Annotated in this window: 43 protein-coding genes, 1 pseudogene and 2 riboswitches; of the genes and pseudogenes, 26 read left to right on the top strand and 18 right to left on the bottom strand. The window is 72.3% G+C overall.

Going from position 1 to position 57,671, the window contains the following annotated elements; all coding sequences use genetic code 11:
• The coding region (locus tag Dsi01nite_RS03915) for a hypothetical protein (protein ID WP_203844615.1) at positions 1-292 on the top strand (292 nt) is incomplete at its 5' end.
• Here Dsi01nite_RS03915 and Dsi01nite_RS03920 read toward each other — a convergent pair.
• Positions 270-2,318: an RNA polymerase sigma factor gene (locus tag Dsi01nite_RS03920; protein ID WP_203844616.1), complete on the bottom strand. Its 2,049-nt coding sequence runs from the start codon at positions 2,316-2,318 to the stop codon at positions 270-272. The genes Dsi01nite_RS03915 and Dsi01nite_RS03920 overlap by 23 nt on opposite strands.
• Before the next feature lie 144 nt (positions 2,319-2,462).
• A riboswitch (glycine riboswitch) is annotated at positions 2,463-2,557 on the top strand.
• A riboswitch (glycine riboswitch) is annotated at positions 2,558-2,658 on the top strand.
• Between the two features lie 52 nt (positions 2,659-2,710).
• On the opposite strand from Dsi01nite_RS03920, the gene gcvT reads away from it, so the two are divergent.
• The 4 genes from gcvT (at position 2,711) to Dsi01nite_RS03940 (ending at position 6,460) form a co-directional block, all read left to right on the top strand.
• Positions 2,711-3,763: a glycine cleavage system aminomethyltransferase GcvT gene (gene gcvT, locus Dsi01nite_RS03925; RefSeq protein ID WP_239135664.1), complete on the top strand. Its 1,053-nt coding sequence runs from the start codon at positions 2,711-2,713 to the stop codon at positions 3,761-3,763.
• Positions 3,764-3,768: 5 nt separating this feature from the next.
• Positions 3,769-4,128 (top strand): glycine cleavage system protein GcvH, encoded by a 360-nt coding sequence (gene gcvH, locus Dsi01nite_RS03930; protein WP_203844618.1) that lies wholly within the window; start codon positions 3,769-3,771, stop codon positions 4,126-4,128.
• A 5-nt stretch (positions 4,129-4,133) separates the two neighbouring features.
• Positions 4,134-5,486 carry an L-serine ammonia-lyase gene (locus Dsi01nite_RS03935; RefSeq protein ID WP_203844619.1) on the top strand — a complete coding sequence of 451 codons (1,353 nt, stop codon included), beginning with the start codon at positions 4,134-4,136 and terminating at the stop codon, positions 5,484-5,486.
• Positions 5,487-5,566: 80 nt separating this feature from the next.
• Positions 5,567-6,460, top strand: coding sequence for a hypothetical protein (locus Dsi01nite_RS03940; RefSeq protein WP_203844620.1), 894 nt, complete (start codon positions 5,567-5,569; stop codon positions 6,458-6,460).
• Between the two features lie 10 nt (positions 6,461-6,470).
• Here Dsi01nite_RS03940 and Dsi01nite_RS03945 read toward each other — a convergent pair whose 3' ends face one another.
• A complete protein-coding gene (locus Dsi01nite_RS03945; protein ID WP_203844831.1) occupies positions 6,471-7,124 on the bottom strand; it encodes a methyltransferase domain-containing protein in 654 nt (217 codons plus the stop codon).
• Between the two features lie 213 nt (positions 7,125-7,337).
• Here Dsi01nite_RS03945 and Dsi01nite_RS03950 point away from each other — a divergent pair, with 213 nt between their 5' ends.
• Positions 7,338-9,170: a DUF6311 domain-containing protein gene (locus Dsi01nite_RS03950; RefSeq protein WP_203844621.1), complete on the top strand. Its 1,833-nt coding sequence runs from the start codon at positions 7,338-7,340 to the stop codon at positions 9,168-9,170.
• 38 nt (positions 9,171-9,208) lie between these two features.
• On the opposite strand, the gene Dsi01nite_RS03955 is transcribed toward Dsi01nite_RS03950, so the two are convergent.
• The 3 genes from Dsi01nite_RS03955 to Dsi01nite_RS03965 all read right to left on the bottom strand — a co-directional run bounded on the left by Dsi01nite_RS03955 (position 9,209) and on the right by Dsi01nite_RS03965 (position 12,189).
• Positions 9,209-10,537: a condensation domain-containing protein gene (locus Dsi01nite_RS03955; protein ID WP_203844622.1), complete on the bottom strand. Its 1,329-nt coding sequence runs from the start codon at positions 10,535-10,537 to the stop codon at positions 9,209-9,211.
• A gap of 114 nt (positions 10,538-10,651) precedes the next feature.
• The gene (locus tag Dsi01nite_RS03960; RefSeq protein ID WP_203844623.1) at positions 10,652-11,707 is read right to left on the bottom strand and encodes a hypothetical protein; all 1,056 of its coding nucleotides are present in this window, start codon (positions 11,705-11,707) and stop codon (positions 10,652-10,654) included.
• Complete coding sequence (locus tag Dsi01nite_RS03965) at positions 11,704-12,189, bottom strand: SigE family RNA polymerase sigma factor (RefSeq protein ID WP_203844624.1); 486 nt, start codon at positions 12,187-12,189, stop codon at positions 11,704-11,706. Before Dsi01nite_RS03965 ends, Dsi01nite_RS03960 begins: the two co-directional genes overlap by 4 nt.
• Positions 12,190-12,295: 106 nt before the next feature.
• On the opposite strand from Dsi01nite_RS03965, the gene Dsi01nite_RS03970 reads away from it, so the two are divergent.
• The gene (locus tag Dsi01nite_RS03970) at positions 12,296-13,648 is read left to right on the top strand and encodes a hypothetical protein (RefSeq protein ID WP_203844625.1); all 1,353 of its coding nucleotides are present in this window, start codon (positions 12,296-12,298) and stop codon (positions 13,646-13,648) included.
• A complete protein-coding gene (locus Dsi01nite_RS03975) occupies positions 13,645-14,598 on the top strand; it encodes an ARPP-1 family domain-containing protein (protein ID WP_203844626.1) in 954 nt (317 codons plus the stop codon). The genes Dsi01nite_RS03970 and Dsi01nite_RS03975 overlap by 4 nt, the downstream gene beginning before the upstream one ends.
• Before the next feature lie 410 nt (positions 14,599-15,008).
• On the opposite strand, the gene Dsi01nite_RS03980 is transcribed toward Dsi01nite_RS03975, so the two are convergent.
• The 5 genes from Dsi01nite_RS03980 to Dsi01nite_RS04000 all read right to left on the bottom strand — a co-directional run bounded on the left by Dsi01nite_RS03980 (position 15,009) and on the right by Dsi01nite_RS04000 (position 21,695).
• Entirely contained in the window at positions 15,009-16,964 is a 1,956-nt protein-coding gene (locus tag Dsi01nite_RS03980) for a DivIVA domain-containing protein (protein ID WP_203844627.1), read from the bottom strand.
• Between the two features lie 84 nt (positions 16,965-17,048).
• Positions 17,049-17,471 carry a helix-turn-helix domain-containing protein gene (locus Dsi01nite_RS03985; protein WP_239135665.1) on the bottom strand — a complete coding sequence of 141 codons (423 nt, stop codon included), beginning with the start codon at positions 17,469-17,471 and terminating at the stop codon, positions 17,049-17,051.
• Between the two features lie 108 nt (positions 17,472-17,579).
• On the bottom strand, positions 17,580-18,794 hold the full coding sequence (locus Dsi01nite_RS03990; RefSeq protein ID WP_203844628.1) for an MAB_1171c family putative transporter: 1,215 nt from the start codon (positions 18,792-18,794) through the stop codon (positions 17,580-17,582).
• Positions 18,784-19,311 (bottom strand): hypothetical protein, encoded by a 528-nt coding sequence (locus Dsi01nite_RS03995; protein ID WP_203844629.1) that lies wholly within the window; start codon positions 19,309-19,311, stop codon positions 18,784-18,786. Before Dsi01nite_RS03995 ends, Dsi01nite_RS03990 begins: the two co-directional genes overlap by 11 nt.
• Before the next feature lie 110 nt (positions 19,312-19,421).
• The gene (locus tag Dsi01nite_RS04000) at positions 19,422-21,695 is read right to left on the bottom strand and encodes a glycosyl hydrolase family 18 protein (RefSeq protein ID WP_239135666.1); all 2,274 of its coding nucleotides are present in this window, start codon (positions 21,693-21,695) and stop codon (positions 19,422-19,424) included.
• Between the two features lie 97 nt (positions 21,696-21,792).
• Between Dsi01nite_RS04000 and Dsi01nite_RS04005 the strand changes: the two genes are divergently transcribed.
• The 4 genes from Dsi01nite_RS04005 (at position 21,793) to Dsi01nite_RS04020 (ending at position 28,662) form a co-directional block, all read left to right on the top strand.
• On the top strand, positions 21,793-22,431 hold the full coding sequence (locus Dsi01nite_RS04005; RefSeq protein ID WP_203844630.1) for a DUF4328 domain-containing protein: 639 nt from the start codon (positions 21,793-21,795) through the stop codon (positions 22,429-22,431).
• A gap of 227 nt (positions 22,432-22,658) precedes the next feature.
• Positions 22,659-25,907: a carbohydrate-binding protein gene (locus Dsi01nite_RS04010; protein ID WP_203844631.1), complete on the top strand. Its 3,249-nt coding sequence runs from the start codon at positions 22,659-22,661 to the stop codon at positions 25,905-25,907.
• On the top strand, positions 25,904-27,487 hold the full coding sequence (locus Dsi01nite_RS04015) for a ThuA domain-containing protein (protein ID WP_239135667.1): 1,584 nt from the start codon (positions 25,904-25,906) through the stop codon (positions 27,485-27,487). Before Dsi01nite_RS04010 ends, Dsi01nite_RS04015 begins: the two co-directional genes overlap by 4 nt.
• A gap of 83 nt (positions 27,488-27,570) precedes the next feature.
• Positions 27,571-28,662 (top strand): cellulose binding domain-containing protein, encoded by a 1,092-nt coding sequence (locus tag Dsi01nite_RS04020; RefSeq protein ID WP_203844632.1) that lies wholly within the window; start codon positions 27,571-27,573, stop codon positions 28,660-28,662.
• 28 nt (positions 28,663-28,690) lie between these two features.
• Here Dsi01nite_RS04020 and Dsi01nite_RS04025 read toward each other — a convergent pair whose 3' ends face one another.
• The 5 genes from Dsi01nite_RS04025 to Dsi01nite_RS04045 all read right to left on the bottom strand — a co-directional run bounded on the left by Dsi01nite_RS04025 (position 28,691) and on the right by Dsi01nite_RS04045 (position 34,385).
• Positions 28,691-29,626: a type IV toxin-antitoxin system AbiEi family antitoxin domain-containing protein gene (locus Dsi01nite_RS04025; protein WP_203844633.1), complete on the bottom strand. Its 936-nt coding sequence runs from the start codon at positions 29,624-29,626 to the stop codon at positions 28,691-28,693.
• Positions 29,627-29,754: 128 nt separating this feature from the next.
• Positions 29,755-31,251 (bottom strand): IMP dehydrogenase, encoded by a 1,497-nt coding sequence (locus tag Dsi01nite_RS04030; RefSeq protein WP_203844634.1) that lies wholly within the window; start codon positions 31,249-31,251, stop codon positions 29,755-29,757.
• Between the two features lie 123 nt (positions 31,252-31,374).
• Complete coding sequence (locus Dsi01nite_RS04035) at positions 31,375-32,082, bottom strand: aspartate/glutamate racemase family protein (protein WP_239135668.1); 708 nt, start codon at positions 32,080-32,082, stop codon at positions 31,375-31,377.
• 5 nt (positions 32,083-32,087) lie between these two features.
• Complete coding sequence (locus Dsi01nite_RS04040) at positions 32,088-33,608, bottom strand: NCS1 family nucleobase:cation symporter-1 (protein ID WP_203844635.1); 1,521 nt, start codon at positions 33,606-33,608, stop codon at positions 32,088-32,090.
• Positions 33,609-33,695: 87 nt separating this feature from the next.
• Positions 33,696-34,385, bottom strand: coding sequence for a GntR family transcriptional regulator (locus Dsi01nite_RS04045; protein WP_239135669.1), 690 nt, complete (start codon positions 34,383-34,385; stop codon positions 33,696-33,698).
• A gap of 239 nt (positions 34,386-34,624) precedes the next feature.
• On the opposite strand from Dsi01nite_RS04045, the pseudogene Dsi01nite_RS04050 reads away from it, so the two are divergent.
• The 10 genes and pseudogenes from Dsi01nite_RS04050 to Dsi01nite_RS04095 form a co-directional block, all read left to right on the top strand.
• Positions 34,625-35,044: pseudogene (locus tag Dsi01nite_RS04050) on the top strand (pyridoxal-phosphate dependent enzyme); the annotation flags it as partial.
• Positions 35,045-35,159: 115 nt separating this feature from the next.
• The gene (locus tag Dsi01nite_RS04055; protein ID WP_203844637.1) at positions 35,160-35,900 is read left to right on the top strand and encodes an ROK family protein; all 741 of its coding nucleotides are present in this window, start codon (positions 35,160-35,162) and stop codon (positions 35,898-35,900) included.
• Between the two features lie 36 nt (positions 35,901-35,936).
• Positions 35,937-37,961, top strand: a complete 2,025-nt coding sequence (locus tag Dsi01nite_RS04060; RefSeq protein ID WP_203844638.1) for an alpha/beta fold hydrolase — start codon at positions 35,937-35,939, stop codon at positions 37,959-37,961.
• Complete coding sequence (locus Dsi01nite_RS04065; protein ID WP_203844639.1) at positions 37,961-39,121, top strand: nucleotide disphospho-sugar-binding domain-containing protein; 1,161 nt, start codon at positions 37,961-37,963, stop codon at positions 39,119-39,121. Before Dsi01nite_RS04060 ends, Dsi01nite_RS04065 begins: the two co-directional genes overlap by 1 nt.
• Positions 39,097-39,375 carry a DUF2277 domain-containing protein gene (locus Dsi01nite_RS04070; protein ID WP_203844640.1) on the top strand — a complete coding sequence of 93 codons (279 nt, stop codon included), beginning with the start codon at positions 39,097-39,099 and terminating at the stop codon, positions 39,373-39,375. The genes Dsi01nite_RS04065 and Dsi01nite_RS04070 overlap by 25 nt, the downstream gene beginning before the upstream one ends.
• 53 nt (positions 39,376-39,428) lie before the next feature.
• The gene (locus tag Dsi01nite_RS04075) at positions 39,429-39,821 is read left to right on the top strand and encodes a hypothetical protein (protein ID WP_203844641.1); all 393 of its coding nucleotides are present in this window, start codon (positions 39,429-39,431) and stop codon (positions 39,819-39,821) included.
• Positions 39,822-39,923: 102 nt separating this feature from the next.
• Complete coding sequence (locus Dsi01nite_RS04080; protein ID WP_203844642.1) at positions 39,924-43,853, top strand: choice-of-anchor D domain-containing protein; 3,930 nt, start codon at positions 39,924-39,926, stop codon at positions 43,851-43,853.
• A gap of 285 nt (positions 43,854-44,138) precedes the next feature.
• On the top strand, positions 44,139-45,401 hold the full coding sequence (locus tag Dsi01nite_RS04085) for an ABC transporter substrate-binding protein (protein ID WP_203844643.1): 1,263 nt from the start codon (positions 44,139-44,141) through the stop codon (positions 45,399-45,401).
• The gene (locus Dsi01nite_RS04090) at positions 45,398-46,366 is read left to right on the top strand and encodes a carbohydrate ABC transporter permease (protein WP_203844644.1); all 969 of its coding nucleotides are present in this window, start codon (positions 45,398-45,400) and stop codon (positions 46,364-46,366) included. Before Dsi01nite_RS04085 ends, Dsi01nite_RS04090 begins: the two co-directional genes overlap by 4 nt.
• Positions 46,367-46,540: 174 nt before the next feature.
• Positions 46,541-47,446, top strand: coding sequence for a carbohydrate ABC transporter permease (locus tag Dsi01nite_RS04095; protein WP_203844645.1), 906 nt, complete (start codon positions 46,541-46,543; stop codon positions 47,444-47,446).
• A 145-nt stretch (positions 47,447-47,591) separates the two neighbouring features.
• Here Dsi01nite_RS04095 and Dsi01nite_RS04100 read toward each other — a convergent pair whose 3' ends face one another.
• Positions 47,592-48,599 carry a hypothetical protein gene (locus Dsi01nite_RS04100; RefSeq protein WP_203844646.1) on the bottom strand — a complete coding sequence of 336 codons (1,008 nt, stop codon included), beginning with the start codon at positions 48,597-48,599 and terminating at the stop codon, positions 47,592-47,594.
• Positions 48,596-49,891 (bottom strand): alpha/beta hydrolase family protein, encoded by a 1,296-nt coding sequence (locus Dsi01nite_RS04105; protein ID WP_203844647.1) that lies wholly within the window; start codon positions 49,889-49,891, stop codon positions 48,596-48,598. The genes Dsi01nite_RS04100 and Dsi01nite_RS04105 overlap by 4 nt, the downstream gene beginning before the upstream one ends.
• Positions 49,892-50,055: 164 nt before the next feature.
• On the opposite strand from Dsi01nite_RS04105, the gene Dsi01nite_RS04110 reads away from it, so the two are divergent.
• The 4 genes from Dsi01nite_RS04110 to Dsi01nite_RS04125 are packed head-to-tail and all read left to right on the top strand — an operon-like array spanning position 50,056 to position 55,989.
• Entirely contained in the window at positions 50,056-50,787 is a 732-nt protein-coding gene (locus Dsi01nite_RS04110) for an ABC transporter ATP-binding protein (protein ID WP_203844648.1), read from the top strand.
• Position 50,788: 1 nt separating this feature from the next.
• Positions 50,789-53,299 carry an FtsX-like permease family protein gene (locus tag Dsi01nite_RS04115; RefSeq protein WP_203844649.1) on the top strand — a complete coding sequence of 837 codons (2,511 nt, stop codon included), beginning with the start codon at positions 50,789-50,791 and terminating at the stop codon, positions 53,297-53,299.
• Between the two features lie 9 nt (positions 53,300-53,308).
• Complete coding sequence (locus tag Dsi01nite_RS58235; protein WP_275423327.1) at positions 53,309-55,309, top strand: histidine kinase; 2,001 nt, start codon at positions 53,309-53,311, stop codon at positions 55,307-55,309.
• Complete coding sequence (locus tag Dsi01nite_RS04125) at positions 55,306-55,989, top strand: response regulator (RefSeq protein ID WP_275423328.1); 684 nt, start codon at positions 55,306-55,308, stop codon at positions 55,987-55,989. The genes Dsi01nite_RS58235 and Dsi01nite_RS04125 overlap by 4 nt, the downstream gene beginning before the upstream one ends.
• A 485-nt stretch (positions 55,990-56,474) precedes the next feature.
• On the opposite strand, the gene Dsi01nite_RS04130 is transcribed toward Dsi01nite_RS04125, so the two are convergent.
• Complete coding sequence (locus tag Dsi01nite_RS04130; protein WP_203844650.1) at positions 56,475-57,584, bottom strand: RICIN domain-containing protein; 1,110 nt, start codon at positions 57,582-57,584, stop codon at positions 56,475-56,477.
• Between the last annotated feature and the right edge of the window lie 87 nt (positions 57,585-57,671).

Here is a 57,671-nt window from a genome sequence, read left to right on the forward strand (position 1 = left end):
CGGCGCGGCCGGTCAGACCGTCTTCTACGCCCCGGCGCTGAAGGCGTGGCTGAACGTGTTCATGCCGTTCGGCTCGAACGACGTCATGTTCCAGGTCGGCGGCGCGCCGTCCGGCCCGTGGTCGGCGCCGGTGAAGGCGATGACCACGGCCGGCGGGACGGCGAACAACTACGCGCTGTTCGGGCACCCGGAGTACGCGCGGCGCGACGGCCTGGTGCAGTACCTGTCGTACTTCCACCCGGACAGCGGCGAGCAGCGCCTGGTCCGGCTCACCTTCGCGGCTGGAACGTGACCCGCAGGATGCGCTGCTCCCCGCTGGCGGGGTTGAAGTAGGTCAGGTACTGCACGAGACCGTCCTGGCGGGCGTACTCCGGATGCGCGAACAGGGCGTAGTTCGCGGCCTGTGCGCCGGAGTCGCCGCCCGCCGGGACGGTCACCACCTTCACCGGCTTCGACCACGGCCCGGACGGCGCCCCGCCGACCTGGAACATGACGTCGTTGGAGCCGTAGGGCAGGTAGGTGTTGACCCACGCCTTGAGCGCCGGGGCGTAGAAGACGGTCTGACCGGCCGCGCCGGCGGCGATGGTGACGACGCCCGCGCCCGGGTCCGCGCTCCACCCGTCCTTCGTGCGGAACGTCCACTTGCGACGGTCGGTCAGCTCCGCGAGGTTCACCTTCGCGAGTTTGCAGCCCTGGTACGTGCAGGCGCCGTACGCGTACAGCACGTCCCCGACGACGAGGGCGGCCGAGCTGTACCCGGCGCCGTCGGGGAAGAACATGCTGCGGTCGACGCCCTCGAGGCTGGTGACGGCCGGACCGTTGCCGGCGGTGAGGCGGGTGACGGCGCCGGTCTTCATGTCGATCGCCGCGATTCCGGTGCCCAGGCCCTTGCCCAGCGGGCCGGTGCAGGGGTCGGCGGCGCGGCAGAGCTTGCCGTAGAACACCAGGACGCGGCCGCGGGCGGGGTCGGCGACGACTGGTCCGGGCCAGAACGCGAACCGGGCCGGATGCGTCTTCTCGTAGTCCAGCTCGGCCTGGTTGCGGGTGATCAGCTCGACGGGTGCCGTGGCGGCGTCGACGGTGACGGGGTTGTTCGAGGTGAGGTCGATGCCGTCGGACGCGTCCAGGTCCCTGGTGGCGGCGCCGCTGTTGGAGATGAACCCGAACGGGTCCTTCAGCGTGGTGTCGTCGAAGATCCAGACGGAGCGGTCGCCGTACAGGGTGCTCTGGCCGTTGTCCCGCCCGGCCACGCGCTGCTGCTGCCGCACCGCGCCCGTCACCTTCGCCTCGACGACCGCCGGCGTCGCGGGCAGCACGGTGAAGAACGGCTGCGCCGACGCCGACGGTGACGGTGACGGCAGGGCGGACGCTCCCGGCGCCTTTCCCGTCGCCGGTGGCGCCGCGACCGGCAGTGACTGCCGCGGCACCGGATCCCGGTCCGGCCGCCACACCGCCACCCCGACGGCAAGCGCGATCGCGACGGCCGTCGCCCCGCCGGCGACCGCCAGCAGGCGCGGCCGGGACGCGACGAGCACCCCTGGGGCGCGGTGCGGGGCCGGCGGGGCCAGCAGCGGCAGGCCGGCGAGGAGCCCTTCGGCCGCGGTGAGCCGCCGCGACCGCTCCGAGCACCGCGGGCAGTCCCGGACGTGCCGGGCGACCCGCTTGCGCCACAACGGATCCGGTTCGCCGTCCCAGCCGGTCGTGGTGTCCCGCAGCGCCGGGCAGCCCGGCGCTGCATCGAGGGCCCGGACCACCGAGCGGGCCACGTCCAGCTGCTCCCGCATCCGCTGCACCCGGACCCCGGCGTGCGCCGCGGACAGCTCCAGGGCCTCGGCGACCTCGGCCCGGGTCAGGTGCCCGCCGGCCTCAAGCCACCACAGCGACAGCACCACGCGGAACGCCGGGTCCAGCCACCGGGCCGCCTCGGCGATCTCCCGCTGCTCGGTGTCGAGGACCTGCCGCAGCACGGTGAGCCCGACGAAGTCCGCCGCCGGGTCCTCCCGGTCGTCGCCGGCCGGGTCGTCGGCGCGGCTCAGCCGGGACCGGCGGGCCTCGGCGCGGGCGTCGGCGAGCTGCCGCAACGCGATCGTCACCACCCACGACCGGAACCGTTCCGCCTGCCGCACCCCGGACACGCCCGTCACGACCCGCACCATCGTGTCCTGGACGATGTCGTCGACGTCGAGATCTCGGTCCGCGCCGCGGCCGACGACGGTGTAGACCAGCGGCAGGTACCGCGCGGCGAGCGCCTCGACGGCGGCCCGGTCCCCGTCCCGGGCCGCCGCAACGAGCACCTCGTCGGTCTGTGTCTGCGCCATCACCCGATCGCTCCTGCCGCTGCGGTACCTGGTTCGTACCATCCCGCAGACCCCGGCCGGGCACGTGCCATAACACTTTTGCGGCTTGACGCGGCGGCGCGGCGGGTCTTACGGTCCTGGATCACAACCACATATCGCGCTGCACGACCCGCGACGGGAGAGCCCCCGGACACCACCGGGGCGCCGAAGGAGCAACGTTCTCCCCAGAATCTCTCAGGCACAGGTACCGCCGCGGTCAGGCGACTCTGGAAAGTCAGGACGACAGCTGTCCTGCGCCCACGGTGCAAACCGCCCATCTCGGGCGGTGAAGCTCTCAGGTTCCGATGACAGAGCGGGGAGGTCACCCAGCAGGGGTGCCGTCCGCGACGGCACCCGGACCCAGGGAGCCTCTCGTGACACCGCTGTTCGACGTGCACCGCGATCTGGGTGCCACCTTCACCGACTTCGCCGGCCGGCGCATGCCGCTGCGCTACCAGGGTGAGCTCGCCGAGCATCACGCCGTGCGCCGCGCCGCCGGGTTGTTCGACCTGTCCCACATGGGCGAGCTCGAGGTCACCGGCGCCGACGCGGGCCGGTTCCTCGACCACGCGCTGGTCGGCCGGCTGTCGACGCTGCCGGTCGGGCGCGCCCGCTACACCATGCTCTGCCACGACACCGGTGGTGTCCTGGACGACCTGGTCGTCTACCGCCTCGCCGAGCGCCGCTACCTGGTCGTGGCCAACGCGGCCAACACCACGGTCGTCCACGTGATGCTGCGCGAGCACGCCGACGGCTTCGGCGTCGACGTCCGCGACGCGTCGGCCGACTGGGCGCTGATCGCGGTGCAGGGCCCCGCCGCCGCGGCGATGCTCGACCCGGGGCCGTTGCCCTACTACGGGATCCGGGCCTTCGCGGTCGCCGGCCGGGACGTGCTGCTCGCCCGGACCGGGTACACCGGCGAGGACGGCTTCGAGGTGTACTGCCGCCCCGCCGACGCCGTGGCCGTGTGGCGGTCCCTGCTCGACCGCGGTCCGACCCCCGCGGGGCTCGCCTGCCGGGACACGCTGCGCCTGGAGGCCGGGATGGCGTTGTACGGCCACGAACTGTCCGTCCGGGTGACCCCGCTGCAGGCCGGCCTCGAACGGGTCGTCGCCTTCGACAAGCGGGACTTCGTCGGCGCCGCCGCCCTGCGCCGACAGCGCGCCACGGGCGGTTTCGCCACCCTCGTCGGCCTCGTCACCGGCACCCGGCGGGCGCCCCGGGCGGGCTACCCGGTGCTGGCGGAGGGCACCACCGTCGGGGCCGTCACCAGCGGCGCGCTCTCCCCGACCCTCGGCCACCCCGTCGCGATGGCCTACGTCGCGGCCGGCTGGTCCGCGCCCGGGACCCGGCTCACCGTCGACGTCCGCGGCACCGGCGTCGACGCCCACGTCGTCACGCTGCCCTTCTACTCCTCGCAGAGGTGAGCATCATGTCCGCGATCCCGCCGCACCTGTCCTACACCCGCGACCACGAATGGCTGCTCGACGGCGTCGTGGGGATCACCGCGTTCGCCGCGTCGTCCCTCGGCGACATCGTGTACGTCCAGCTGCCCGACGTCGGCGCCGCCGTCACCGCCGGCGTGCCCTGCGGTGAGATCGAGTCCACGAAGTCCGTCAGCGACCTCGTCGCCCCCGCCGACGGTGTCGTGGTCGAGGTCAACCCGCTCGTCGCCGCCGAGCCGGGGCTGCTCAACGAGGACCCGTACGAGCGCGGCTGGCTGTTCCGGATCAGCGTCTCCGGAACCCCGGACCTGCTCGACGCGTCCGCCTACGCCGCGCTGGTCGGGTGAGCCCGGTGGCGTTGAGCGCGTTCGACCTCTACTCCGTCGGCATCGGCCCGTCCTCGTCGCACACCGTCGGCCCGATGCGCGCCGCCCGCCGCTTCGCGTCCACATTGGACGGTCTCGCGGTCGGGCGGGTGCGGGCGGAGCTGTTCGGCTCGCTCGGCGCCACCGGTCACGGCCACGGCTCCGCGAAGGCCGTCGTCCTGGGCCTGCTCGGCGAGGACCCGGCGACGGTGGACACCGACACCGCCGACGAACGCGTCGCCGCCGTCCGCGACGCCGGCCGGCTGCGCCTGCCCGGTGGTGCCGACATCGCGTTCGACCCCGACGCCGACGTCGTCCTGCACCGCCGCAGGTCGCTGCCCGAGCACCCGAACGGCATGCGCTTCCACGCGTGGGACCCGTCCGGCGCGGTGATCTCGGAACGCACCTACTTCTCCGTCGGCGGCGGGTTCGTCGCCGGTGACACCGGCGTCGTCGCCGACACCACGGTCCTGCCGCACCCGTTCGCCACCGGCGGCGAGCTGCTCGCCCTGTGCCGGGACCTGTCCCTGCCGGTGAGCGACGTCATGCTCGCCAACGAACGCGCCTGGCGCCCCGACGCCGACACCCGCGCCGGGCTGCTGCACCTGTGGTCCGTGATGCAGGCCTGCGTCGAGCGCGGCTGCACCCGGTCCTTCGACGGTGTCCTGCCCGGTGGCCTGCGGGTCCCGCGCCGCGCGCCGGCCCTGTACCGCGACCTGAAGGCTTCCGCTGAAGGTGTCGACCCGCTGAAGGTCCTCGACTGGGTGAACCTCTACGCGCTCGCCGTCAACGAGGAGAACGCCTCCGGCGGCCGGGTCGTCACCGCCCCCACCAACGGCGCCGCCGGCATCATCCCCGCCGTCCTGCACTACTACACCCGCTTCGTGCCCGGCGCCACCGACGACGGCGTCGCCCGCTTCCTGCTCACCGCCGCCGCCGTCGGCATGCTCATCAAGGGCAACGCCTCCATCTCGGGCGCCGAGGTCGGCTGCCAGGGCGAGGTGGGGTCGGCGTGCGCGATGGCCGCCGCCGGGCTGTGCGAGGTCCTCGGCGGCACCCCGGCGCAGGTCGAGAACGCCGCCGAGATCGGCCTCGAACACAACCTCGGCCTCACCTGCGACCCGGTCGGCGGCCTCGTCCAGATCCCGTGCATCGAACGCAACGCCATCGCCTCGGTCAAGGCCATCACCGCGGCCCGGCTCGCGCTCAACGGCGACGGCAACCACAAGGTCACCCTCGACAAGGCCATCCGCACCATGCGCGACACCGGCCGCGACATGTCCGTCAAGTACAAGGAGACCGCCCGGGGCGGCCTCGCGGTGACGGTGATCGAGTGCTGAATTGACCTTGGAGACTTTGTCCGGTCATAGGCGGTCAAAGTCTCCAGGGTCCACTCGGGTGGGGGTGGGAGACTGGGACGGTGGAGCGGGTCCTGGGTCCGGGCGAGGTGGAGCGGGGGCTCGCCGAGCTGCGGCCGAGGGACACCGGCTTCTGGACGGTCGACGTCGCCGAACCCGGGGCGGCCTGGGCGGTCGTGCAGGAGCTGCCGCTCGAGCGGCTGGTGCTGGCCGGGGTGGCGGCGGGGCCCGGACTGCTGGACCTCGTCCGGGCGGCGCTCGGGTATGACCCCGGCGCGCAGGAGTTCCTGACGTACCTGCGGGGAGGATTCCCTCCGGCGGGTGACGTCCCGCCGGTGCCGGAGCGGCTGATCGACGCCGGGCGGGGGCTGGCGCTCGGCGCGCCGGGGGAGCCGGTCGCGCACGGGCTGTTTCCGAGCACCGTCACGAAACTTTCCCGGCTGGCCCTCGCCCGGCAGCGGCTGTACCCGCCCGACACGGTGCTCGAGGCGGCGCGGCGGGCCTACCGCGGGCCCTACGACGCGCACGAGGCGCTCGCCTGCGCCCTGGTCCACCCGGACGTGGACACCGACGCCCTCGTCTGGCAGCACACGCGGCGGGGGAGGGGCTGGCGGTCGCGGCGCAAGACGAACCGGGTCCTGGCGTGGGCGCGGCGGCACGGGTACCTGGCCGAGCCCCTGGTCTGCGGGTGCCGGCACGAGCGGCTCGAGGCCCCGGGCGCGCGGTGGGAGGCGGCGCGGCTGGCCGCCAACTGGACCCGGATCCTGCCGCTGCTGGACGAGGTGGCCGTCGACCCGGCGCGGTGGCTGGCCGTGTACCGCTGCTCGCGGTGCGAACGCCTCTGGGCGCGGGACACCGTGTCGTCGGGCCACGCGGACCTGACCTACGGCTACCCGATCGCTACGGACGACCCGGCCGGGTGGCTGGCGGCCGCCCGGCCGAACAATCTCAGATAGAGCGAAACTTTCAGGCGGGCCGGCGGGCGATGGCGATGACCGACTGCCCGAAGGGCGGCGTGATGAACTTCTCGGCGAACCGCGTCATCGGCGCGACCGTCGAGTCGTAGAACTTCACCATCAGGCCCGGGCCCGGCTTCTGCCGCAGCAGGCAGGTCGACACGTAGTAGCCGATCAGGCCCAGCGAGTTGGCGTAGTGCAGCCGCTCGATCTCCAGGTCGGCCGCGAGCAGGACCTCCCGCATGGTCTTGCGGGTGTACCGGCGCACGTGGCCGGTCGCGATGTCGGCGGGGCCCATCGCGAACGGGAACGCGGGGACCACGATGATCACGTAGCCGCCGGGGCGGACCAGCGCCCGCATCGTCCGCAGCGCGCCGAGGTGGTCCTCGATGTGCTCCAGGACGTTGTAGGACACGGCGGCGCTGTGCTCGGCGGTGATCTCGCTCGGCAGCATCAGCTCCCGGATCGAGACCTCACGGTTCGCGGAGAACCGCTCCTTGAGGGCGAGCAGCCGGTCCGGGTCGGCCTCGGTGACCGTCATCCGCGGGGCGTGCTCCAGCCACTCCGCCGCGTAGTCGCCGAGACCCGCGCTGACCTCGATCGGGTCGTCGCCGAGGAACGGCGTCGCGAACGCGACGAACCACTTGCGGTGGTTCTTCGCCATCGCGAGGCCCTCGAGGACCTCGGACTGGATGAGCTGGTCACCGAGGATCTCCGCACTGCGATCCCGATCGCCTCCAGGCGGCACGGCGTCTCCTCGGTAGCTCGGCGATCCAACGATCTGATCATGTTATCCGGAATTGGCGTAGTTTATCGACGTCGATGCTCTGGGGCCAGAGCGTGCGCTATGGGCAGCGGTCCAGCTATGGTCTCACCCGTGAAAACCGGCGGAAAGAACGCGCTTGCCGTCGTGAGCTATGTGGTCTTCTCCGTCGTGCTGTTCCACCACCTGTGGGCGGCGCCGCAGACCCGGATGCTCGCGGACAACTACCAGGACCAGGTGTTCTTCGAGTGGGTGCTGACGCACGCCGCGCGATTCTTCACCCATGGTGACTCCCCGATCTTCACCGACCAGCTCAACGCCCCGCTGGGCGTGAACCTGATGGCCAACACATCCATCCTCGGGCTCGCCCTGCCGCTCGCCCCGATCACGCTGCTGTTCGGCGCGCCGGTGACGTTCGCGCTGATCAGCACGATCGCGCCGGCGGCGACCTCGATCGCGTGGTTCTTCATGCTGCTGGGGTGTGGGGTGGTGCGGTCCCGGACGGCAGCGTACCTGGGCGCGCTGTTCTGCGGGTTCGGTCCCGCGATGGTGTCGCAGACGACCGGGCACCCGAACATCGCCGGACAGTTCATGATCCCGCTGATCCTGTGGGCGGTGTTCCGGATGGGCACCCCCGGCAACCCGGTCCGCAAGGGTCTCGTGCTGGCCGGGCTGGTGCTGTACCAGTGCTTCATCAACGAGGAGGTCCTGTTCCTCGCGGCGTTCGCGTTGCTGGTGTTCCTGCTGGTGTTCCTGCGGCCGAGCGCGATGCTGCCGGCCGCCCGCGCCGCGCTGCCGGCCCTCGGCGTCACCGCCCTGGTCGCCGGCACCGTCATGGCCTACCCGCTGTGGCACCAGTTCGCCGGCCCGCAGGCCTACCACGGGCTGCCCGACTTCGTGCACGGCTTCAGCGCCGACTTCGCCGGGTTCTACAACTTCAGCCGCCGCTCGATCCTGGGCGACGTGACCCTCATCGACAAGCTCGGCGGGCCCACGGAGGAGAACACGTTCTTCGGCTGGCCCCTGCTGCTGCTCCTGCCGGCCGCCGCGGCCGCGCTGTGGCGGGAGCGGGTCGCGCGGGCGCTGTTCGTCACCGCCGTCGTGTTCGCGCTGCTGTCGCTCGGCCCGGTCGTGCGCTACAAGGGCGAGGAGACCACCTGGCACGGCCCCTGGCGGTTCCTGGTCGACCTGCCGCTGTTCGACTCCGTGGTGCCGACCCGGGTCGCGCTCGTCGTCACACCGCTCGTCGGGGCGCTCCTGGCGATCCTGGTCGACCGGTTCATCGTCGTGCCGCCGGTCACCCGCGCCGAGCCGGCCCTGGCCGTCGCGGCCCCCGCCCCGGCCGGGCCGCCGGCCGAGGGGTCGTTCGCCTCAGAGCCCCCCGCCGCCCGGGTGGACACCGACCCCGACGAGGAGCCGCTGCCGGTCGCGGGCCGCTGGTTGTGGGCAGCAGCGCTGGCGATGGCGTTGCTGCCGTTGGTGCCGACGCCGCAGCCGACGAACGACCGCTCGCCCGCGCCGGTCTTCTTCAGCAGCGGGGTGTGGCGGCAGCACGTGCCGGACCAGGCGACCGTGGTGGTCATCCCCGGCGGCTGGTGGGAGGGGCTCGACGCGATGCGCTGGTCGGTCAGCTCCGACATCGACTTCAAGATCGCCGGTGGCTACTTCCTCGCGCCGGACCCGAACGACCCGGAGCGCAAGGCGATGTTCGGCCCGACCTACCCGCAGACCTGGTCCCTGCTCGGCCAGGTCGGCAACGACGGCGTCGTGCCGCAGCTCGGCCCGGAGTACGTGGCCCAGGCCAAGGCCGACCTGGCGTACTGGAAGGCGGACCGGATCATCCTCGCCGACGGGCACGGCAACAGCGACGCCATCCGGCAGACCGCCGACCTGCTGTTCGGCCCCGGCGAGCACATCATGGACGTCTGGATCTGGAAGGTGTCGTGACGGCGTCGTGATCGTTGACCTTGGAAGATCTTCCAAGGTCAACTCGCGGCCCGCACGATCAGGTCCTCGATCGTGTACAGGAACGTGGACATGTCCGATCTGGGCAGGATGGCGCTGTCGGCGGTCATCGCGAGCTCGAGGGCGCCCGGCGCGTCCTGGGCGTCGAGGGCGAACGACACGCCCCGGCGCGGCTCGTGCTCCACCGGCCAGGTCAGGGTCGTGCGGGCGAGAGCCTCCCGCAGCGGCGCCGGGGCCGGCGCGGCGAAGTTCAGCGCCGGCATCAGGCCCCGCTGGTCGTTGACGAAGCAGGAGTGGTCGCAGGCGCCGTCGAGGGCCGCGACGTCCCGGTCGAGGGCCAGCTTGTCGTAGTACGCGTGCCGCTGCGCGGACAGGGCGGCGCCGAACGTCCGGCGGACCAGGTCCGGGAAGTCCCCGCCGCCGGTGCCGGTGAGGTGGAACAGCCCCTCCTGGGCGATCGTGGTCACGCCGCCGGCCATGCCGGGCAGGAACCGGTTGTTGACCACGACCTGGAAGACGGCCTCGCCGACGCCGGTGAGCCGGGCGGCGGACGCGGCCGCCGCGGCGAGGACGACCGCGGCCGGGCTGACGGACAGGGTCGCCGCGACCCGGTCCAGGGCCAGCCCCAGCGCGGGGGAGTTGAGCACCGCGTTGGGGAAGGTGGCCGCCGGCGGGCGGGCCGGGAACTGCCGCGCCGGGCCCCGGCCCAGTTTGTCCAGCCAGGAGCGGCGGGCGGCGGCGTCACGGCGGCGGCCCCGGTCCGAGACCTGGAACGCGGCCTCCTCCAGGGGCTGCAGCAGGTCCCGCGCCGGCAGCGGGCCGTGCAGCAGCGCCGCGAAGTCGGCGAGGAGGTTGCGCAGGCCCCAGCCGTCGGAGGCGGTGTGGGACAGGAAGAACACGACGTAGCGGGCGCCGGCGCCGACCCGCACGACACCGACCCGCAGCGGCCACTCCCGCTCGGCGTCGAACGGGACCGCGAGGAGCTCGTCGCGCAGCGCGTACGCGGTCGCCTCGACCGTGTCCGGGTCGGCCGCGCGGGTCAGCACCGGGATGCCGCCGGCGGCGTGCACGACCTGGTCGAGGCGGCCGTCGTCGGCGGTGCGCAGCCGGGTCCGCAGCGACTCGTGCAGCAGCACCAGGTCGCGGACGGCGCCCTCGACCCGATCCATCGGCACCGCCGCCGGCAGCGGCAGCCCGCCGGAGACGTTGTAGCGGGCGGCATCCGTGCCGAGGGAGCGAACGACGTCCCAGATCGCCTGCTGTCCCCAGGTCGCCGGGCCTGCCCCCGCCCTGCCACCGCTGAACGCCAGCTCCGAGCGCTGGTCCGTCTGTGCGTGCGCCACCGTCATGCCCGCTCCCCCTGTTCGCCGACCACCCGGGGCCGAGTCTCGTGCACCGCCGCACGGATGTCGACGGCGCGGCGAACCTGTATATGCAGTGCTCCTGACCGTCGCGGGCACCGCTCACAGGCAGTACGTCCGGACCCGCACGACCGGCAGCCCGAGCGTCTCCGCGTCCTGTCGTGAGCCGAAGTAGACGACGGAGTAGCTCCTGCCCTCCGGCACGCCCAGCGCCGCCGCGGCGCCCACGTCGCACGCCAGGGGCACCACCGCCGCCCGGTAGCCCCGCGTGGCCAGCTCGCCCGCCTTCTCGTCCGCCGGTGGCTCGTGGGTCCCGGTCTCGTGCACGCCCACGACGGCGGCCCACGCCTCGCCCCCGTTCACCGCCGGCGTCACCGGCACGGCGCCCTGCGGTGGGCAGCCCGACCCGAAGACGCACAGGCGGGGGATCAGCGCCGTCGAGCGGTCGATCGTCTCCGGGGTGCGCGGGATGCCGTCGAACACGGCGACCGCCGAGCCGACCCGGACCACCAGGAACCGGAACGGCTCCCCGGCGTGCTCGCCGGCACCGTCGCGGGGCAGCGCGATCGTGATCGACAACGCCTCGCCGCCGAGGGCCGGGGTGCTCACCGGCTTGAGCACGCTCGCGCCCTCGAAGCCGCTGCACTGTTGCAACTTCGGCTTCAGGTCCCGCATGACCGCCTTGGCGGCGTCCTCGTCGCGGTACACGTACAGGGCCTGGGTCAGCTGCCGGCGCTGCGCCTGCTCGCCGTCGAACTCGGACATGACCCGGCGGGCGACGGGCTGGCCGAGGCAGCCGGCCTGGTAGTCGTGGTCGTCGATGACCTCGTCGGCGCTGCTCTCGCCGGCGAGGAAGCCGGGCGGGATCTTCACCGGCCGGGTGCCGGTCGGCGGCTTCTCCGGGGACGCTGACGGCGGCTTTCCGGTCGTCGCGGTCGCGGCGGGCGGGTTCGGGACCGCGTCCCGGCCGGGGTCGCGGGAGACCGCCCAGCCGCCGGTGATGACCGCGAGGGCGGTCAGCCCGGCGAGGGCCACGTGCCCCGTGCGGCGGCGCCGGCCCCTCGCCTCGATCCGTTCGGTGGGCGGCGCGACCGCGGCCCTGTCCACCCGGTCCTGCAGGGCGCGGAACGCCCGGTCGACGGCGTCCTGGTCGGTCATGACGTCACCTCCGTGGTCAGCATCGGGGCGAGGGCCTGCCGGCCGCGGGCGAGCCGGGCCTTCACGGTGTTGTCCGGCGCGCCCTCCATCCTGGCGATCTCGGCGACCGTGAAGCCGCCGAGGTGGAACAGCACGAGGGCCCGGCGCTGCGGCTCCGGCAGCCGGCGCAGCGCCGCGACGAGGTCCAGGGTGGTCGCGTCGGGCTCGGGGGTGTCCGGCGGCGGGCCGTGCCGGGTCAGGCCGGCCAGGGCCGTGCGGGCCCGGCGCCACCTGCTGATGACGAGGTTGTGCCCGACGCGGCTCACCCACGCCCTCGGGTCGTCGTAGGTGCTGATCCGCCGCCAGCGTGACCACGCCCGGACATAGACCTCCTGCGCCACGTCCTGCGCTTCGCCGAGGTCGGCCGTGTACGCGACGAGCTGCGCCACCAGGCCCCGGTAGGTGTCGCGGTAGAACTCCGCGAAGGTGTCGGCGTCTGCCATGACGAGGTACACGCCCCTGCCGGGTCTGCGGTTGCATGCGGAAAAGCATTCGCTCCACCGAATTTTCCGGTGCGACCCTGGCGGCGACCACACAGGGGGGATTTCCATGACCGTGCAGTTCGTGCGCCACCTCCAACGGCACGACACGGCCCTGCGGGTGCCGCGGGCCGGTGCCGTGGTGTGGGACGACGAGGCCGTGCACGCCGAGGCGTACGCGGCCGATCCGCAGCGGTTCGCGCTGACCGCCCTCACGCCCGGGGTGCTCGCCCCGCAGCGCGCCCGGATGCTGCTGCAGCTGCTGCTCGCGTCCCGCGCCGGCACGCCGGACACCGTGCGGGACACCCTGGCGCGGGTCACCCGGGTCCTGGCGCTCGGGCTCGCGCCGGCCGACGTGCTGACGGTGCTGCTGGCGGTGCGCCGGCGCCGGGCCAACCACAAGCACGTCACCCGGACGGTGCTCACGGTCCTGCTGGAGCACCCGCACGCCGCCGAGCTCGTCCGGGCCCGGCGCGGCATCGCCCAGGACTGCTTCGAGCACGCCCTCGGCCGGGCCACCGCCCGCGGCGTGCTGTCGCGTGGTGCGCTGCCGCGCGGGGCGTTCCTGGGCGACGCCTGGTCGCGCGGCGTGCCGGCCCTGTACCGGCATCGCGAGGGCACCGCGCTCGTCCCGCTCCCGCCGGCGGCCGGCGACCTCGACCTGACGTCCGCGCGGCCGGAGACGGTCACCGCCACCAACCGGGGCGACCTCGCCGCCACGCTCGTGCACCTGCGGCGCGGCGGGCCGAGCGACGAGCTGCTGCCCGCCGTCGCGCGGTACACCGACGAGGTCGTCGCCGGCCTGCCCCGCTACGACGGCACCGTCGCGCTGGTCCTGGACGACTCCGCGTCCATGCGCGGCTACGGCGAGCGTGCATGGGCGGTCGCCTCGCAGGTCGCCGCGCTGCGGCGGGTCCTGGACCGGGTCTGCGCGCGGCTCGTCGTGGTCCCGGTCGGCGGCGTGAACGGCCGTCCCGGCGGCGCCACCGACCTGGCGACCGGCGTCCTGGACGCGCTCGCCACCGGGCCGGACGTCGTCGCGGTCGCCTCCGACGGGTACGAGAACGTCCACCCGGGCGACCTGGCCCGGGTCACCGCGACCCTGCCCCGGGCCGGCGTCCACACGCCGGTCGTGTTCTGCCAGGCCACGTTCGGCCGCGCCGACGACCTGACGCTGCGCCGGCCCGCGCCGCTGCTGCCGCAGCGGGCGTTCTGGCACAGCGACGACCTGGCGCCACTGGTGCTGTGGCTGCTGTCCCATGTGGACGGTGCCGCGGCGGACGCGTGGATCGGCGCGGAGCTGCGCCGCCGCCTCGCGCTTGTCGAAAGCTCCCTGGCCGCGTCCGCCGCGGCGGCTGTGCCGGCCGGGTCGGCCGGGTCGGCTGCCTCGGCTGGGTCGGCTTTGGAAGGAGGATCGCGATGAACCTGCCAGTTCCCGCCGGGTTGGACACCACCGGCTACCGCCTCGGGCCGCCGCAGCGGGCCGGCGCGCTCACCATGGTGCCGGTCTTCGGGCCGGCATACCCGGGTGTCGCGCCGCCCCGCAGTGGGCTCAAGCTCAGCCGGGTCGTCACGTACGGCCAGGTCGAGCTGACCAACCCCGCCACCACCGGGGTGGCGATCGTGCCGCTGCACGTCGGCTACATCCAGGACTCCGCGCAGAACCACGCCCTGTGCCGGTCCGGCTTCATCGCCGCGGGCCAGACGCTGCGCTTCGACGACGCGTGCTGCGTCCAGGAGAGCCAGGGCGGCTACCTGGCCGAGCGGGACCAGTGGTTCTTCGTCCTGCCGGTCGAGCTGCGCCCGGCAGCGCTGCGGCTGCGGGGGACCAGCCAGTACAGCAAGCTCTGGGGCGACATCGCGAGCTTCAACGCCCGGCACGGGCTGCCGGCCCGCGGTCACCTGGAGCAGGTGCTGACCCGCAAGCGGGCGGTGCTCACGCAGTACCAGAGCCGCCTGGAGCTCCTCGACGGGCAGCTCGGCGCGCTGTTCTTCGTCGGCGACCGGCTCGCCGGGGTCGAGATCGCGCCGGACCCGGTGTACTTCGCCGAGCTCTGGATGGCACTGGTCTGCTTCGCCTACGGCCCGGCCGCGTGGTTCGCCGAGACCGGCGCACCCGAGGAGGCGGTCGAGGCCTTCGAGGCGGACTCGCTGGACGGGGTGCGGGCCGCGCTGCGGCAACGCCGTCGTCGCGTGGCGGACGAGGTGGAGGAGTGGCTGGCCCGCGCCGCGTGGCAGCCGGGCGACCTCGTCGAGGAGGAACGCTACCTCGACCTGCGACTGTCCACTGTGGTCGCCGAGACGGTCGGCGGCCAGGTCGTCACCGACGGCTCGCGCCTGGTCTACGCGTCGCTGTTCGCGGCGGCCGGCTGATATTCGGTTGCCGGTGCGAACCGGAACTGTTTGAATACACGGTATTGCGGGACTGCGCCAGGCCCACCGGCAGGCCCCCCGATTCCAGATCGGGGCACAGTCGCTAACTCAAAGCGGCCATTATGTCGACAGGGCGCTGGCCACCCGACCCGCGATCGCAACGGAGGCGCCACCCCGGCGGGGGTGGCGCCTTCAGCGTTCCCGGCCACCGGCGCCCGGCCCGCCGGAGCTGCACCGCACCCGCACCCACACCGGCTGTGTGGGTGGCCGGTGTGCGACTTCGATCACGGGAGAGGTTCATCCCGGGCGGGGAATGGGTGCGCCCGTCGGGTGTTGGTGGGGCTGACGGGGCGTGGAACAGCGACAACCCGGAGGATCCGGGGATCCTCCGGGTTGTCGGGTGGTGGGTGTCAGCGGTTGGCGTTGGCGTTCGCGTCGCGCTGGTTGGGGACGGCGGGCTCCGAGGAGTGGCGGGCGAACCCGTTGCCGTGGCCGGTGCCGGTGCTCGGCCGCTCGTCGTCGGATGACTCGTGCGCGGCGGTGCGGGGCTCGAACAGGCTGCGGGGGGCCGCCTCGCCCGGTCGGGCCGGCTCGCCACGGCCGCGGCCCTGCTCGCCGAGCGGACCGTGCTCGCCGGTGCGGCTGTCGCCCCGGCCGTTGTCGCCGGCGCCGCGCAGCTGTGCGGCGAGTGAGCCGTGCTCGCCGGTGCCGCTGTCGTCGCGGCCCTGGGGGCTGAGCGGGCCGTGCTCGCCGGTGCGGCTGTCGTCGCGGCCCTGGGCGCCGAGGGGTGCGTGCTCGCCGTCGGCCTGGTCGTCCTCGGTGGCGCCGTCGGCCGCGGCGGCCGGCGGCTGACCCGCGGCCGAGCGGACCGAGAGCGGCTGGCCGGTGAGGGGGTTGATCGCGATCGGCTGGCCGGTGAGGGGGTGGACCGCCACCGGCTGCCCGGCGACGGGCTGGCTCGGCTGCGGCTGAGCCTGCTGCGGCTGTGGCTGCGGCTGAGCCTGGTGCGGCTGCGCCGGCTGCGGCTGGGCGCCCGGCTCCTGCTCGGCCAGGCGCTGCTGATCGGCGAGGCGCTGCTGGTCCGCGGCCCGCTCGGCCGGGGTGCGCACGGGGATCTTGGTGTATTCGCCGGTCTCGCCGCCTGCGGCGGCTGCCATGACGGCGGCGGCGGCCAGGTCCGCGACGCGCTTCGCCTCGCGCTGCACGCGGGCGCGGACCTCCTTGGCGTGCCGCTCCGCGCCCTCGGCGGCGGAGCGGGCCTCCTCGAGGCGGCCCATCTCCTCGGCCAGGTCCTGGCGGGTCTCCTTCAGGCGCTGCTGGAACTGCACGACCTCACGCTCGGCGGTCGCGCCCTCACGGCGGGTCTGCGCCAGGCGCTGCTGGTTGCTCTCCAGCTCGGCCTGCAGCTGGGTCAGTGCCTGCCGGCGGGCCTGGATGTCGCGCTGGACGCCGGCGAGCTGGTGCTGGGCCGCGGCGTTCTGCTCGTCGGCGCGGCGGCGCCGGTCGGTGAGCTCCTCCTCGACGCCGGCGCGCTGGCGCTGCAGCTCCTCGTCGACGGCCTCGCGGTGCGCCGCGACCTCCTGCTCGGCGGCGGACCTGACCCCGGCGATCTCCTCCTCGGCCTGGGCCTTCCACTGCGCCAGCTCCTGCTGGGTCTGGTTGCGGGCCGCCTCGATCTCCTGCTGGATCTTGAGGTGGGCCGCCTCGAGGAGCGCCTTCGCCTGGGCCTGGGTGTGCTTGATCTGCGCGGCGCTCTGCTCGTTGATCCGGGTGGCCTCCTGCTCGGCCCGCTGCTGCGCGGCCTCACTGTTGGCCCGCAGCCGCTCGGCCAGCTCACGGATCTCGGCGAGCTCGCCCTGCGCGGCCGCCCGGCGCTCCTCGTATGCCTGCTGCTCCTCGCCGCGGCGCTTGGCCAGCTCGTCCTCGAGGTCCTGCAGCGTCTTCACGGCCTGCTCGCGGGCCTCGGCGAGGACCTTCTCGGCCTCGGCCTGGTGCTTGGCGGCGCGCTCCTGGGTGGTGCTGGTGATCTGGTTGGCCTGCTTCTCCGCGAGCGCGAGGATGTCGTCGACCATCGGCCCGAGGTGCCGGAACGAGGCCTTGTCGACCTGCGCCGGCTTGTCGCGGACCTCGGCCAGCTCCTGCTGCAGCTGCTGGCGCTGGGCCTGCATGGAGCGCAGCCGGGTGTCCAGATCCTGCCGGTCCGCCTCGATCCGCCGGCGCTCCTGCGCGAGCTGGGCCAGCTCACGGTCCTTCTTGGCGAGGAACTGGTCGACCTGTCCCTGGTCGTACCCCCGCAGCGCGACCTTGAAGGCCGGCCGAGCGCCGGAATCCTCTCGAGCCGTCAACAGCTCTCCGCCCTGGGACATGTGCCAACCCTCCATACCATCGCGCGCGCGATCTGGCGCAACGCTACCGTCGCGTGCCGCCGGGCCAACACCCCGCCCGGCGTGTCAGTTTCGCACCACATCGGCCGGTGGAGGATCGTCCGGAAGGCCCTCGATCCGGCGGGCGTGCTCGATCATGCCGTGGATCGCCTCGAGGCTCGGGCCGGACAGCCCGGCCGCGCGCAGCGCCATCGTGCGGACGGCGTTGTCCCGCAGCGCGGCGAGGAGCTCGAGCTGCTCGTCGATGCGGCGGGCGGCCTCGTCGTCGAGGAAGTATGCGGCATTGACCCCGAAGAACTCGGCGAGTGCCTCGAGGTGGCGTTTGGTCGGATTGTCCCGGGCGCCCTTGCGCAGCTGCCAGATGTACGTGTGGGAGATCATCACCCCCCGCTCGCGGATGGCGGCCGCGACCTCCTCGTAGCTGTACTCACCGCGTCCCGGCGGGTGCACCGTGCCGAACAGCCGGTCGAGCTTCTCGGCGAGGGTCACCTGGCCTCCTGCGACGTAGCGACGCTTGACAATGGCACCCCCACGATGGAAATCTCAATCATAAGCTCAGATTTATGGAGGGTGTCGTCCCATAAACTGAAGTTGACGTCATTCGTTCGGGTGGGACGGATCGTTGTGGCCGGCAAGAGCAACGGGGGTGGCCACGACGCCCGGCACGGCCGCGGCGCGGTATCGCCGCGCGAGGCCGAGCAGCGCCCGGACCTCGGCGTCGACGTCGGGCCCGCCGGCCGACTGGGAGGCGCCCGGCGGGCCGGAAGCTGCCCGCTCAAAACCGGCAGCTGCCCGCTCAGTACCTCCAGGACCCGTCAACGGCAACCCGCGCTCACCGGTGGCCACCGCCGTCCGCAGGGCCACCGCGTCGTCCTCACCGTCGCCCGCCCGCCCGGCCAGGAGCCACTGCGCGTCGCGGATCTCGATGACCCGGCGGTACAGGCGCAGCTGCACGCTGCGCAGGTTGAGCAGCTCACCGACGCGCCCCGGCGGGTCGCCGAGCACGACCCCGGGCGCGGCCGCCGACAGCTCCAGCCACAGCGGCCGCAGTCGCTGCAGCGCCACGTACCGTGACGTCCACCGGCGCAGCCCGCCGAGCGCCGGCAGCGCCCCGCCGAGCGCGAAGAGCAGCAGCATCATCGCCAGCAGCGCGCGGGAGACGTTCTGCGCGCCGGTGCCGTCCATGGCGGTGCTGCCCGCGGTGTGGCTGATCTGATACGCGACCCGGTTCGCCATGAACAGCAGCCCGACCACGGCCGCGGCGCTCAGCAGCCACATCCCCGTCCGCAGCGCCCCCGGCGCGACGCTGCGCCCGGTGGGGCGGAACAGCACCAGCGCGCAGACGAGTCCGACGGTGAGCCCGAGCTGGGTGAGCACCGCGTAGGCGGTGACCAGCGGCTCGCCGGCGTGCTCGTAGACGAAGTCGTAGCGCTCGGGCCGGCGCGGGGCCAGCACGAAGAGCACGCACATCGCCACCGCCGTCACGCTCAGCAGCAGATACACGGCGCGGCGTAGCCGGGCGTACCGCGCCGGGTCCGGCGACAGCAGCCCGACGATGTGGACCAGGCCGGCGGACGCGGCGACGGTCGCCAGGTTCTTCAGCGGCACCGAGATGTCCGCAACGTGCAGGAGCGTGTCGGTTCCGTACGAGATCTCCCGCCGGTTGAACGTGAACGACAGCGTCGCCAGGAGCACGACCAGGCGCACCGCCTTGCCGCGCGGGGTCTGCGGCGTCGCGAACCGCCAGATCGTGAACGCCCAGAACGCGAGCAGGACGCCGATCTCCAGGACTTCGACGAGGTCAAAGGCCACGGCGCTCGACCAGGAACGGTTCGGCGAGGGCGTCGTACAGGTTGCCCAGGGCCGGGTCGGCGGGCGGGCGGGCGGCAGCGGACCCGGCCCGCTCGTTGAGCATCGTCGCGATCATCTCCGCGACCTGCTCCTGCGGCGCGCTGTAGGAGGAGCGGCGCAGCACCCGGGCCACCGTCGCCGGGTCCAGGTCCGGCAGCAGGAGCGCGGTGACGTCCGACGGCGACGGCCCGGGGGCGACGTGGTCACAGAGGATGTGCCCGATCTCGTGCAGGATGATGTGCTGCTGGTGCAGCCAGCCGGTGCCGGCGGCGTAGAAGACGTGGTCGGCCTTGTCGGTGGCGAGCCACAGCCCGCACGCGGTGCCGTCGACCCCCGCCTGCGGCAGCTGGTGCAGGTGCAGGTCGCGGCCGCGGGCGGCGGCGACGGACGCGCAGAACGCCGGCAGGTCGAACGGGTCCGGGACGTCCAGCCCGGCCAGCAGCCGCCTGACCTGTTTCTCCAGTTGTCGCAGCCGCATCAGTGCTCCAGCCGACCTTCGGGGCATTCCGGCTCAACGATATGCCCAGGGTGGCGGCGGCCAGAAGCCGCCGCCACCGTGATCCTCGACAGGAAGACGCGACCGGACGATCAGAGGCCGGAGTTGAGCGCGGTCATCAGGGTGCCCGACGTGGTGTCGCCGGACATCTCCCAGACCATGCCGCCGAGCAGGCCCTGCTGCTTCACCCAGGCGGTCTTCTGCTGGATCGACCAGGTGTCGTCGAACGTCCACCACTGCCCGCCCGGCCCCGTGTAGCAGGACGTGGCGACCGACTGCACGTCGTGGTACACCGTGCAGCCCGGCACCATCGCCAGAAGGTTCGCGTAGCCACGGGTGCCGGCCTCCTCCGCGAACTGTCCCGGTGCGGCGCCGGTCGCGGCCTGCCACTCGCCGTTGGCCGGGCCGGCGGTGACGCCCTGCCAGCCGCGGCCGTAGAAGGCGAAGCCGACCGTCAGCTGCCGTGGGTTCACGCCGGCGGTGGTGTACGCGGCCACGGCGTTCTGCACGCTGAACGTGAAGGAGTAGGGGTCCTGCGCGTCGCCGTACAGGTTGCCCTGGTGGCCGGTGCGGTTCGGCTCCCACGAGTTGTCGCTGCCGGCGCCGTGGAAGTCGTAGCCCTGCACGTTGGCGAAGTCCAGGGAGTCGAAGACGCTCGGGGTGCCGTCGGCGTGGGTGATGTCCCAGCCGGCCGCGATCTTCGCCGGGTCGGCGGGGGTGAACGCGGTCAGCAGGTACCGCTTGCCGCCGAGCGCGTCGAGCTGCTTGCGGAACTCGGCCAGCAGCAGCGTGTTGTTGGCCTTGTCCTGGGCGCCCCAGTGGTTGCCGGGGTGGCCCTCCGCGCCGGGCCACTCCCAGTCCAGGTCGATGCCGTCGAAGATGCCCGCGGCGCTGCCCGGTCCGCCGGCGCCGTTGTACAGCGGCAGGTTGCCCTTGATGTACATGTCGATGCAGGACCGCACCAGCTTCTCGCGGGACGCCGGGGTGGCGGCCGCGTCGGAGAAGAACTTCGAGTAGGTCCAGCCGCCCAGCGAGATGAGCACCTTGAGGTTGGGGTACTTCGCCTTGAGCTTGCGCAGCTGGTTGTAGTTGCCGCGCAGGGCCTCCCAGCCGGTGTCGGCGACGCCGTCGACGGACTGCGCGGCGCTGAACGGCCGGCCGTAGTCGGCGTCGGCGTCCCCGGCGCCGGTGCCCTGGTCGGGGTCCTGCGGGTTGGCCGTCGTGCCGCGGGTGACGCCCTGCAGGCAGGTCAGGTTGACCGGGTCGAGGTTGGCGAAGGCGTAGTTGACGTGGGTCAGCTTCGCCGCGGCGCCGGACGTGTCGAGGTTCTTCACGAAGTACTGCCGGCCGTAGATGCCCCACTGGACGAAGTAGCCGACCTTCGCGTAGGCGCCGGAGCCGACGGCGTCGTCCGTGGTGACGGTGACGGCGGCGCTGGCGGGGGAGGCGTTGTCGTACGTGTCGCGCGCCTTCACCGTGAACGTGTACGCGGTGAGCGGCGCCAGCCCGGTGACGGTCGCCGTCGTCGTGGTGGACGACGCGACCAGGGTGCCGCCCCGGTAGACGTCGTAGCCGGCGATGCCGCTCGGGTCGGTGACCGCGTTCCAGGCCAGGGTCACGCTCACGGAGCTGCGCGCGGTGCTGCGCAGGTTGCCCGGCGCGGCGGGTGCGGTCGTGTCGTCGGCGGGGTTGAGCGTGGTGGCGCTGACCGGGGCGCTGTCGGCGGAGACGTTGCCCCTGGTGTCGCGGGCCCGCACGGTGAAGCTGTACGCGGTGTTCGGGGTGAGCCCGGTGACGGTCGCGGCCGGCGCCGTGACCGATGCGACGACCGTGGAGCCGCGGTACACGTCGTAGCCGGCGATCGGGAAGTCGGTCGGCGTGGGGGCGGTCCAGGCGAGCGACACCGTGCGGGTGGTCCGGCCGGTCACCGCCACGCCGGCCGGGGCGTTGGGGGCGCGGTCCGCGCTGCCGTCGCATTTGTTGCCGTTGATCCGGCAGTTGAGCGGCTCGGTGTTGGTGCCGGTGGCGATGAACCAGAAGCTGTACGGCTCGGTGGTGGCACCGGCCGCGACCGTGCCGTTGTAGTGCGCGTTGACGACGGTGACGTGGTTGCCGGTGCGGGTGACGGTCCCGTTGTAGCCGGTGCCGACGGTCAGCCCGGCGGGCACGTCGAACTCGAGGGTCCAGCCGGTGATCGCGGCGCTGGTCGGATTCTGGACAACATATTTGTCGACCCAGTAGGTGCCGTAATTCGCGGCGGAGTACGCCGCCCTGAGCCCCGGGGTGGCGGCCTGGGCGGTGCCGGGGAGCGCTACGGCGGCGCTGACGGTGAGCAGGATGGCGGCGAAGAGCCTGGTGGGGTGCACTCGGGCCTCCTATTAGGAAAGTTTCCTAATAGTCCAACCGAAAGCCCAAGAAAGTCAAGGTTGTCTATTTGCTTAAAGGATTTAAGGTTCCCGAGCTATGAGTGACTTACGCATTGGCACCCCTCACCGTCTCGCCACCGTCGGCTGGCTCGCCGTCGGTGGCCTGGCACTGGCGGGCCTCGCGCACGCCTTCACCCTGGCCGAGTCCCTGAAGGGCGCCGACGCGGCCGCCGAGGACGCGGGCCGGGAAGTGGCCTACGGCAGCAACTTCGGCCTCAACGTCTACGTCGCCGGCAACCCCGGCCTGACCGCCCTCGGCGTGGCCCGGCTGATCACCCTGGTGCTCGTCATCCTGTGGCTGTATCTGGCCCGCGACAACTTCGACCGGCGCAACGACGGCAGCGTCGAGTGGAAGAAGGGCTGGACGATCGGCGGCTGGTTCGTCCCCTTCGCCAACCTCGTCATCCCCAACCGGGTCACCGCCGAGATCTACCGCCGCAGCGCCCCGGACGGTTCCTGGCCCTCGGACCGCCTCGTCAACGCGTGGTGGGTCGCGCTGCTGTTCAGCTTCATCAGCTACACCGAGACCACGAAGTACGCCAGCGGCGAGACCATCGTCTACAGCCCGCCGTTCTTCACCGCGGTCGCCGCCGTCGGCGGGATCGCCGCCGCCATCCTGTTGTCGCTGGTCATCCGGAAGGTCTCGGCCTGGCAGGACGCCAAACTGACGTCCTGACAAAAGTCTGTCCGAATCCTGCTCGGGGAAGTCGACTTCTTGCATCGACAGGGTTGAGTTAGTAACGTCGGCTCACCAACCATCGCGACGTGTGGATGTGCGGGGCTTCGGCGGCCCGCGCACCGCCGCCGGCCGCGCTCCAGACCCGATCCAGCCGTCCGGCGCCCGCCAGCGCCGGCCGGCGCAGCGTGCCCGGCATCGCGGACCCTCCGGAAGGACCCCCGCCGATGCACCCGAGAATCCGAGCCGCCGCGGCGGTGCTGCTCATCAGCGGCGCCGCCGTCGCCCTGCCCGCACCCGCCAGTGCGCACACCACCATCAACCCCGCCCTGTTCCAGCAGGTCGAGCTCGCCAAGGGCATCAACGAGCTCGGTGAGCCGATGTCGATCACCGTGCTGCCGGACCGCTCCGTGCTGCACACCGCCCGCAACGGCACGCTGCGCCGCACCGACGCCGCCGGCACCACCACCGTGATCGGCAACCTGCCCGTCTACACCCACGACGAGGAAGGCCTGCAGGGCGTCGCCGCCGACCCCAACTTCGCCACGAACCGGCAGATCTACCTGTACTACGCGCCGCCGCTGAACACGCCCGGCGGTGACGCGCCCGCCGCCGGCGCCGACTGGACCCCGTGGAAGGGCGTCAACCGGCTGTCCCGGTTCACCCTGAACACCGACAACACGCTCAACACCGCCAGCGAGCGCACCGTCCTGGAGGTCGGCACCGACCGCGGCATGTGCTGCCACGTCGGCGGCGACATCGACTTCGACGCCGCGGGCAACCTGTACCTGTCCACCGGCGACGACTCCAACCCGTTCGACTCGGCCGGCTACGCGCCGATCGACGAACGCACCGACCGCAACCCCGCCTACGACGCGCAGCGCTCCGCCGGCAACACCAACGACCTGCGGGGCAAGATCCTGCGGATCAAGGTGGGCGCCGACGGCTCGTACACCGTCCCCAGCGGCAACCTGTTCGCGCCGGGCACGGCGAACACTCGGCCCGAGATCTACGCGATGGGCTTCCGCAACCCGTTCCGGATGGGCGTCGACAAGGCGACCGGCGCGATCTACGTCGGCGACTACGGCCCCGACGCCGGCACCACCGACCCGAACCGCGGGCCGTCCGGACAGGTCGAGTTCGACCGGGTCACCGCACCCGGCAACTACGGCTGGCCGTACTGCACCGGCACGAACACCTCCGCCGAGACCTACAACGAGTGGAACTTCGCCACGAACAGCACCGGACCCAAGTACAACTGCGCCGCGGGACCGGTGAACAACTCGTTCCGCAACACCGGGCAGGGCACGCTGCCCGCCGCGAAGGCCGCCTGGATCCGTTACGCCGGGGACGCCGGCAGCCCCCCGGAGTTCGGCAGCGGCTCCGAGTCGCCGATGGCGGGCCCCGTGTACCGCTACGACGCCGCGAACCCGTCGGCGGTCAAGTTCCCCGCCGACCTCGACGGGCACTTCTTCGCCGGCGAGTTCGGCCGCCGCTGGATCAAGGCGATCGACGTCAACGGCGACGGCTCGCCCGGCGCTATCGCGAACTTCCCCTGGTCCGGCATGCAGATCATGGACCAGGCGTTCGGCCCGGACGGCGCCCTGTACGTCCTGGACTACGGCGCCGGCTTCGGCAACGGCGACGCGAACTCCGCCCTGTACCGCATCGAGTACACCGGCGGCGGCAACCGCGCCCCCGTCGCGGTCGCCGCCGCGAACCCGACCTCCGGACCCGCGCCGCTCACCGTCACCTTCAGCTCGGCCGGCAGCAACGACCCCGAAGGCCAGGCGATCACCTACAGCTGGGCGTTCGGCGACGGCACCACGTCCACGGCGGCGAACCCGACGAAGACCTACAGCACCGCCGGGACCTACACCGCGACCCTGACCGTCCGCGACCCGCAGGGCGCCACCGGCAGCGCCAGCGTCCGGGTCTCCGCCGGCAACACCGTGCCCACGGTGCGGATCGTGACCCCGGCGAACGGCTCGCTCGTCTCGTTCGGCGACACCGTGCCCTACCAGATCACCGTCACCGACCCCGAGGACGGCACCGTCGACTGTGGACGGGTGAGGATGACGTACATCCTCGGCCACGACACCCATGGTCACCAGATCACGTCCCAGACCGGCTGCACCGGCTCGATCACCATCCCGCTCGACGGTGAGCACGACGCGGCCGCGAACATCTTCGCCGTGTTCGACGCCGAATACACCGACAACGGCGGCCTCACCACGCACACCCAGCACACCCTGCAGCCGCGGCACCGCCAGGCCGAACACTTCAGCGCCCAGCAGGGGGTGCAGACGTTCGACAAGGCCGGCGCCGAGGGCGGCAAGACCGTCGGGCAGATCGAGAACGGCGACTGGATCGCGTTCACCCCGTACCTGATGAACAACGCCACCTCGTTCACCGCCCGGGTCTCCTCCGGCGGCGCCGGCGGCACCCTGTCCCTGCGGGCCGGCTCGCCGACCGGCACGCTCATCGGGTCGGCCACCGTGCCGGCGACCGGCAGCTGGGACACGTTCGTCGACGTCACCGGCACCGTCTCCGGCGCACCCGCCACCGCCGGGCAGCTGTACCTGGTGTTCACCGGCGGCGCCGGCGCCCTGTTCGACGTCGACGCGTTCACCCTCAACACCGGCACCGTCCCGCCGCAGCCCGACGGGCGGGTCGAGGCGGAGTCGTACACCTCCCAATCCGGTGTCCAGGTCGTCGCCGACGGCACCGCGCACGGCGGCAACCGCGTCGGCTACATCGACGGCGGCGACTGGGTCGGGTATTCGGGCGTGAACGTCTCCGGCAAGACCGGGTTCACCGCCCGGGTCGCTTCCGGCGGGACCGGCGGCACCATCCAGGTCCGCTCCGGCTCCGCGACCGGGCCGCTGCTGGGCTCCGTCAACGTCGGCAACACCGGGGGCTACGGCACGTTCGTCGACGTGAGCACGTCCCTGAGCGCAGGCAGTGGTGCGTTGTTCCTCGTTTTCGTGGGTACGGGCACCGGCGGCCTGTTCGACGTCGACGACTTCGCCCTTTCCGGTGCGACGACTGTCACCAACCTCGCGTTGAACAAGACGGCCACGGCCGACAGTCAATGCGCGGCGACGGAAGGTCCGGCGAAGGCGGTGAACGGCACCGTCAACGGTGGCAACGCCGACAAGTGGTGCTCGCTCGGCGCCTCCAAGTGGTGGCGGGTCGACCTGGGGGCCACCGCCTCCGTCGGCCGGGTCGTCATCCGGCACGCCGGCGCGGGCGGGGAGAACGCCGCGTTCAACACCCGCGACTTCGACGTGCAGACCAGCACCGACGGGAACACCTGGACGACGGTGTCCCAGGTGCGCGGCAACACCGGCAACGTCACCACCTCCACGTTCACCGCCGCCGGCGCCCGCTACGTGCGGGTCAACGTCATCGCGCCCACCAGCAACGCCGACACCGCCGCCCGTCTCTACGAGGTAGAGGTCTACGCATCATGAGAAAGCTCCTCGCGCTCGCTACCGCCACCGCGGCCCTCTTGACGACCGCGGCCGTGCCCGCCTACGCCGACACCGCCTTCGACGTGCTCGTCTTCTCCAAGACCGCCGGGTTCCGGCACGACGCCATCCCGGCCGGCATCACCGCCATCCAGCAGCTCGGCGCGGCGAACGGCTTCACCGTCACCGCCACCGAGGACGCGGCCGCGTTCACCACCGCGAACCTCGCCCAGTACGAGGCCGTCGTCTTCCTCAGCACCACCGGCGACGTCCTCGACGCCGCGCAGCAGACCGCGTTCGAGTCCTACATCCGCGGCGGCGGCGGATACGTCGGGGTGCACGCCGCCGCCGACACCGAATACGACTGGCCGTTCTACGGCGATCTCGTCGGCGCCTGGTTCGCCTCCCACCCGGCGATCCAGCAGGCGACCCTCCGCGTCGAGGACCGCACCCACCCGGCGACCGCGCACCTCGGCGCCACCTGGGTCCGCACCGACGAGCTGTACAACTACCGGACCAACCCACGGGCCACCGCGCACGTGCTCGCCACCCTCGACGAGACCACGTACAGCGGCGGCACCATGGGCGCCGACCACCCCTTCGCCTGGTGCAAGACGATCCAGAGTGGACGGTCGTTCTACACCGGCGCCGGCCACACCCAGGAGTCCTATTCGGACAGTGCGTTCCGGGCCCACCTGCTCGGCGGGATCCGCTACGCCGGCGGCAAGGCGGCGGCCGACTGCAGCCCCGGGTCCGTTGTTCCAACGGGCCGGGTCGAGGCCGAGTCGTACACCTCCCAATCCGGTGTCCAGATCGTCGGTGACGGTGCCGCCCACGGTGGCAACCGCGTCGGCTACATCGACAACGGGGACTGGGTCGGCTATTCGGGCGTGAACGTGTCCGGCAAGACCGGGTTCACCGCCCGCGTCGCCTCGGGTGGCGCCGGCGGCAGCATCCAGATCCGCTCGGGCTCCGCCACCGGGCCGCTGCTGGGCACGCTGCCGGTGGCCAACACCGGCGGTTACGGCACGTTCGTGGACGTCTCCACGGCGCTTTCGTCGTCGTCGGGTCCGTTGTTCCTCGTTTTCGTGGGTACGGGCTCCGGCGGGCTGTTCGACGTCGACGACTTCGCCCTCACCGGTGGCTCGACGCCTCCGGCGACCAACCTGGCGCTGAACAAGACCGCCACCGCGGACAGCCAGTGCGCTGCCACGGAAGGCCCGGCGAAGGCCGTCAACGGCACCGTCAACGGTGGCAACGCCGACAAGTGGTGCTCGCTCGGCGCGTCCAAGTGGTGGCGGGTCGACCTCGGCGCCTCGGTGTCCGTCGGCCGGGTCGTCATCCGGCACGCCGGCGCGGGCGGGGAGAACACCGCGTTCAACACCCGCGACTTCGACGTGCAGACCAGCACCGACGGGAACACCTGGACGACCGTGTCCCAGGTGCGCGGCAACACCGCCAACGTCACCACCACCACGTTCGGCCCAGCCGGCGTCCGCTACCTGCGGGTCAACGTCATCGCGCCGACGAACAACGCCGACACCGCCGCCCGCCTCTACGAGGTCGAGGCCTACGCCGTGTAGGTTTCACGACCGTCGTGCCCGGGACCTGCGCATCGCGGTCCCGGGCATCGACATACCTCGTTGGGGTCCGCTGTACTGCGCCGATGCGGACCCTTCTCGCGCTCCTCACCGCCGCCGCCGTCGGCGCGGCCGCACTGCTCACGTTGCCGGCCGGACCCGCCGCCGCGGCCGCGGTGCGCATCATGCCGCTCGGCGACTCGATCACCGGCAACCCCGGCTGCTGGCGGGCGCTGCTCTGGAACGACCTGCAGGCCGGCGGTCACACCAACATCGACTTCGTCGGCACCCAGCCGCCGCAGGGCTGTTCGGTGCCGTACGACGGCGACGGCGAAGGCCACGGCGGCGCGCTCGTGACCGCGGTCGCCGACCAGAACCAGCTGCCCGCCTGGCTGTCGGCGAGCCGCCCCGACGTCGTGCTCATGCACTTCGGCACCAACGACGTGTGGAGCAACCGTTCCGTCGACGTGATCCTGGCCGCGTACGGCAAGCTGGTCGACCAGATGCGGGCCAGCAACCCGGCGATGCGGGTGCTCGTCGCGCAGATCATCCCGATGAACCCGTCCAGCTGCACCGAGTGCGCGGCCCGGGTCGTCGCGCTCAACGCCGCCATCCCCGGCTGGGCGGCCGCCAAGTCCACCGCCGCGTCGCCGGTCACGGTCGTGGACCAGTGGACCGGCTTCAGCACCGCCTACGACACCGGCGACGGCGTGCACCCCAACGCCACCGGCGACCGCAAGATCGCCTCCCGCTGGCTGCCCGCACTGGTCCGGGTCCTCGACGGCACCCAGCCGTCGGCGTCGCCTTCCGTCTCCCCGTCCCGCTCGGTCTCCCCGTCGCCGTCCCGGTCCACGCTGCCCTCCGACAGCGTCCCGCCGGTGCCCGGCTGTTCCGCCACCTACACGGTCGTCAACCAGTGGCCCGGCGGCTTCCAAGGCTCGGTGACCGTCCGCAACGGCTCCACAGCGGCGATCGGCGGCTGGACGGCGCGCTGGACGTACACCGGCGGCGAACAGATCACCCAGACCTGGGGCGCCACCTTCACCCAGTCGGGTCCGGCCGTGACCGCCGACAACACCCCCTGGAACGGCACCCTCGCACCGGGCGCCACCGCCACCTTCGGCTTCCTCGGCACCGGCACCCCGACGGTGCCACCCGTCATCTGCACCACCCACTGAGCTCTGCCAACCGGAAGGATCCCCGGGGTCAGGGCGCCGGGGATCCTTCCGGTTGTCGCGGAATGCGGCAGGTGCCGCAGCGGGTGGGTGTGCCGGTCCAGCCGGCCTGGTGCAGGGCTGCGGTCACCACCGTCGCGGTTTCGCAGGGGCGGGTGTTGACGTCGGCCCAGCCGAACCGCAGCGTGGACCAGCCCTGGATGGTGGCGGCGTTGTCGCGGTGCCGGTCCCGCCGCGGGTCGAGGTGTGCGGCCTGCCCGTCGAGCTCGACGATGAGCCGGTACTCGTCGTACTCGACGTCGCGGTAGGCGGTGGCCGCGCCGGTCCTGCGGCGCCGCTGCCGGGTCCCGGCCGGCAGGCCGTGCGGGCGTTCCACGTCGCGCAGGTAGCGCAGCTCCAGCAGCGAGTGGCAGCCGGCGCTCACGTCGGCGACGGCGCTGGTCAGTGCGTCGCGCCACCGCAGCCGCTGCCGCGCCTCGATCCCAGCGAGGAGCCGCCCGGAGGTGGTGAGCCGGCGGCCGCAGGCCCGCACCAGCCAGGAGATCGCGTCGTCGACCGTGGTCGCGGTCTGGGTCAGGTCCAGGACGGTGTCCACGACGCTCGTGCGGGCCGGCTCCCGCGCCGGCACCGCGACCGCAGCCACTGTGCGGTGGTGCCAGCGGACCCCGGGCAGCGTGCGTATCCGCCGGTCCGATGGGAGGCTCATGTGGATCGTCTCGGCGGGCTGGTCCAGCAGGCCGAGCAGTTCCGCGGCCGTCTCGTGGCTGAACACGGCGCCCCGGCCGGCGGTGAGCAGCGTCGCCCACAGCGTCGCGGTCCGCGCCGGCGGCCCGGAGAACGTCCAGTACACGCCGTTGAACGCCCGCCGCCACCGCCCGGCACGCAGCTGCGCCCGCACGGCGTCCTCGGTGAGGCCCGCTGCGATGGCCTGCGCGCGGGTGACCGCCCCGCCCTGCTCGTCGAACACCCCACCGATTGTCGGGGCACCCCCGCATGTGTTGACCCACCGCACTCGGACGCCCACGCAGCGGGTTCTTCGACAACCGGAAGGATCCCCGGTGCCCCGACCCCGGGGATCCTTCCGGTTGTCGCGGGTTACTGGGTGCTGGAGCCGGTGCGCAGGCGGACCTCGGCGCCGTTCTGCTCGTAGCTCTGCTGCGACACCTGGACCAGGACGGCGTCGCGGTGGAAGGCCGGGACGGTGACGGCGCCGCAGCTGACCATGGTGGCGCGCAGCTTGGCGACGGTGCGGGCGATGTTGGGGTACAGGCTGCCGGCGTAGGGCACGTACCCGTCGACGCCCTCCTCGAACTGCAGCTCCGTCTCGCCCTGGTCGTAGCGGGCGACGTTGCGGGCCCGCTGGGAGCCTTCGCCCCAGTATTCCTTGAACAGCTGGCCGTCGAGGTTCACCAGGTTGGAGGGGCTCTCGTCGAAGCGGGCGAAGTACCGCCCGAGCATGATGAAGTCGGCGCCGAGGGCCAGGGCGATCGCCATGTGGTAGTCGGCGAGGAGCCCGCCGTCGCAGCAGACGGGCACGTACACGCCGGTTTCCTGGGCGTAGCGGTCGCGTTCGGCGACGACGTCGATGAGCGCGGAGGCCTGACCGCGGCCGATGCCCTTCTGGTCGCGGGTGATGCAGATCGAGCCGCCGCCGATGCCGACCTTGACGAACGCGGCGCCGGCGTCGGCGAGGTACCGGAACCCGCGCCCGTCCACGACGTTGCCCGCGCCGACCGGGACCACGCCGCCGAGCTCGCCGACCGCGTACTGCAGGGTGTTGCGCTGCCAGGCGGAGTAGCCGTCGGAGGAGTCGATGCACAGCACGTCGGCGCCGGCCGCGACCAGGGCCGGGATGCGCTCACGGTAGTCGCGGGTGTTGATGCCCGCGCCGACCCGGAAGCGCTTGTCGTCGTCGATGGATTCGGTACGGAACTGCTTGTGCAGCTCGTAGTCGCGGCGCAGCACGATCGAGGCGAGGTGCCCGTCGGCGGTGACGATGGGCAGCAGGTCCAGCCGGTGGTCCCAGATGAGGGTGTTCGCGTCGGACAGCGAGATCGTCGGCGGCGCGGTGACCAGGCCCGCGGCCGGGCGCATCCGGGACTCGACGCTGTCGTTGAGGTCGTGCCGGTGCGGGTGGAAGTCCGCGGTGGAGATCAGCCCGACGAACAGCCCGCCCGGGCTGCCGTCGTCGGTGACCACGGCGATGTCCCGCTCGGCGGCCCGCAGCAGCCGGCTGACCTCGCCGAGGGTCGCGGACGGCTTCGTGTTGATGTCCGAGTGCCGGAAGCCGGCCTTGTGCCGCTTGACCGCGCTGACCGACTCCGCCTGCTCGGCGATGCGCTGGTTCTGGTGGATGAAGCTCAGCCCGCCGGTCTGCGCGAGCGCGATGGCGAGCCGGGGCGAGGACACCGCCTGCATGATCGCGCTGACCAGCGGCACGGCGATGCGCAGCGGCGACTCCCCGCCGACGGGGTGCCGCACGATCGGGGTCGACAGGTCGACGTTGTCCGGGGTGCACTCCTCGGTGGTGAGGTTCGGCACCAGCAGGTATTCGTTGAGGGTGCGGGAGACCTCGGGGAGGATCACGACCACGTGCCTGCTCCTATACACTCCGCCGCCGCGAAGACGCCGCAGAAGGCCCGACCGACGGCTTGGCTGGAATGCAGCCACACGCTACCAGCGCCACCGTTCCCGCCGCGGGCGGACGGGCAAAGGTCACCCGATGAGACCGGTGTACCGCTTCGGCGGCGGCGGGGCGAACTCGCCGTGCTTCGACGTGGACAGGCCGAGCGTGACGAGGGACTGCACGAGCAATGTCGCCGCCGCCACCCCGTCGACGACCGGGACACCGACGCGTTTCGACACGACCGCCGGCAGGTCCGCCATGCCCGCGCAGCCCAGCACGATGACGTCGGAGGAGTCGGCGGCGAGCGCGGCCCGGGCGACGGCGACGACCCGGTCGGTGACGGTCGGGTCCCGGTCGAGCTCCAGGACCGGGATGTCGCAGGCGTGCACGCCCCGGCAGACCCCGGCCGCGACGTACCGGCCGGCGAGGTCCCAGGCCCGGCCGCGGGTGCGGTCCAGCGTGGTGACGACGCTGAAGCCGCGGCCGAGCAGCGCCGCGGCGTGCATGGCTGCTTCGGCGATCCCGACGACCGGCCCGTCGGCCAGCTCCCGGGCGGCCTCCAGGCCGGGGTCGCCGAAGCAGGCGATGACGGTGCCGTCGGCCGGGTGCGCGCGGACGGCGGCGAGGATGCCGGGGACGCTGAGCGCCTCGTCGTAGTGGCTCTCGATGGACGCCGGGCCCATGGTGGACGTGACCGCCTCGACGTGGGTGCCCGGACCGGCGACGGCCCGGGCACTCAGCTCGATCTTCGCGGTCATCTCCGCCGTGGTGTTCGGATTGACGACCAGGATGCGCACCGCGATCAGGCCGCCGTGCGCCTGGTCAGGCCGAGGTGCACGACGAAGCCCAGCGCCATGCCGATGAACCAGCTGTACTGGGCGGTGGTGTGCATGCCGGGCCCGTGCGTCCACAGCACCGGCACGACCGCGACGACGGCACCGACCGCGGTGGCGATGATCGCCGGCGGGTTGTAGCCCTTCTTGTAGAAGTACTTCCCGGCCGCGTCCATGGTGAACATGTCGTCGACCGACACGACCTGCTTGCGCACCAGGTAGTAGTCGGCGATGAGCACCCCGAACAGCGGGCCGATCGCGGCGCCGAGGACCTCGAGGGTGTAGTGGATGACGTCGGGGTTGTTGTACAGGTTCCACGGCGTGATGAGCACCGACCCGACGGCCGCGATCATGCCGCCCATCCGCCAGCTGATCCGCTGCGGGCTGACGTTGGAGAAGTCGAACGCCGGGGAGATGAAGTTCGCCACGATGTTGATGCCGATGGTGGCGATGGTGAACGTCAGCGCGCCGAGCACGATCGCGAACGTGCTGTCGATCTTCGCCACCGTCTGGACGGGGTCGGTGATGAGCTCCCCGAAGATCGGGATGGTCAGCGACGACGTGACGACCACGAGAATCGAGAACGCGAGGAAGTTCACCGGCAGGCCGAGCAGATTGCCGCGCTTCACGGCGCCGAAGGACTTCCCGTACCGGGAGAAGTCCCCGAAGTTGAGCATCGGCCCGGAGAAGTAGGACACGACGAGCGCGATCGCCCCGAGCATGATCGGCACGGCGTCGAACCCGGTGTACTTGACCTCGCCGAGGTTCAGGTCGATCTCACCCCAGCCGGCCTTGTAGATCAGGTACCCGGCGAGCACGATCATCACCACGTACACCGCCGGCCCGCAGAAGTCGATGAACCTGCGGATCGTCTCCATGCCGGTCCAGAACACCGCCGCCTGCAGCACCCACAGCAGCGCGTAGGAGCACCAGCCGAGCAGCGGCAGCCCGAGGAACCCCCACTGGTCGACGTCCGCGTAGGGCGCGAGTCCCGGGAAGAGCTTCAGCACCACCACGTCCAGCGCGGCGGACGCGAGGTAGGTCTGGATGCCGTACCAGGCGACCGCGATACCGCCGCGGATGATGGCGGGCACGTTGGCGCCCAGGACACCGAACGCCACCCGGTTGATCACCGGATAGGGCACACCGGTGATCTGGCTGGGCTTGGCCACCAGGTTGCAGAAGAAGTAGACGATCGTGATGCCGACGACCAGCGACACGAGGACCTGCCAGCTGGACAGCCCCAGGGCGAACAGGCTGCCGGCCGTGACGTATCCGCCGACGCTGTGCACGTCGGACATCCAGAACGCGAAGATGTTGTACGAGCCCCACGACTGGGTCCGCAACGGCGCCAGGTCCTCGTTGGTGAGCCGGGGGTCGTAGCCGGGTTTGATGACGCCGGAGCCGACCGGCATGCCGGCGGCCTCGACCAGATCGTGTGGCCCGTCGTCGACGACGGGTTCCTGTGCGCGTGCCACTGTGTCGGCCATCCGGAACTCCCGAGGTAGTGCGGCTCGTTGCGCCCACGGTAGGAATCCGGTGTTTCACGTCGATGTTCGAAAACATATATCTGTTGTTCAGTCGGGCTCCGCGAACAGGCCCGTGTGCTGCGGCAACAGGGCGATGAACGTCTGCAGCCGCCGGTGGTGCTCGGTGCAGACCCGGATCAGCCCGTCCGCGTCCCGGGCGACGAACGCCTCCAGCATCCCGGCGTGGTCGCGGTGCAGCAGCTGCCGGTCCGCCCCGTCCAGGTGCGACATCGGCTGCAACGGCTCCGTCATGTTCCAGGCGGTGCCGAGCATGTGCAGCAGCCGCCGCATCCGGCACGGCCGGATCAGCGCGAGGTGGAAGCGGCGGCTCTCCCGGTGGTGCGCCCGCGGGTCCCCCTTGGCCACGGCGTCCTCGAGGGCCGCGTGCGCCGCCCGCGCCAGCTCGTCGTCCTCCGCCCGGGCGAACGCCACCGCGACCCGCATCGCCGCGGTCTCCAGGGCCTCCCGCACCAGGTAGATCTCCCCGAACTCCTGCGCCGTCATCTGCGCCACCCGATACCCCAGATGCGGCCGGTGGTCGACGAGGCCCTCCCCGATCAGCGTCATCAACGCCTCCCGCACCGGGATCCGGCTCACCCCGAACGCCGCCGCCACCCCGTCCACGGGGATCGGCGACCCGGGCGGCACCTCCCCGTCGAGAATGCACGCGCGCAGCTCGTCCAGGATCACACTCTGCGAACTGCCCAGCGGCTTCCCGGCAAGCCGCGAGATCAGCACCGACCGACGGCGTGGTCCGGCCATCCGCCACCTCCAGACGCGCCTCACGCTATCCCCGCCCGGTTATCGGCACGTTTCGCGCGCCTGGGTGGCCTAGCAGAGACCGGCCGCCCTCGCTCGCGCTGATCCCTCCCACCGTCCGCCGCTACTCCAAACGACGGCGATGTGCTTGGCCTCGAAAAGCTCATCCCGGGACGCTGCAGCCGGTCGGGCCGCAGGACCTGGCGCCGCTGTTCCCCATGTCGTTGATCGAGCAGGAGGTCACGCAGGAGCGGTACGTCGACATTCCCGACGAGGTGCTCGACGTGTACCGGCTGTGGCGGCCGTCGCCGCTGTTCCGGGCGCACCGGCTCGAGAAGGCGCTCGGGACGCCGGCGAAGATCTTCTACAAGTATGAAGGGGTGTCGCCGGCGGGGTCGCACAAGCCGAACACGGCCGTGCCGCAGGCGTACTACAACGCGGCCGCCGGGATCCGGCGGCTCACCACCGAGACCGGTGCCGGGCAGTGGGGGACGGCACTGGCGTTCGCGGGGGCGCAGTTCGGGCTCGACGTCGAGATCTGGCAGGTGCGCGCGTCGTACGACCAGAAGCCGTACCGCAAGATGATGATCGAGACGTTCGGCGGGACCATCCATGGAGGACCGGGAGCTGTCCGACGAGGCGCTCGCCGCCGCCGTGGCGCGGCTGCCGACGGTCTGACGGCGCGGCATCGAAGATCGCCGCTGGGTGCACCCGGTCGAGCTCCCCGGCTCCAGGCGGGGCACAATCCTGAAGATGGTGACGACGTTGACGGTCGACTGCGGTGGCGGCGGGCTCAAGGCCGCGGTGGTCGACGACACCGACACGCTGTGCTGCGAGCCGGTGCGGGTGCCGACGCCGTACCCGCTGCCGCCGGCCAGGCTGGTGGAGACGCTGCTGGGCATCGCGGCGGGGTTGCCGGCCGCGGACCGGGTGACGGTCGGGCTGCCGGGGATGATCCGGCACGGGGTGGTCGTCGCGACGCCGCACTTCGTCAACGAGGCCGGGCCGCACACCCCGGTCGACCCCGAGCTGTTCGCGTTGTGGAAGGGGTACGACGCCCGCGCCGAACTGGAACGCGCCTTCGGCCGGCCGGTCCTCGTGCTCAACGACGCCGAGGTGCACGGCGCGGCGCTGGTCGAGGGGCACGGCCTGGAGCTGGTGCTGACGCTCGGCACCGGGCTGGGCAGCGCCCTGTTCGACGACGGGCGGCTCGCCCCGCACCTGGAGCTGTCGCACGCGCCGTACTCGAAGGGCCGCACGTACGACGACCAGATCAGCGAGCTGGAGCGCCGGCGGCTCGGCGACCGGCGCTGGTCGCGGCGGGTGTTGCGGATCGTGGACGGGCTGCGGCCGGTGTTCCGCTGGGACCGGCTCTACCTCGGCGGCGGCAACACGGAACGGCTGGTGGTGCCCATGCCGGACGACGTGCGGCTGGTCGCGAACCAGGCCGGGGTGCGCGGCGGCTCACGCGCCTGGACGCTCATCGGCGTGTAACGCCCGTTTTGTCCTAAAAGAACATATCGTGGTTGGATGACCACGGTATGTGTCGACGTTCTGGAGACGGCGCTGGAGACGGCCAGGGGTGCCGTGGCCACCCTGAGCGCGCTGCCGTCGCCCGCCGACGACACCGGCGTGCCCGTCGTGCTGTGCCCGGGGCTGATCGGCTCGAAGGAGGACTTCCTGCCGCTGCTGCCCGCGCTCGCCGCCGCCGGGTACCGCGCCTACGCCTACGACTACCGCGGCCACTACGGCCTGACCGAGGACGACGACGATCACTCCATCCGCCGGCACGCCGAGGACCTGATGGCGGTCGCCGAGGCACTGGGGGAGCCGCACGTCGTCGGGCACTCCTACGGCGGGTTCGTGGTCCGCGCCGCCGCCCTCGCCGACCCGGCCAGGCTGCGCTCCGCCGCCCTCATCGGCAGCGGCCCAGGCATGGACAGCCCGCAGCACCGCAAGATCCTCGGCGGGTTCGACCACACGCTGTCGCTGCAGGGCAACGCCGTCCTGTGGCCGGTCGTGCGCCGGCTCATCCCCGAGGACGACGTCGCGCGGCGCGAGTTCTGGCGGACCCGGCTGCGGCTGATGCGCCCCGCGTTCGTCCGTGGTGCCCTGGCGTCCCTCGCCGGCGAGTCCGACCGGGCCGACGAGCTGCGTGCCAGCCGGCTGGCCCTGCTCGTCATGCACGGCCACCGCGACCGCAAACTGTGGTCGGCGAAGGAGTTCGCCGGCTACGCCGAACGCGCCGGCGCGTCCCTGGCGGTCATCGACGGCGCCGCGCACAGCCCCAACCTCGAACAGCCCGGCCCCACCGTGGAGGCGCTGCTGCGGTTCTGGGCCGAGACCGACCGGCGGCGGGCCCTGCGCACCTTCGTCGACCTCGTCCGCCCGTCCGCGCACGCCGACCCGTACCCGGCCTACCAGCGGCTGCGCCGGGCCGCCCCGGTGCTGCCGGTCCAGCTGCCCGGCAAGACCGAGGCGGTGGTGCTCACCCGGTACGCCGACTGCGCCCGCCTCCTGCAGGACGCCACGTTCGTCAGCGCCGGCGAGGCACCCGAGCTGCTCACCGCCGCCTGGCGTGAGCACCGGCTCGTTCGCTGCCTGTACCAGAGCTTCGGCTGGCGGGAGGGCGACGCGCACCTGCCGCTGCGCACCGACCTCGCCCGCCGGATCACCCCGCGGCGCTGCCCGGTCCAGCCCGCCGAGGTCGCCGGCATCGCCGACCGGGTCCTGGACGACTTCGCCGCCCAGCTGCGCGGGGGAGCGACGGTGAACCTGGCCGACGCGGTCGCGGTGCCGTTCGCGTCGCTGGTCACCGGGCGGCTGCTCGGCATCCCCGACGAGGCCGCGCTGCGCCTCGGCGTCGCGGCCCGGGCCGGGAGCGCGGCGTTCGAACCGTTCATCACGCCCCGGCAGCGCACCGCGATGGTGGCCGCCGGCGAGACGATCATCGACACCCTCGAGTCCCTCGCCGGCGACGGCCTCCTGGCGGTCGTGCGGGAGCACCGCCCGGACGGCGACGAGCAGTTCCTCGGCGACCTGGTCCTGCTGTACGGCGCCGCCTACGACTCCCCGGCGAGCCTGGTGACCCTCGGCGCCCGGCTGCTGCTCACCCACCCTTCGCAGGCGGCGGTGCTGCGGCAGGACCCGGCGACCGCCGAGCGGGCCGTGGACGAGATCCTGCGCTTCGACCCTCCGGTGCAGGTCGCGGTACGGATAGCGACCGCGCCGTGCGAGTTCGGCGACCTGGCCGTCGAACCCGGCACCGCGCTGCTGGGCATCATCGGCGCCGCGAACCGCGACCCGGCGTTCACCGACGACCCCGACGAGTTCCGCGTCACCCGCCGCACCACGCGGCCGGCGCTGTCCTTCGGGGCCGGCCGGCACTACTGCCCCGGCTCCGCCGTCGCCCGAACCCACGCCCAGGTGCTGTTCCCGATGCTGCTGCGCCGCTTTCCCGGCCTGCGGCTCGCCGGTACACCTCGATTCCGCTCACCCGGCACGATGCTGCGCGGTGTCGAGGACCTTCCCGTCGTCGATTGTGGGTCCCGCTGATGCGCGTGCTGTTCACCATCAACCCCGCCCCGGGGCACCTGTACGCGCTGGTCCCGCTCGCGTGGGCGATGCACCTGCGGGGCCACGAGGTCCTGGTCGCCGCGCCCCGGTCGATGGGGCAGCAGATCCGCCGGGCCGGCCTCAGCCACGCCGTCGTCGGCGGCGACGCGTCGTTCTTCGAGCTCTGGCCCGCGCACCTGCCGCTCGGCGGCAACGACACCCTCGACCTCGCCGTGTTCGCCGCCATCGCCGAACGCACCGGCGCCGACGTCGTCGGGCTCGCCCGCACCTGGCGGCCCGACCTGATCGTCACCGAACCCGTCGAGTACGCCGCGCCGCTCGCCGCCACGCTCCTGGGCATCCCGTGGGTGCTGCACCACTGGGGGCTGCCCGTCCCCGACGCCGTGCACCGCACCGCCCTCGCCGACGTCACCGACCGGCTGCTGCGCCTCGCCGACACCCTCGGCGTCGCCGGGATGGTCGCCGCGCCGCTGGCCACCGTCGACACCTGCCCGCCGTCGCTGTCCCTGGGCACCGCCGCGGGCCTGCCGATGCGGTACGTGCCGTACAACAGCGCCAGCACGCTGCCGGACTGGCTCTTCGCGCCGCGCGTGCGCCCCAGGATCTGCGTCTCCATGGGCACCGTGCCGATCCCCGAAGGGGTGGACGGGCTCACCGCCGCCGTCGAGGGCATGCGGGACCTGGACGTCGAGGTCGTCGTCAGCGGTGCCGGCGTCCACGGCATCGAGGACCTGCCGCCCAACGCCCGCCGCGCCGGCTGGCTGCCGCACCACCTGCTGCTGCCGACCTGCGACCTGTTCGTGCACCACGGCGGCTCCGGCAGCTCGATGGCCGCGCTCGGCGCCGGCCGCCCGCAGCTGGTCCTGCCGCAGATGTGCGACCAGTTCAGCATCGCCGAGCGGCTCACCGCCGCCGGCGTCGCGCGCAGCGTCGCCTTCGCCGACCGGTCCGCGGACACGGTCCGCGCCGCCGTGCGGGCGCTGCTGGCCGACACCGCCGTCACCCGCCGCGCCGGCCGGGTCCGCGACGAGATCGCCGCGATGCCGGCGCCGGACGCCGTCGCCACGACCCTGGCGGGACTGACGGACCGGGCCCGACCTGGCAAGGTGGAGGCATGTGCAGGAACATCCGGGTACTGAACAACTTCGAGCCGCCGGCGACCGAGGACGAGATCGAGGCCGCCGCCATGCAGTACGTGCGCAAGGTCAGCGGGATGACCCGCCCCTCGCAGGCGAACCAGGCCGCCTTCGACGCGGCCGTCGCGGCCGTCGCCGCCGCCACGCGTGAGCTGCTCGGTTCCCTGGTGACCCAGTCACCGCCGCGCGACCGGAAGATCGAGGCGGCGAAGGCGAAGGCCCGCGCCGCGGAGCGGTACGGCACCCGCGCCGAGTGAGGTAACCGGCGGCTGATCGGAACGAAAGCCCGGGCGGCGGCGTCGCACCGGGCATGAAGCGTCTCGCCGTCCTGCTCGCCCTCCTCGTCGTGCTCGCCGGCGGGGCCGTGGCCCTGCGCGGGCCGATCTACCGGCTCGCCTGCCCGGAGACGGTCACCAACTACGGGCAGATGCCGCGCCCGGCCGTCCCGCTCGTCCGGAGCCGCTACTTCGCCCAGGTCGGTGACGGCTTCGCCGTCGGCGGGCACCGCGACCCCATGCCGTCCGGGCGCCCGCGGGTCGAGGGCGACGCGTCGGCCGTCCGGTATGTCCGCGCCGAGACGTCGCCGACCGGGGAACGCTGCGGCACGGTCGTGGCCGGTTACCGGTACCACATCTACGTCGCTGAGCACGCCGGCGACGTCGTCATCGACGGGTATCAGATCCAGATCGCCGCGCGTCCCTGATTCGTAAAAAAATTGCAAAGCTCGGTCAGCATCTTGCGATGAAGCATCGACCAAGTTACGGTTCGATCCTTCATCGTTGCCGTTCCCCGCCAGGAGCGTGTCATGCGCCGTGCCCTGTACCTCCTCCTGCCGGCCGCATTGGCCGCACTCATGGTGATCGCCCTGCCGTCGGCCAACGCCGACATCACCACCGTTTCCGTGGACAACCTGCGCACCGGCTGGGACAGCGCCGAGCCGGGCCTCGCGCCCTCGGCGGTCTCCGCCTCCGACTTCGGCCAGCTGTTCTCGACCACCGTCGACGGCCAGGTGTACGCGCAGCCGATCGTCGCCGCCGGCACCCTGATCGCCGTCACCGAGAACAACTGGGTGTACGGCCTCAACCCGGCGACCGGCGCCGTGGCCTGGTCGCGCAGCGTCGGACCGGCGTGGCCGGCCGCGGCGATCGGCTGCGGTGACCTGGTGCCGAACATCGGCATCACCAGCACCCCGGTCTACGACCCGGCGACCGGCTCGGTGTTCTTCATGGCCAAGGTCAACGACGGGCCGGACGCCGATCACCCGCACTTCTACCTGCACTCGATCAACCCCGCGACCGGCGTGGAGCGGGCCGGCTGGCCGGTGACGATCCAGGGCTCGCCGACCAACGACCCGGGCACCACGTTCAACGCCAAGACCGCCGCGCAGCGGCCCGGCCTGCTCCTGCTCGACGGCGTCGTCTACGCCGGGTTCGCCAGCCACTGCGACTACGGCCCCTACGTCGGGTACGTCGCCGGTGTCCGCACCACATCGCCGCAGATGACGACGCTGTGGTCGACCGAGGCGGGCCGCAGCAACGGCATGGCCGGGATCTGGCAGTCCGGCGGTGGCCTCGTCTCCGACGGCGCCGGCCGGATCATCGTGGCCACCGGCAACGGCGTCTCGCCCGCGCCCGGCCCGGGCGCCAGCCCGCCCGGCACCCTCGCCGAGTCCGTGATCCGCCTGCAGGTCAACGGCGACGGGTCGCTGACCGCGAAGGACTTCTTCAGCCCGTTCAACAACAGCCGCCTCGACCAGGACGACACCGACTTCGGCTCCGGCGGCCCGATGGCGCTGCCCGCCGGCTTCGGCACCGCCGCCCACCCGCGCCTGCTGGTCCAGACGGGCAAGGACGGCCGCGTGTACCTGCTGGACCGCGACAACCTGGGCGGCAACGCGCAGGGTGCGGGCGGCGGGGACGCGTCCGTCGGGCCGCCCGCCGGGCCCTACAACGGCGTCTGGGGACACCCCGCGTTCTGGGGCGGCGACGGCGGCTACGTGTACCAGGTCGAGAACCAGGGTTTCCTGCGCGCCTTCAAGTACGGCGTCAACGGCGCCGGCCTGCCCGTCCTCACCTCGGCCGGGACGAGCGCGTCGACGTTCGGATACACCTCGGGCTCACCGCTCGTGACCTCCACCGGCACCACGTCCGGATCGGCGATCGTGTGGGCCGTCTACAGCGACGGGTCAAACGGCGCCAACGGCCAGCTCCGCGCCTACGACGCCCTGCCGGTCAACGGGCGGCTCAACCTGCGCTACAGCGCGCCGATCGGCATCGCGACGAAGTTCGCCACCCCCGCCGCCGACGGCGGCCGGGTCTTCGTCGGCACCCGCGACGGCCACCTCATCGGCTTCGGCCGGCCGACCACGGCGGCGCTGACCAGCAGCCCCACCGACTTCGGCAGCGTGGCGGTCGGCAGCACCGCCAACGCCACCGTCACCGTCACCGCGACGCGGGCCGTCAGCATCTCCGCGATCTCGACCGCCGCGCCGTTCGCCGCGACCCCGCCGACCCTGCCGGTGAACCTCACCGCCGGGCAGACCCTGTCGGTGCCGGTGCGCTACTCGCCCACCGCGACCGGCGGCGCCACCGGCAGCCTCACGTTCACCACCAACGGCGGCACCGTCCCGTTCGACCTGCACGGCGTCGGTACGCGACCAGGGCTGGGTGCGACGCCGTCGGCGCTGTCGTTCGGGACCGTCCCGACCGGGGCGAACAAGACCGTCGGCGTGAGCATCACCAACACCGGCACCGCTGCGGTGACCATCACCGGGTTCACCGCGCCCGCCGCGCCGTTCACGGCCACCGGCGTCCCCGCCAACGGCACGACCCTGGCCGCGGGCGCGTCGGTGTCGGTCTCCGTGCGGTACACCCCGGTCACCGCCGGCACGCAGAACAGCTCGTTCATCGTGACCAGCAGCGCCGGCTCGGTCACCGTGCCGGTCAGCGGCACCGCGGTCAGCGGCGCACCGCACCTGACCATCACGCCGAACCCGGTCGCGTTCGGGCAGGTGCAGGTCGGGCAGACGGCGACGGCGGTCTTCGACATCGCCAACACCGGCAACATCGCGTTGACCCTGACGAAGGCGGCACCGCCGGTCGGCGCGTTCAACACCACCACGCCCGTGTCGGAGGGGCAGCAGCTGTCACCGGGTGACGTCATCCACCAGACGGTCACGTTCACCCCGACCGCCACGGGAGCGCAGTCGGCGGTGTACTCGATCACCGGCGACGACGGGCAGGGCGCGATCCTCGTGCAGCTCACCGGCACCGGCGTGACCGGCGGCGGCTCGGGTGGAAACCTGGCGGCGGGCCGGCCGGTCACGTCCTCCACCGCGCAGGGCGGCTACCCGGCCACGAACGCGGTTGACGCCGACGCCAACTCGTACTGGGAGAGCGCCAACAACGCGTTCCCGCAATGGATCCAGGTCGACCTCGGGTCTGCTGTCGCCGTCGGCAAGGTGACGGTGAAGGTGCCGCCGGCCACGGCGTGGGCCGCCCGCCGGCAGACGATCGCGGTCCTCGACGGCGCCTCCGGTGCCGTGCTGCGTCCCGCTGCCGACGTGGCGTTCGACCCCGCGACCGGGAACACCGCGGACATCGCGGTCAGTGGCTCCGTGCGGTACCTGCGCCTGCAGATCACCGGCAACACGGGGTGGCCCGCCGGGCAGCTGTCGAGCCTGGAGGTGTACGGCTCGGGCAGCGGTCCTGGCGTGCTGTCCCTGAGCCCGTCGTCGTTGGCGTTCGAGGACACCCCGGTCAACGACAACAGTGACTGGCAGACCGTCCTGGTCACCAACACCGGCACCGGCCCGGCCACGGTCTCCGGGATCACCGCCACCGGCGACTTCACCCGGGTCACGACCTGCGGGACCGTCATCGCGGCGGGGGCGAACTGCACCGTCACGGTCACGTTCCACCCGACCACCGCCGGGTCGCGGACCGGTTCGCTGACGGTCTCCTACGGCGGGTCGTCGGTCGGTGTGGCCCTGTCCGGCACCGGCGTCGCCACCGGCACGGCGGCGCTGACCGCGGCGCCGACGTCGCTCAATTTCGCCGCCACCACGGTCGGCTCGTTCAGCGGCGCGCAGAACATCACCGTCACCAATACCGGCACCGCCGCGGCGACGATCTCCGCGGTCAGCGTCGCCGGGGACTACACGCAGACGAACACCTGTGGTTCGTCGATCGCGGTCGGTGGCAGCTGCGCGGTCAGCGTGGTGTTCCGGCCGACCGCGACGGGCACGCGGACGGGTTCCGTGACCGTGGCGTCCAACGCCGCGCCGTTGACCGTCGTCCTGTCCGGGCAGGGCGCCTCGGCGTCCGGGCCGAACCTCGCCCTGGGCCGGCCGACCACCCAGTCGTCGTCGACCCAGACGTACGGGTCCGGCAACGTCGTGGACGGCAACGCGAACACGTACTGGGAGAGCGCCAACAACGCGTTCCCGCAGTGGGTGCAGGTGGACCTCGGCGCCTCGCTGAGTGTCGGCCGGGTCACGCTGCGGCTGCCCCCGTCGACGGCGTGGGCGACCCGCACCCAGACGGTCACGGTCACCGACGGCGCGACCGGTGCCACGCTGCGCGGCTCGATCACGGTCACGTTCGACCCGGCCAGCGGCAACACGGCGATCCTGTCGTTCCCGGCGGCGAACGTGCGCTACCTGCGTCTGACGTTCACCGCCAACAGTGGCTGGCCCGCCGGGCAGCTGTCGGAACTGGAGGCATACAGCCTGTAGGCTTTCTGCCTCTGGGCATCCTGCTGTTGCATTGTGCGTTCTTGCGTTCTTGCGTTGTGGCGTTCGCCCGGGGTCTTCCGGCCCCGGGCTTTCGCGCGGGATCGAACCATACTTCACGGTGTGATATAAGTCATCCGTGCGTCTTGGGTAATCACCCGGTCGACGTATTCGAATCAACCGGACGTTCATCACCAAACGACTTCCGTGAGCACTAGGTTCACTCGACGACATGAGTGTGCCGCGCCAGATGGATTCGCCCGCCAGCGAGGCCACGGGAGGTTCGACGTGTGGAAGGGCCGCCTGGCCATCATCTCGCTGCTGGTCGTGTCGCTCTTGTCCGGGCTGTCGATGCTCACCGTCGGCGGCGCGAGCGACGACCAGCTCGAGGTCTACTCATGGTGGACCGGTCCCGGTGAGGAGGAGGGCCTGGCCGCGATGGCCGAGGCCTTCGAGGCCGCCAACCCCGGGATCCGTTTCGTCAACGCCGCCGTTTCCGGCGGCGCCGGCTCGAACGCCAAGGCGATCCTGGCCAGCCGGCTGCTCGCCAACGACCCGCCCGACTCCTACCAGCGGCACGCGGGCCTCGAACTGCTCGACGACGTGCGCTCCGGCAAGGTCCAGGACCTCACGTCGCTGTACGAGGAGCAGGGCTGGGGCAAGGTCTTCCCGAAGGGCCTGCTGGACAACCTCACCATCGACGGCAAGATCTACGCCGTGCCCGTGAACATCCACCGGGCGAACCTCATCTGGTACAACCCCCGCACCCTTCGCGACCTCGGCATCCCCGGACCGCCGAAGACGTGGGCGGAGTTCCTGGACCAGGCCGCGACCATCAAGGGCAAGGGCAAGGTGCCCCTCGCCGTCGGCCCGGAGTGGACGCAGAAGCACCTCATGGAGACCGTCCTGCTCGGCGAGCTCGGCGCCGACAGCTACGAGCGGCTCTTCTCCGGCGACCTGCGCTGGACCTCGACCGAGGTGAAGTCGGCGCTGGACGTGTTCGGCAAGGTGCTCGACGCCTCCGACGTGAAGTCCGCGGCGGGGGAGTGGCAGCTGCAGCTCGACCGGATCGTCGAGGGCTCCGCGGTGTACGCGGTGATGGGCGACTGGAGCTCCTCCTACCTCGAGCAGGCGAAGAAGCTGCAGTGGAAGGAAGGCTACGACGTGGCCACCTCCCCGGGCACCGACGGCGTCTACGACTTCCTCTCCGACTCCTTCACCCTGCCGACCGGCGTGCGCAGCCCCGACCTGTCGCGCAAGTGGCTCATCGAGTGCGGCTCCGCCGCCGGGCAGAACCTCTTCAACCCCCTCAAGGGCTCGATTCCCGCCCGCACCGATGCTCCTGCTGATCTCTACCGGGGCTACCTCGGCTGGACGCTGCAGCAGTGGCGCGACCCGAAGACCCGCATCGTCGGCTCCCTCGCGCACGGCGTCGTGGCCAACAACGCCTACAACGCCGAGATCGACTCGGCGCTCGGGCTGTACGTCCAGCACGGCGACCTGGGCAAGTTCGCCAGCACCGTGCAGCAGCAGTTCCAGGAGACACGATGAGCGCCCCAGTCCACGTGCCGCGGCACTCCAACGCCCCGCCGGCCGTCCCGTTCACGCCACCGCCGATCCGCCGCCGCAAGCGCCGCGGCCCGGCGTGGCTGGCCGGGTTCCTCCTCGTGTCGCCGTCCCTGATCCTCATCGGCGTCTTCGTCTACGGCTTCCTCGGCTGGAACGTCCGCGTCTCCTTCACCAACTGGCGTGGCCTGTCGCCCTCCTACCACTTCGTGGGCATCGACAACTACACGCGGCTCCTGCACGACGAACGCTGGCACGCCGACGTGCGCAACCTCGTCGTCTTCACCTTCGTCTTCGTCGGCGGCGCCCTCCTGCTCGGCTTCGTCATGGCCATGCTGCTGGACAAGGGCGTCCGCGGCGAAGGCTTCCTGCGCGGCGTCTTCCTCTTCCCGATGGCCATCTCGTTCATCGCCACCGCCATCGTCTGGCGCTGGCTGCTGGACAACGGCTCCGGCGACGACACCGCCGGCCTGAACAAGCTCTTCGCCGTCGCCGGCCTGGACTTCCTGCGCAGCGACTGGCACAAGTCCGACTCGATCTGGGCGATCGCCGCCGTCGCGCTCCCCGCCGGCTGGGCCCTCTCCGGCTACGTCATGGCCCTCTTCCTCGCCGGCATGCGCGGCGTGCCCGAGGCCCTGCGCGAATCCGCCCGCCTCGACGGCGCCAGCGAGACCCAGGTCTTCTGGCACGTCGTCCGCCCCGCCCTACGCCCCGTCACCTTCAGCGCCATGCTCATCATGATTCACATCTCGCTGAAGACGTTTGACCTTCTGTACGCCCTGGACCAGGGCAACCTGCGCATCGACACCCCCTCGCTCTACATGTGGTTCACCACCTTCGACGGCGGCTTCTACGACCGCGGCGCGACCATCGCGACGGTCCTGCTCATCGGTGTGGCTCTGGTCGTCGGCCCCTATGTCTGGTACGCCCTGCGCACGGAACGGCGGTAGACGCATGGTGCCCTGGTTCGCCTGTACGTCGTCCCGTTCCGCCTTGCTTCGGTCCGACTCGCTTTGCTCCGCCTTGCTTTGGTGCGACTTGCTTTGCTCCGGCTCGCTTTGCTCCGGCTCGCTTGGCTCCGACTGGCCTGGCTCCGACTCGTTTCCGGGACGGGGGTAGTCGTCATGGTGCGTGCAACCGCCACGGTGCCCCGGCAGGTGGCCTCCGATCCCATTCCGCCCGCAGCGTCGAAAGCCGCCGGCGGCGCTCGCAGCGTCGTGCGTTACGTCGTGCTGTGGGCTCTCGCGTGCTTCTTCCTCCTACCGGTGTACGTCCTCGTCGTCACGTCCTTCAAAGACCCCGTCGACGTGTCGGCCACCAGGATCTGGGAGCTGCCGACCAGCCTCTCGATGGACAACTTCGGCCTCGTCTGGCCCAAGCTCTCCTCCGGCTTCCGCAACAGCCTCTCCCTGGCGATCCCGGCCAGCCTTCTCTCCGCGCTGCTCGGCTGCGCCAACGGCTTCGTGCTGTCGAAGATCCGCTTCCCGTTCTCCAACGTGGTCTTCCCGCTGATCCTGTTCGGCATCTTCGTGCCCTACCAGGCCGTCATCATCCCCGTCTCGCAGACCATGACGGCGGTCGGCCTGCGCGGCGGCAACGACCCGACGGGCGGCCTCGCCGGCCTGATGCTCATCCACATCATCTACGGCCTGCCGATCACGACCCTCATCTTCCGCAACCACTTCGTGGCCATGTCCAACACTCTGCTCGAGTCGGCCCGCCTCGACGGCGCCGGCATCCTGCGCAGCTTCGTCGACATCGCCGTGCCCCTCGCCAAGCCGGCCTTCGCGGTCGCGATCATCTGGCAGTTCACCTCCTCATGGAACGACTTCATGTTCGGCGCCATGATGACCAGCCGCGACTCCTGGCCGGTGACGATCGCCCTGAACAACATCGCCGGCGGTCAGTCCGTCCCCTTCGGCCAGGCGATGGCCGGCGCCCTGCTGGTGAGCCTCCCCACACTCGCCCTGTACATCATGCTGGGCCGCTTCTTCATGCGAGGCCTGCTCGCCGGCACCCTGCAAGACTGAGATGGGTACCCGCACCCTCCCTTCCTAGGCACAATTACCGATGCGCCGCACCCGCCTTTGCCGCGATGCTCCTCCATGCGATCGATTCCCGACTTTGGAGGTTCTGTCATGAACAACATCACGCGCGGCTGGGCGGGTCCAAGCCTCACCGGCCCGGGGTGACCCACGACCAGCAGGTCCGATCGCGCCGCTGTGCCGTCGTTGAGGTGATCCGCCGCTGGGTGATCCGCCGCTGGGTGGTCTGCTGCTGGGTGGTCTGCTGCTCAGGTGATCGCCGAGGCTGGGCCGCATACCCGCACTCGCACCGGAACCCGTAGATCGAGCCGGCCACGCCGCCGAACTCGCCGGTCCGCACCTGCCCGACGAACCACATCGGCCGCCCGCAGCAGCCGGGCCAGTGTGGATGCGCCCGTGACCACTCGGGTCTCCCACCGAGCCGCCCCACGTCGTCCCATCGACGTTCGCCGGCCGGGGCGAGCCGCAACCGCAGCGGCTCGGGTGCTTCGTCGGGCGCGTAGCCGGGACAGGACTCGGCGCGCTGTTCGTCGAACCTCCTCAGTCGCCAGCCGTAGTCACCACGCAGATCCTCGTCCGCGTCGCACTCGGAGCAGGAGCTCATCACGAACGGATGTCCGCCGCCCCGCACCGCGGCCGGCAACAGCGCGTCACCCACCAGCAGCGGCACCGTGAGCGGCAGCGCACACCCCAACCCGCGCGGATCCTCGAACACGGTGCCCGCATCCACGAACGCCGCCAACCTCGGATCGGCCTTCCGTGCCGTCACGATCGTGCGCGGCTGCGACACGTACCGCCGCTCGGCCGGACCATCCGCCGGCACCCACACGCCGCGCGCCCCGCACATGTCGTTGACCACCGCGGATGCCTGTGCCAGCCGCGTGAGGTGGTCGAGGGCACGGTCGGTGTCGACGCCGAGCAGCAGGTCGACCCGGGCCGAGTCGAGATCGGCGGGCGTGTCATACCGGCGGACCTCCGCGGGCGGCGATGCGGCGATCCGCTCGGCGAGCCGGTCCACGATGTCGTCGGGGGCGCTCTCGGACGTCCGCCAGAAGTCGACCCGGTCGGCGTCCACGAGCCGGGCCACGGCCGCGTCGGTGAAGTCCTCCAACACCGTGCCACGGTAACGACCGCTCATGCCACGAACCTGATCTCCGGATACCGGGCCGACGGCGCGTCGAGCAGCGGGGAGTCGATGCCGCGCAGATGCAGGTCGAAGAACGCGCCGACATACGCCCTGGCCACCGCCACCACCCGCGGGCCGTCGATCGTGCCGTAGGCGTCGGTGATCTGCGCGCCGGGCAGCGAGCCGCTGCCGCCACGGGTCCGCCGCCGTGGCGATCTTCCCGCCGTCGGTGGCGTCGATGCGGCGAGGGTCGGCACCATCAGCACCGAGTCGTGGAACGACAGGTGCCGGGCTGCGGGCATCCGCAGCTCGCGGTGCCAGCCGCGGAGATGGTCGGCGAACGCCTGCCAGCCCGGGGTGTTGCCGCCATCGGTGTCACCCGCGGCGAACAGCAGGAACGGCCGGTCCAGCCCGGCGGCGGCATCCGCGCCGTACAGCGCGCCGTCGAGGTTGAGTCCGGCGCGGATGCGCCGGTCGTCGTGCATCACCTGGGCGGCCGTGGCGCCGCCGAGCGAGTGGCCGAGGACACCGACGCGTGTCAGCTGTAGGGAGCCGCACATTCCGGCCGGGAGCCGGCGCCGCTGCACGTCGGGGTTGCCGCCGCCGTCGAGGACCGTCAGCCGGTCCAGCACGAACCGCAGATCGGCGGATCGGACGGCGACCATCTTCGCCGCGAACGCCTCGAACTGGGCCGGGTCTTCGATCTGCGCGACCAGCGCGGTGATCGTGTTGGGCTCCACCCGCCCGCCGGGGAACTCGACCGCCAGGGGGTCGTGGGTGTGGTCGACGGTCACCACTACGTGTCCACGGCTGGCGAGCTCCTCCACGAGTGCGGCGCTGGAGTTGCGCTCGGCGCCGAAACCGGGCGAGAACAGCACCACCGGCCAGCCGCCACGCCGCGCGGCGACCGGAGCGCCGACGTGCGCGTGCGTGCGGACCTCGGCGAGCCCCGGCAGGTCCCGTTGGACGCCGCTGACCGTCTCGGCGAGATCCCTTCCGACGGGTCCCGCCTCCGCCGGAGTCAGCCAGGGAGCGGGCGGCCCGGCCGCATGCGCGGTGGGATACCACAACTGGATCATGAGCTCCCTGGGCCGGGTGGGAGCCACCCACGGGTCGGTCCGCGACGGGTCCACCAGGTGCAGCGGCACAGACCCGATCGGGTGCGGACCGGTCGGCGCGGGCAGCCGGAACGCGGGCCTGGTGCCCCTCGACGCGGTGGCCGGCAGCGCGGTGCAGAAGGTCAGGGCGGCGCCGATGGTGGCGGCGCCCAGCAGCCGGCGGCGGGTCAAAGACAGGGGGTGCATCGCGGGTCCTCTCGCTCGGGTGCCGCCGAAGTTAGCCCTGCCGCGGTGGTCGTGTCGTCGTCCCCAGGACCGACCCGGATCCGGCCGTGTCCGACTTGAGTAGGACACCCATGGTGTGCCTGACGATGACGACGCGGCACCCGCGCGCCGCCTACCTTGCCCGCATGACAACGACGCTCGCGGTCGAAGTGACCGACCTGGTGAAGGTGTATGGAACAGGCGACACCACAGTGCGCGCGCTGGACGGCGTCGGCGTCGCGTTTCCCGTCGGCGAGTTCACCGCGATCATGGGGCCGTCCGGCTCGGGCAAGTCCACGCTCATGCACTGCCTGGCAGGGCTGGACTCCGCGACGTCCGGCTCGGTCCGGCTCGGTGGCACCGAGCTGACCGGCCTGTCGGACAAGGCGTTGACGCTGCTGCGCCGGCAGCGGGTCGGGTTCGTGTTCCAGTCCTTCAACCTGCTGCCGACGTTGACCGCCGAGCAGAACATCCTGCTGCCGTTCGACCTCGCCGGGCGAAAGCCCGACCGTCGGCGGCTGGCGCAGGTGGTGTCGGTGCTTGGCCTCGGCGAGCGGCTGCGGCACACGCCGGGCCAGCTCTCCGGCGGGCAGCAGCAGCGGGTGGCGTGCGCCAGGGCGCTGCTCGGCCACCCGGACGTGATCTTCGCCGACGAGCCGACCGGCAACCTCGACTCCCGCACGGGGGCCGACGTCCTCGACGTCCTGCGGCGCAGCGTCCGGGAGCTGGGCCAGACCGTGGTCATGGTGACGCACGATCCGGTCGCGGCCTCCTACGCGGACCGGGTGGTGATGCTGGCCGACGGACGCATCGTCGACGAGCTGCGCCACCCCACCTCCGAGGCGGTCCTGGACCTGCTCAAGCGGTTGGGGGCCTGACATGCGGCGCACCGCACTGGTGGGACCGCGTCCCCGGCGGCTCGTGCCCACCGCGATCGCCGTCGTGCTGGCCGTGGGGTTTGTCGCCGGCATCATGATCTTCGGGGCCGCGACCCGTGCCGCGCTCCTGGACGAGTATGCGCGCGCGGCCCGCAACGTCGACGTCGCACTGACCGCGGCCGAGGGGACCAGACTGCCACTGTCCACAGTGGATGACGTCGGCCGCGTCGGCGGTGTCACCGCCGTCGAGGGACGCATGGCGGAGCAGGCGCCGCTCGTCGACCGTCAAGGACGCCTCGTCACCGAGTTCGGGGCCCCCGGCCATGCCGTCGACGTCGGCGACCATCCCGAGCTGCGCCCGTTCGACCTGCGCACCGGGCAGGTGCCGCAGGCGGACGGGGAAGCGGCGCTCGACGCCCGCACCGCCCGAAGGACCGGGTTCCGGGTCGGCGACACCGTCGCTCTCGTCGGCGCGGACGAGCAGCGGCACGAGTTCCGGCTCGTCGGGATCGTCGACATCACCGGTGTGGACGGCGGCAACACCTCCACGGTCGTGCTGACCCGGCCGGCGCTCGTGCGGCTCACCGGGGCCACCGGCTACCGGGAGGTCGTCGCCGTCGTCGCCGACGGCACCGTGCCGTCGGACGTGGTGTCCCGGGTGACCACGACGGGCAAGGTGCGCACCGGCGACCAGCTGCGCCGTGACCTGGCCCGCGAGGCGTTCGGGCAGATCGACGGGCTGCTCGTCGGCCTGCAGCTGTTCGCCGCGGTCGCGGTGCTGGTCGCCGCGCTCGTCATCGCCAACACGTTCAACATCCTGCTCGCGCAACGCATGCGGGAGACGGCGCTGCTGCGGTGCGTCGGTGCGACCCGCGCACAGGTGTTCCGGCGGGTCGTCGCCGAGGCCGCCGCGGTCGGGTTCGCCGGCGCGACGCTCGGGATCGGCGTCGGCCTCGCGATCGGGTTCGGCCTGTCCCGCGGCGCGGCGCTGCCCGGGATCGGGTTGCCCAGCGGCCGGCTGGTGGTGGGTGTCCCGCCGGTGCTGGTGGCGTTGCTCCTCGGTGTCGTCCTGACGATCGTGTCGGCGCTGGTGCCGGCGGTCCGGGCGACCCGGGTGCCACCGATCGCGGCACTGCGCGTCACCCCACTCGGCGGTGGCGGAGGCCGGCGTGGACGGGTTGTGCTCGTCGTGGTCGCGGCCGTGCTCGTCCTCGGCGGGGCGGCCCTGACCATGGTCGGGTTGCGCACCGGCGACCCCCAGACGGCGATGGCGATCGTCATGGCCGGCGGCTCATGCGTGTTCCTGGCGGTGCTGCTGCTGTCGCCGCTGTTCATCGGCCCGCTGGTGTCGGCGCTCGGATGGCTGCCCGGCCTGTTCGTCGGCGTACCGGTCCGCCTGGCCGCCGCCAACGCCCGGCGCAACCCTGGGCGCACGGCGGCGACGACGGCCGCGCTGCTCGTCGGGGTCGCGTTGATGGCCGGCGGCAGCACCATCGCCGCCACCGTCAACCGCACCGCCGAGGCCCAGCTCAACCTCGCGTTCCCCGTCGACTACCTACTCACGCCGGCGGTCACCAGCGGCGACCGCACGGCGACGGTCCCGCCGTCGGTCACCGCCGGGCTGCGCACCGACCCGACGTTCGAGCTCGTCGCGGCGGTCAGGCACGACACCGCCAAGACGTCCAGCGGGGCGCTGCGCGTCGGGACCATCGACGAGGCGGCGATCGGCACGGCGTACCGGCCCGCGGTCACCGCCGGGCGACTGGCCGACCTGAGGCCAGGGACCGCCGTCGTGTCCAGCGGCTCCGACGTCCTCGTCGGCCGGCGCGTCGGTGACCAGCTCCGGCTGACCGGCGGCGGTGGCCGCACGATCACGGTGACGGTCGCCGCGACGGTCCAGAGCGCGACGCTCGTCGGTGACGTCGTCATCACGGGTGCCGACTTCGGGACGCTGTTCCCGGCGGCGGCGGGCGACTCGCTCGTCATGCTCCGCACCGCCACCGGTGTGTCCGCGGTGACGGCGCGCGACCGGCTCGACACCGTCCTCGCCACGCATCCGCTCGTCCAGGTCGACGACCTCGCCGAGTTCCGCGACGCACGCAACGCCGCGATCGACCAGATCGTCGCAGTGATCGCGGTCCTGCTCGCGCTGGCGCTGATCATCGCGCTCGTCGGCATCGCCAACACGCTGGCACTGTCGGTGCTGGAACGCACCCGGGAGTCGGCGTTGCTCCGCGCGCTCGGCCTCACCCGTGGTCAGCTGCGCGCGACGCTGCTCGCCGAGGCGTTACTCATGGCGGCGGCCGGTGCCGTCGTCGGCGTCACGTTCGGCCTCGTCTACGGGTGGCTGACCGCCGACGCGGCGTTCGGCGACGTCGACACCAAGGTCGCGATCCCGGTCGGGCAGTTGGCGGCGTTCGTGGGGCTCGCCGCGCTGGCGGGCGCACTCGCCGCAGTGCTGCCGTCACGCAGAGCGGCAAACGCCGCAGTCGTCGTCGCCCTGGCCGATTGACGACCTATCGTGGACGACGTGTGGAACGGCGAGCACCTGCAGCGCATCAGGACCTGGCTGTTCGACGGGGGTGTCGCGGGATCCGTGCTGTATGTGACGCTGATGGAGCGCGGGCTGGAGCCTGCCGTCGTCGCCATCGGGCTCGTCATGGCGGCCGCGATGCTGGGCCGCCGCCGCTATCCGGTGACCGTCGCCTGCGTCGTCTACACGGCGGCACCGCTGCACCTGCTGTTCGACGACGCGATGCGGCTCTATGACGTGGCGGTGCTGATCTCGATGTTCGCTGTCGTCAAGTACCGGCCGCAGCTCGTCTGGGGCATCCTCGCGGGCGTCGGCGCGGCTCTCGGCGTCGTGATCGGCTCCGCTGTCGAGGCCCGCCGGACCGACAACTTCGGCACCATCGCCTGGGTCGTCGGCGCACTGACCGTCGCCGTGTGGTTCTCCGCGTACGGCGTGAGGACCAGACGGCTGTACGTGGCGAGCCTCGAGGAGCGCGCCGCCACACTCGAGCGCGAACGCGACCACCTGGCCCGTCTCGCCGTCGCCGACGAGCGGGCCGCGATCGCGCGGGAGCTGCACGACGTCGTCGCGCACAGCCTGAGCGTGATGATCGTGCAGGCGGACGGCGCCGGATACACCCTGGACCCGTCCGCGTCTCGCGCCCGCCAGGCGCTCGACACGATCGCCGCCACGGGCCGCGACGCCCTCGAGGACATGCGTCGCGTCGTGAGCGTGCTGCGCGGCGCGACGCCGGGGACGGACACGTCCAGGCGCCGGGTCGGCCTCGCCGAGCTCGACCGGCTCGTCGAGCGGGCCGGCCTGCGGGTCGACCTCGACACGGTCGGCACCCCGACGGGGCTGAGCGTGGCGGAGGAGCTGACGGCGTACCGGATCGTTCAGGAGTCGCTGACCAACACCCTCCGGCACGCGGGACCTGACGCGAAGGTCACGCTGCGCCTGGAGTACACGTCCGGGCTCATCGCGATCGAAGCCACCGACGACGGTGCCGGCCGTCCCGCTGCCGCCGCTGCAACCACGCGGGGCGGTCACGGCCTGGTGGGCATGCGGGAGCGGGTCGCGCTGCACGGCGGGACCGTGACGGCAGGTCCGCGGTTCGATGGGGGTTGGAGCGTCACGGCCACGATTCCCAGAGCACCCCGGGTCATGGCCGGAGACCACGGAGCCAGGGCAGCGGCCCAGGATCCGCAGCCTCCCGCCGAGCATGTCGGCGTCGTCGAGCCCGGCAGCGCCGCGGCGGTTGAGCCCGGCAGCGCCGCGGCGGTTGAGCCCGGCGGTGCAGATGGAGTTGAGCCCGGTGGTGCCGATGTAGTTGAGCGCGGCGATCTCGGCGCGGCTGACCCCAGCCGTTTCGGCAGGGTTGAGCCAGGCAGCGCCGGTGCGGGTGAGCCATGCGGCGCTGATGTGGTCGGGTCCAGTGGTGGCGGCGGAGGTGAGCCGGGCGGCGGCGTGGTCGAGGGCGCAGTCGGTCCGGACGATGTCGACAAGGCCGAACCCGGCAGTGTCGGCATGGGCAAGGCTGGTGGTGGTGGAAACGGGCCCGGTGGACTCAGCGTGGTCGAGCCGGGCGGCGGCGGTCTGGTCGGGAGTGGTGCAGCTGTGGGCAAGGCGGGTGGTCTTGGCGTGGTCGAGCCGGGCGGCGCTGGGCTGGTCGGGAGTGGTACAGCTGTGGGCAAGGCAGGTGGTCTTGGTGTGGTCGAGCCCGGCGGCGGCGCTGGGCTGGTCGGGGGTGGTGCAGCTGTGGGCAAGGCGGGTGGTCTTGGTGTGGTCGAGCCGAGTTGCCTCGGCAAGGCTGGGCGGAGCGTCGGGGGCGGCGGTGCTGGTGTGGTCAGGCCGGGTTGCGTCGGTGGGGCCTTGCCCGGGGGTCTTGGGGTGGGCGGGTCAGGCGGCGTCGGTGGGGCTTTGCCCGGGGGTCTTGGGGTGGGTGGGTCGGGCGGTGGCGGCGTCGTCGGGGGCGGCTGGTCTGGCGTGGTCGAGGCTGGTCGCCGGTGAGTGAAACGGTGATCCGGCTCGTCATCGTCGACGATCAGGAGTTGATCCGGGCGGGCTTCCGCATGGTGTTGTCCGCGCAGGACGACATGGTTGTGGTCGGGGAGGCGGGCGACGGGGCGGAGGCGTTGCGGCTGCTGCGCCGGGTTGAGGCCGACGTGGTGGTGATGGACATCCGGATGCCGGTGATGGACGGCATCGCGGCGACCGAGGCGTTGTGTGCGCGGCCGGGCGGGCCGCGGGTGTTGATCCTGACCACGTTCGACACGGACGAGGACGCGTTCGCGGCGTTGCAGGCGGGGGCGAGTGGGTTCCAGCTGAAGAACGCGCCGCCGGCGAGTCTGCTGGCGGCGATCCGGGCAGTTGCCGGCGGTGAGGCGATGGTGGCGCCCAGGGCGACGCGGAGTCTGCTGGACAGGTTCGCGGGGAAGTTCGTGGCGGCGCCGCCCGTGGTCGACGACCCGGACGCGTTGCGGCGGCTTGCCAGCCTCACGGACCGGGAGCGGCAGGTGCTGCTGCTCGTCGCCGAAGGGTTGTCGAACGTGGAGATCGGGGACCGGCTCAACGTGGCGGAGACGACGGTCAAGACGCACGTGGGGCGGGTGCTGACCAAGCTGGAGGTGCGCGACCGGGTGCAGGCGGTCGTGTTCGCGTATCAGATCGGTCTGGTCCGCACCGACTGATGCCGGGTGAGGGCCTGCTGCCGTCGCGTCCCACGTCGCGCGAGTGGGTCGGTGGGCACGGCTCCGTGATCCGGAAGATCGAAGTCGCGGGCCGGCTGCGTGGACGGCCAGGACCGTCCTTCGATCACCCCGGGAAGATGCACCTGAACCAGCGCCGGGGCTGGGCGTTGACCCTGCGACGCCCAAGGAACATGGGCCGGGCGGTGCGGCTCAGGGTGGTCTCCGAGCAGGTCAGTCGGTGCGTCACCGGCACCGGCATCGGGGACGGGCGAGCGGGGCCCTAGGGGATCGGCCGGACCGCAGGTTGGGGACCGGGTCGTCCTGCCGCACGAGTCGCCGCGGGCGGTTGCCCGGAAGGCTGCATGTCAAGGACATCCACCGACGGGGGAGTGGGCAGCCACGAGGACGAAGCCAGGCCGCCGGGAAGCGGCGCCGCGGGGCAGGAGGGGGCCCCGCGGCGCCGCAGGAGCGACGGAAAGCAGCCGTCAGGGACGCGCGGCCCAGCGCTGGGCGCCGGTGCCGTTGCAGGTCCACAGCTGGACCTTGGTGCCGTTGGCGGTGCCGGAGGCGTTCACGTCGACGCACTTGCCGGAGCCGGTGCCGGTGATGGAGCCGTTGGCGTTGAACGTGAACTTCTGCGCGTTGGTGCCGTTGCACTCCCAGATCTGGATCTTCGTGCCGTCGGCGGTGCCGTTGCCGTTGACGTCGAGGCAGCGGTTGCCGTAGACGCGGAGCTCGTTCGCGGCGGTCCTGGTCCACTTCTGGTTGGTGCCGCCGTGGCAGTCCCAGATGTGGATCTGGGCACCCGCGGTGGTGCTGGCGCCAGCGACGTCCATGCAGCGGTTCGCCTGCGGGTTGGCCAGTGACACGGCGGTGCCGACGGGTGGGATCGTCGGGGTGAGGCTGCCCGGCACGGACTGCAGGGCGCTGTACCAGCGGGCCGCCATCTTGTCGTAGCCGGTGGCGTTGGGGTGCACGCCGTCGGCGAGGTCGGCGGTCGTGATCGCGGAGTGCATGTCGACGAGGTGCGTGAGCGGGCCCTTGCCGGCGACGATGCCGGGCAGGGCCGCGTTGTACGCCTGGACGCGCGCCTCCTGGGTCGCGTTGGTCTCCGGGGTGATCTGCGCGACGAACAGCTCCACCGACGGCGCGTTCGCCCGGATCTTGTCGATGAGGGCGGACAGGCGCGCCGGGGCGTTGGCGACGTCGTAGTTCTGGTTCATGTCGTTGGTGCCGATGTGCAGCAGGATCGTGCGCGGCGAGGTCGCGGCGAGCCAGGCGACGATGTTGGCGTCGAGCTGGTCGATCCGCCAGCCGGAGTGGCCCTCGTGGTCGTGGTCGGGCAGTGACGCGGGGCCGTTGAAGCCGGAGCCGACGAAGTCCACCGTGTACCCGCCGGCCGCGAGGCGTTGCCACAGGTTGATCCGGTAGCCGCCGGGCACGTTGAACCCGTCGGTGATCGAGTCGCCGAGCGGCATGACCCGGACGCCGCCGTTGGACTCGGCCTGTGCCGGTGCCGCGGTGGCGAGGGTGAACCCCGCGGCGAGGGCGAGTCCGAGCCCGGCGGCGGCGAGCCGCTTGAGATTGCGTCGCATGTGCTGGTTCCTCTCATCTGGGCCGTCCGAGGGCGGTCCGCTCGGCGCGGGTCCTGGCGGGGAGCCCGGGCGTCGCGGCGGGGACGG

Source organism: Dactylosporangium siamense (assembly GCF_016862795.1).
In the GTDB taxonomy this organism is placed as follows: Bacteria; Actinomycetota; Actinomycetes; order Mycobacteriales; family Micromonosporaceae; genus Dactylosporangium; species Dactylosporangium siamense.

Bases quoted from the DNA above. Each gene is read 5' to 3' on its own strand.
- Dsi01nite_RS03920 (WP_203844616.1), bottom strand. From the start codon at position 2,318: ATGGCGCAGACACAGACCGACGAGGTGCTCGTTGCGGCGGCCCGGGAC.
- gcvH (WP_203844618.1), top strand. From the start codon at position 3,769: ATGTCCGCGATCCCGCCGCACCTGTCCTACACCCGCGACCACGAATGG.
- Dsi01nite_RS03945 (WP_203844831.1), bottom strand. From the start codon at position 7,124: ATGGCGAAGAACCACCGCAAGTGGTTCGTCGCGTTCGCGACGCCGTTC.
- Dsi01nite_RS03955 (WP_203844622.1), bottom strand. From the start codon at position 10,537: ATGACGGTGGCGCACGCACAGACGGACCAGCGCTCGGAGCTGGCGTTC.
- Dsi01nite_RS03960 (WP_203844623.1), bottom strand. From the start codon at position 11,707: ATGACCGACCAGGACGCCGTCGACCGGGCGTTCCGCGCCCTGCAGGAC.
- Dsi01nite_RS03965 (WP_203844624.1), bottom strand. From the start codon at position 12,189: ATGGCAGACGCCGACACCTTCGCGGAGTTCTACCGCGACACCTACCGG.
- Dsi01nite_RS03970 (WP_203844625.1), top strand. From the start codon at position 12,296: ATGACCGTGCAGTTCGTGCGCCACCTCCAACGGCACGACACGGCCCTG.
- Dsi01nite_RS03975 (WP_203844626.1), top strand. From the start codon at position 13,645: ATGAACCTGCCAGTTCCCGCCGGGTTGGACACCACCGGCTACCGCCTC.
- Dsi01nite_RS03980 (WP_203844627.1), bottom strand. From the start codon at position 16,964: ATGTCCCAGGGCGGAGAGCTGTTGACGGCTCGAGAGGATTCCGGCGCT.
- Dsi01nite_RS03995 (WP_203844629.1), bottom strand. From the start codon at position 19,311: ATGCGGCTGCGACAACTGGAGAAACAGGTCAGGCGGCTGCTGGCCGGG.
- Dsi01nite_RS04005 (WP_203844630.1), top strand. From the start codon at position 21,793: ATGAGTGACTTACGCATTGGCACCCCTCACCGTCTCGCCACCGTCGGC.
- Dsi01nite_RS04010 (WP_203844631.1), top strand. From the start codon at position 22,659: ATGCACCCGAGAATCCGAGCCGCCGCGGCGGTGCTGCTCATCAGCGGC.
- Dsi01nite_RS04015 (WP_239135667.1), top strand. From the start codon at position 25,904: ATGAGAAAGCTCCTCGCGCTCGCTACCGCCACCGCGGCCCTCTTGACG.
- Dsi01nite_RS04020 (WP_203844632.1), top strand. From the start codon at position 27,571: ATGCGGACCCTTCTCGCGCTCCTCACCGCCGCCGCCGTCGGCGCGGCC.
- Dsi01nite_RS04040 (WP_203844635.1), bottom strand. From the start codon at position 33,608: ATGGCCGACACAGTGGCACGCGCACAGGAACCCGTCGTCGACGACGGG.
- Dsi01nite_RS04055 (WP_203844637.1), top strand. From the start codon at position 35,160: ATGGTGACGACGTTGACGGTCGACTGCGGTGGCGGCGGGCTCAAGGCC.
- Dsi01nite_RS04060 (WP_203844638.1), top strand. From the start codon at position 35,937: ATGACCACGGTATGTGTCGACGTTCTGGAGACGGCGCTGGAGACGGCC.
- Dsi01nite_RS04065 (WP_203844639.1), top strand. From the start codon at position 37,961: ATGCGCGTGCTGTTCACCATCAACCCCGCCCCGGGGCACCTGTACGCG.
- Dsi01nite_RS04070 (WP_203844640.1), top strand. From the start codon at position 39,097: ATGTGCAGGAACATCCGGGTACTGAACAACTTCGAGCCGCCGGCGACC.
- Dsi01nite_RS04075 (WP_203844641.1), top strand. From the start codon at position 39,429: ATGAAGCGTCTCGCCGTCCTGCTCGCCCTCCTCGTCGTGCTCGCCGGC.
- Dsi01nite_RS04080 (WP_203844642.1), top strand. From the start codon at position 39,924: ATGCGCCGTGCCCTGTACCTCCTCCTGCCGGCCGCATTGGCCGCACTC.
- Dsi01nite_RS04090 (WP_203844644.1), top strand. From the start codon at position 45,398: ATGAGCGCCCCAGTCCACGTGCCGCGGCACTCCAACGCCCCGCCGGCC.
- Dsi01nite_RS04095 (WP_203844645.1), top strand. From the start codon at position 46,541: ATGGTGCGTGCAACCGCCACGGTGCCCCGGCAGGTGGCCTCCGATCCC.
- Dsi01nite_RS04100 (WP_203844646.1), bottom strand. From the start codon at position 48,599: ATGAGCGGTCGTTACCGTGGCACGGTGTTGGAGGACTTCACCGACGCG.
- Dsi01nite_RS04105 (WP_203844647.1), bottom strand. From the start codon at position 49,891: ATGCACCCCCTGTCTTTGACCCGCCGCCGGCTGCTGGGCGCCGCCACC.
- Dsi01nite_RS04110 (WP_203844648.1), top strand. From the start codon at position 50,056: ATGACAACGACGCTCGCGGTCGAAGTGACCGACCTGGTGAAGGTGTAT.
- Dsi01nite_RS04115 (WP_203844649.1), top strand. From the start codon at position 50,789: ATGCGGCGCACCGCACTGGTGGGACCGCGTCCCCGGCGGCTCGTGCCC.
- Dsi01nite_RS04130 (WP_203844650.1), bottom strand. From the start codon at position 57,584: ATGCGACGCAATCTCAAGCGGCTCGCCGCCGCCGGGCTCGGACTCGCC.